The sequence below is a fragment of the Actinomyces oricola genome, assembly GCF_004104015.1.
GTDB classification, from domain to species: Bacteria; Actinomycetota; Actinomycetes; order Actinomycetales; family Actinomycetaceae; genus Actinomyces; species Actinomyces oricola.
On record NZ_RYFV01000001.1, the window covers coordinates 115343 to 172785 of the forward strand.

Here is a 57443-nt window from a genome sequence, read left to right on the forward strand (position 1 = left end):
ACGTGGCCGGAGTGCTCAAGCGCCACCGGCTGCGCTGAAGAGAGCTCCGCGTCTGGGTCGGAGAACTCACAGAAGCTGTGTCCGGAACCGCACCCGCACCGACATCAAACTGAACTACACGTAAAGTACAGTTTCGGGCGTGAACCAGACCCCTTCGCCGAGCGCGGCGGCACCCGCCGCGCAAGAAGCCCCCGCCCCGCGCACCCGCGACTGGGCGGCGCTGGCCGTCCTAACCCTCGCTGTGACCCTGCTGTCCATTGACTCCACGGTCCTGGCGCTGGCCATCCCCTCCCTGAGCGTGGACCTGGCGCCCTCGGCCAGCCAGCTGCTGTGGATCGGGGACGTCTACTCCTTCACTCTGGCCGGGTTGCTGGTCACCATGGGCAATGTTGCGGACAGGATCGGGCGCCGCCGCCTTCTGCTCATGGGGACGGTGGGGTTCGGAGCATCCAGCATGCTGGCCGCCTTCGCCCCCAGCGCCGCAGCGCTCATCGCCGCTCGGGCCCTGCTGGGGGTCAGCGGGGCCACCATTATGCCCTCGACGCTCTCCCTTATCCGCAATATCTTCCCCGGCTCCCGCCATCGGACCACCGCCATCGCCATCTGGTCGGCCGGCACCTCGGGCGGCACCGCCCTAGGGCCACTGGTGGGCGGAATCCTCCTGGAACACTTCTGGTGGGGCAGCGTCTTCCTCATTAACGTCCCGGTCATGGTCCTCGTCATTGGCGCGGGGCTGTGGCTGCTCCCCGAGTCGCGCAATGAGCGGGGAGCCCCCATTGACCTGCTCTCGGCGGCACTGTCCGTGGGGGCGATCGTCCCAATGGTCTACGCCGTGAAGTCCTTCGCGCACGATGGGCCGACACTCACCGCGATGGCCGCCCTTCTGGCGGGGCTCATGGCCGGCCGCATCTTCCTGCGCCGCCAGCGCACCCTGGTCGCCCCGCTGATCGACGTCGGGTTGTTCCGGCGCCCCGCCTTCACCTGGGCGGTCCTGGCCACCGTTATGGCGGTCTTCGCCCTGGCCGGCCTGCTCTACTTCTTCTCCCAGTACCTTCAGCTGGTGCGGGGCTTCTCCACGCTCCGGGCAGGGCTCACCGAGCTGCCGATTTCTGCGGCCTCGATTGCGGTGGTGGTGATTGTGGCGCGCCTCGTGCGCCGGATCGGCCACGGGCGGGCCCTGGGCGGGGGCCTCATCTTGAGCGCCGTCGGGCTGCTCGTGGTGGCCGTGGCCGAGAGCTGGGGCGGGATCGCGCTTATCTGCGTGGGCCTGCTCATTATTGGCACCGGCACCGGCCTGGCCTTCACCGTTTCCACCGGGGCGATTCTGGGCTCCGTGCCCGCTAACCGGGCGGGGGCCGCTTCTGCAATCTCCGAAACCGGCTTAGAACTCGGCGTCGCCCTGGGCATTGCCGTACTGGGCACCGTCCAGGATCTCGGCTACCGCTTGAGGCTGGGCGACATCCACGAGCAGGTGCCCCAGGGCGTCTCTGAGGCCGCCCACCAGTCCCTGGCCACCCTGGCCGGCGCCTATGAGCCGAGCGATGCCCTCCAGGCGGCGCTCTTCGCCCGGGCCCAGACCGCCTTCACCCACGCCATGCAGACCACCGCCGTCATAGCCGCCGCCATCCTCATCTACGCGGGGATTATGGCAGCGCGCCGAGTCCCCGCCGCGGGAGCGGTCGACGGCGAATCCCGCACCCGGCCCCAGGGGACCGGTGGGACCAATCCTGAGGCGGCGGCCTCCCCAGATAGGACCGGGCCCTCCGCCGAGCGGGACTCCGGCCGGATCGCCGACCCCTTGAACGCCCTCCCGGCCCCGGTGGACGAGAGTGGACGAGGCTGAGAGAGGACGAGCGGATGAGAGCCTCCAAGCGGGAGCGCATTATTGAAGGCGCCCTGGAACTGGCGCAGCACGGCGGCTTCGATCACCTCACCTTCGAGGCCCTGGCCGAGCACGTGGGGCTGACTCGCGGGGGACTCGTCTATCATTTCGCCACCAAGCAGGCCCTTCTGGAGGGGATTGCCGCCGCCCTCCTGGAACGCTGGCGCCACGAGGCCGAGCAGGCCCTGGGCGGGCCGCTGGAGGAGGCGGACCGCACCGAGCGGATACGCGCCCTGGTCCGCAGTGTCATCTCCGGGGAGATCCTCCCCGGGGAGTTGTCCTTCATGCTCTCGGGCGCCCCCGAGGCCACCGCCCTGGCGCAGGCCTGGGATGCCCTGTGCCTGGAGTGGGTGGGCGATCCCGCTGATCTGACCCCCATGCAGCGAGTGGCCATCTTGGCCATGGACGGATGGTGGGCCAATCAGGCGAGCGGCGCCGGAAGTCACAATCCTCAGGACGAGGCCACCCGGGAACTCATTATCGCCCTGGCAGCGGGAGACCCAAGATGAAGGACGGGACTATTGGCCCACCCCTGAGGGGGCGGTAGGGACGGCCGGCTCCCAGCTCATGGCACGATGGTCCCATGACCGAGCCGATCAATGACGGTGGCGCCGGTGCCGCCCTGCCCGAGACCAACTGCTTCGCCCGCCCCTGGACCCTGGAGCTGGGCCTGCCGGACTTCGCCTCAGTCGCGCACGCCGACATTGAGCCGGCCGTGCGCGCCGGCATGAACATCCAACGCCGGGAGTGGGAGGCGGTGGCCACCAACCCGGCGCCTGCCACTATTGCCAACACCGTTGAGGCCCTGGAGCGCTCCGGCGACCTGCTGGAGCGGGCCCTGACCGTTCTGTACGCCCTGACCAGCGCCACCGACTGCCTTGACTTAGACGCCCTGGAGGAGAAGCTGGCCCCCGAGTTGGCCGCTCACAAGGACGCCTACAACCTGGATGCGCGCCTCTATCATCGCTTTCAGGCCCTTAACGACCTGGTCGCCGCCAGCCCGGATGGCCGGGCCCACGACGCCGACGGGCGCCCCATTGACCCCGAGACCGCCCGTCTCATCGGCCTGGCCGTGGAGGCCTTCGAGCGCGACGGAGTCGACCTGGATGGTGAGCAGGCCCAGCGACTGCGCGAGATCAATGCCCGCATGACGGCCCTGGAGACGCGCTTCTCCACCCTGGCCACCGAGGCCATGCACGCAGCCGGCGTCGCCAACTACACGGCCACGCCCGCACTGGCCACCACCCGCCCCCACGCCGCCCGCCAGGCGCTCCTGGAGCGCGCCATGACGCGGGGCCTGGGCGGGGAGCACGACACCCGCCCCCTGGTCCTGGAACTGGCACAGCTGCGTGCCGAGCGGGCCGCCCTCCTGGGTTACCCGCACCACGCGGCCATTATTGCCGCACAGTCCGCCGCCGGGACCACCCGGGCGGTTGGCGGCATGCTCGCGCGCCTGGCCGGACCGGCCATGGCCAACGCCCGCGTCGAGGCACGCGGCCTGGCCGCCCGCATGGCCGCCGACCCCCAGACCCAGCCGGGGGAGTCCTTCGGCCCGGCGGACTGGCCCCTGTACCAGGCCGCTGAGCGCAAGGAGAGGTTCGGTGTCGACGACGCAACCCTGGCCCCCTACCTGGAGTTGTGGAGCGTCGTCGAGCAGGGCGTCTTCTACGCCGCCACCGCCCTGTACGGCATTGGCTTCCACGAGCGCCAGGACCTGGCCGCCCACATGTATGACCCCACCGTGCGCGTGTGGGAGGTGCGCGATGGCCGCCACCGCGACGCGCCGCTCCTGGGGCTGTTCGTGGGCGACTACTACGCACGCGAGGGCAAGTCCGGGGGCGCTTGGATGTCCAACCTGGTCGAGCAGTCCCAGCTGCTGGGGCGCCGGCCCGTGGTCATTAACTGCGCCAATATTGAGCGGCCCGACTCCGGGCCCACACTGCTGACCTGGGACGAGGTCATCACCTGCTTCCACGAGTTCGGCCACGCCCTCCACGGCCTGCTGGCCGACTCCCGCTACCCCTCGGCGTCGGGGGCCAACGTGCCCCCCGACGTCGTAGAGTTCCCCAGCCAGGTCAACGAAACCTGGGCGCTGCACCCCATGGTCCTGGCCTCCTACGCCCGCCACGTTGAAACCGGTGAGCCCATGCCCGCCCACCTCAGTGAACGGCTGCGCGGCCAGGGGGCCTTCGGCCAGGGCTATGCCACCACTGAGTATCTGGGGGCCGCCCTGCTGGACCAGGCCTGGCACACCCTTAGCGCCGAGCACGTGCCCACCCAGGTCCAGGACGTGGAGGACTTCGAGCACACGGCGCTCGCCGGCGCCGGCATTGACGACGCCCTGGTGCCCCCGCGCTACCGCTCGACCTACTTCTCCCACAGTTTCGCGGGAGGCTACTCGGCCGCCTACTACGCCTACATTTGGAGCGAGGTCATGGCCGCCGATGCCGCCGCCTGGTTCCGCACCGACGGGCAGGGCGCGCGCGATGGCGACCTGGGCCTGAACCGGGCGGCCGGCGACGCCTTCCGCCGAGAGTTCCTTTCCCGGGGCGACTCGCGCGACGCGGGGGAGTCCTACCGCGCATTCACCGGCAATGACCCCCGGATTGAGCCACTCCTGGAGCGCCGCGGATTGGCCTGAACCGCACCAAGCACCACAGTCCCACACACAACCCGGAAGGATCACAAATGACTCGCGTCACTATTGTTGGCGGCGGTTATGGCGGGATTACGGTCGCCAAGGACCTCGACAACATTGCCGAGGTCACACTCATTGAGCAGAAGGACACCTTCGTCAATCACGCCGCCGCCCTGCGCGCCACCGTGGACCGCGACTGGGCCAAGAAGATCTTCATGCCCTACGATCATCTGCTCACGCGGGGCCGTGTGATACACGGTACGGCGTTGGCCGTGCACGGCACGACCGTCAAGGTCTCGGGCGTGGGCGACATCCAGGCCGACCACCTGGTCTTGGCGACCGGCACCGCCTACCCCTTCCCGGCCAAGCACCTGGAGTCCTCCCAGGTGATCGCCGAGGCTCGCATAGAGCGCGCCCGCTCCAACTTAGAGCAGGCCGGCCGCGTCCTCATTGTGGGCGCCGGGGCGGTGGGCGTGGAACTGGCCGGAGAGATCACCTCAGCCTTCCCGGGCGTCGCGGTGACCATGCTGGAGGCCGCCGACCAGATCTTGCCGCACGGCGACTACAAGCCCGAGCTGCGCCGCGCTATCGCCTCCCAGCTTCTGGAGCGGGGCGTAGAGATGATCACGGGGGACAGGCTCAGTTTCCTGCCGCCGGTCGACGTCGGCGTGCTCTCACCCTTCAGGGTCACCACCAAGGGCGGGCGCCGCATTGAGGCCGACATGTGGTTCCGCGCCTACGGTTCAACGGCTGCCACCGGCTACCTCGGTGAGGACTATGACGCGATCCGCCACTACGACGGCACGATCCGCGTGGACGGGCAGCTGCGGGTGGTGGACCACCCCGGGGTGTGGGCGATTGGCGACATTACGGACGTGCGCGAGTCCAAGAGGGCTGACGCCGCCCGCGCCCACGCCCAGGTGGTGGCCACCAATATCAAGGACGTAATCGCCGGCCGCGAGCCCTCGGCCACTTATACGCCCAAGCCCGAGCTCGTCCTGCTGCCGCTGGGGCCGGAAGGAGGCGCCTCCCAGATCCTGCGCCATGGCATCCGCGTGGTGGTGGGGCCCGAGGAGACCAGTCGCCTCAAGGGTGAGGACCTGTACCTGGGACTGGTGGCCTCCCAGCTCGGACTGGAGGGGGAAACGGCGCCCGCGGGCACCGGGACCGGGCGCGCGGGGGAGGGCGTGAGCCGGTAGTCTGTCTTACATGACGAACGATCCGCGGTCCGCGCTCAACCGGCTCATTGCCGCCTTCGAGGCGCACTTGGACGCTGCCGCCACCGGGGATGAGCTCTCCCCGGCTGTGGTCGCGGCCGAGAGCACCCTCCAGGACGCCTTCTTCACCTATGACGACGCCCTGTTCACCGCCTACGGCATCGAGCTCCCCTTCGACACCTTCGACGGCGAGGATGACGAGGACTACGAGGATGACATTGACGACGATGACGATGACGAATACGAGGACGACGACTACGAGGATGAAGAGGATGACGACGACCGTGAGGAGGACTGAGCCCTCCCCCGCCTGAGGAGCTCGGCCCCGCCGGCGCCGCACCGGCCAGCAGGTTGCCCCGCACCCGGGTGGGTGCGGGGCAACCTGCCTGCTGCCCGAGGCTGCGACGTAGAGCCGCCGTAGAGTCCCGGGTCAAAAACGCTCTGGATAGCCCCATCCGGGGGCGGTGATCTCATCCAGGGCGTGACGGATCTGGGGTGGCAGGGCGAGGTCCTCGGCGGCCAGGGCGCCTCGCAACTGGGAGGGGGTGCGCGCACCCACAATGGTGGAGGAGATGCCGGCGGCGTCGCGCGCCCAGGCCAGCGCCACCTCGACGGGCTTGCGGTCAAGGCCCACGGCGGCGGTGGCCACAGCCTCGACCACCCCCCGGTGGGCGGTGCCCAGGTAGGGGGCGACGTAGGAGCGCAGGTGGGGGGAGGCCGCCCGCGAGTCGGGGGGCGTGGAGGCCCGGTATTTGCCGGTGAGGATGCCGCGCCCCAGGGGGGCGTAGCCGATGACGCCGAAACCGAGGGCTTCGGCGGCGGGGACGAGCTCGCGCTCAATGCCGCGGGTCAACAGGGAGTGCTCAACCTCGACGGCCGCCATTCCGGGCCCCTGGGCGTCCACGTGCAGGAGGTTGGCGGTGTGAACAGTGGCCCAGGCCGGATGGTTGGACAGGCCCACGTAGCGGGTGCGTCCACTGGCCACGGCCAGGCGCAGGGCGTGGGCCGTCTCCTCCAAGGGCGTGGTGGGGTCGGGGACCTGGACCAGCCACAGGTCGAGGTGGTCGGTGCGCAGGCGGGCCAGGGAGGAGTCCAGGGCGTCCAGGAGGGTGCCGCGTGAGGCGTCGGCGACGGTGGGCCGAGTGCCGGTGCGCCAGGTGCGGACGCCGGCCTTGGATATGAGAACAATGTCCTGCCTGTCAATGTGGTCGTGCAGCAGCCCGCCAATAACCTCTTCGCTGACACCTTCACAGTAGGAGGCGGCAGTGTCCAGCAGGGTACCGCCGGCGTCGAGGAAGACGTCGAGCTGCTCGCGAGCCTCGAGCTCATCGGTGTCACGGCCCCAGGTCATGGTGCCCAGGCCGACGCTAGACACGCGCAGGCCGGTACGTCCCAGTCTCCTGTGCTCCATGAGCCAACCGTAGAGCGATCAGAGGGCGGGGCGGCTCAGGCGGCGCTCGTCCGGCGCGCCGTGCCTCAAAGCCACCGTGCCAGTAGGTGCTCAGAGCACACGGGCGACGGTGTCAAAGGAATGCCGCTTACCACGGGGCCGGTAGGCGTCCTCGGTTCCATGGCCGACGTTGACAATAGCGATGCTCCGCCAGGGGCGGTCGGCGTGGAACTGCGCGTCAATGCCGGGCAGGTCAGCGCCGGTCATAACGCCGACATCGAGTCCTTCGGCCCGCAGGGTGACAATCAAGTACCCGAGCTGGAGGAGGGCTGAGTCATGGGCCATTGCGTAGCGGGTCTGTGGGGAGTCCGCGAGGAAATCCAGGACCCAGTCCGCTGCGTCCAGGTCCCGCATGGACTGGTGGACGTCCATGTCCGCGCTGGCCACAAGGGTCAAGGGGGCGCCGGCCACGGCCGGTCGGTTCGCCTCGGCCACAAGGGGGAGGAGTCGGTCACGGGCCTCCGGGGTGGCAATGAGGTCCAGGCGCAGGGGTTGGGAGTTAAAGGCGGTGGGGGCCCACCGGGCGTTGTTGTAGGCGCGGGCGACCTCCTCGACGGGAGCGGGCTCGTCGCGGAACGCCCGAGCGGTGCGGGCGGCGGCGAAAAGGGCCGCCATAGATTCCTGGTCAATACGGCTCTGGTCTGATGAGGTGCTCATGCCCGGGCAACCGCGGCGGGAACCGGGGTATTCCGGACTGTCATGAGATGGGCGACGCCGTCGGCGGGCAGGGGCGGGGTGTTTCCACCGAAGAGGGGGCAGTAGGCCTGGAAAGAGCACCAGTCGCACAGGCGGGAGCGGCGGGGGCGGAACGTCCCGCTGGTGGCGCATTCCTCGATCTCCTCCCAGATGCGAGTCACCTTGGCCTCGGTGGACTGGAGCTCGCCCAGGCACGGGTCGTGGGTCAGGATGCGACCATCCTTGAGGTAGACCAGTTGGAGGCGCGCCGGGGCGCGGCCGCGCAGGCGCCACAGAACCAGCCCGTAAAAACGCATCTGGAAAAGGGCTTCCTCCATAAAGCGGGGGCTGGGGGAGCGGCCGGTCTTATAGTCAACTACGCGCATGGCGCCGTCGGGAGCCACGTCGAGACGGTCAACGAATCCGCGCAGCAGGAGACCATCGGCCGTTTCCACCTGGACGAATAACTCACGCTCGGCAGGCTCCAGGCGGGTGGGGTTCTCCATGCGGAAGTAGGTGGTCACCAGATCGCGGGCTTCGGCGAGCCACGTGCGCTCCTGGTCGGCATCGGTGAACAGGTCCATGACCTGCGGGTTCTTCTCCTGGTGGGCCTGCCACTGGTCGGGCAGCATGCTCAGGGCGGCCTCGCAGGTTCGTTGGGCGGCGGGCAGGTCGTAAAGGCGCTCTAGGACGCCGTGGACCACGGTGCCCTTGTGGGTGGCCAGCGACCCCGGCTCAGGCAGCGCGTCCACGGCGCGCAGGCGGAACAGGAGCGGGCACTGCATAAAGTCCTTGGCCCGTGAGGGGGACAGGGCCGCCCGACGTCGCCCCGCTCGAGTTCCTCGACTTCCTTGGCCTCCTTGTCGCCCACCTCCCGGGCCAGTGGCGCGGGGCGCGCCGGCGGCGACCGGGGAGGAGCCGCCCCGGCCGGTCCCCCCAGCGGAGGTCGCAGCGTCCAGGTCAGGGAGGGCGGGCGTGTGGCTCATGGACACGACGCTACCGCCCACCCCCGGCACCGGGTGAAGCCAATCCACAGAAGGGCGCCACCGGGGGTGCTCAGAGCGGTCCTGTGGAGCGGAGCAGGAGGCACAGGCGCACGACGCCCTCGCGGTGGGAGCGCCGCCGTGGCGCGCCGCGGGGAGCAGTCCCCATGAGCCGGGCGCAGCGGTTGACGTCCTGACCGGAGGGCGGTGCTACGGTCGTTACGCGGTGCCTGGTCGCCTCCAGGCGCCAGGTGGTTCCAGTCGCGTCCTGACGGCGAGCCGCCCATCAGCGCACGCTGTCCTGACACCTCACCGCATGCAGCACCGGACAGGAGGCTGATACCAGTGGAGCAATCAATCCCTCACCTCCAGGAGACCACCGCCAGGCTCGAGCAGTCGCTGGGCCCCGACCACCCCGACACCCTCATGTCGCGCAACAACCTCGCCTCCGCCTACAAGCTGGCGGGCGACCTGGCTCAGGCCATTCCCCTGCTGGAGCGGACTTCGGCCGACTGCGAGCGGGTACTGGGCCCCGACCACCCCGACACCCTCATGTTGCGCAACAATCTTGCGGGTGCCTACGAGTCGGCCGGCAACGTGGCCCAGGCCACCACCCTGTTCGAGCGGACCCTGTTGGACGCCGAGAAGATCCTCGGTCCGGACCACCCCCACACCCTGACCTTGCGCAATAACCTTGCGGGTGCCTACGAGTCGGCCGGCAACGTGGCCCAGGCCACCGCCCTGTTCGAGCGGACCCTGTTGGACGCCGAGAAGATCCTCGGTCCGGACCACCCCCACACCGTAACCTTGCGCAACAATCTTGCCCGCGCCTACCGGGCAAGTGGTGACCTGGGCAAGACGATCCCCCTGCACGAGCGCAACCTGGTCGACCGCGAACGGGTGCTGGGCCCGGACCACCCCCACACCCTGACCACGCGCAATAGCCTCGCCCACGCCTACCGGGCGGTCGGCGACTTGAAGCGGGCCATCCCCCTGTATGAGCGGACCCTGACGGACCGCAAACGGGTGCTGGGCCCGGACCACCCTGACACCCTCATGTCGCGCAACAACCTGGCTTACGCCTACCAGAGCGCCGGCCAACTGGACCGGGCCATCCCCTTGTACCAACGGGCCTTGGCTGATATCGAACGCATCCTCGGCCCCGGCCACCCCAACACGCTCATGACGCGCAATAACCTCGCGGGCGCCTACGAGTCGGCCGGTGACCTGGGTCAGGCGGTGCCCCTGTATGAGCGGACCCTCAGGGACTGTGAGCGCCACCTGAGCCCGGGCCACCCCATCGCCGACACTGTGCGCTCCAACCTGGAGCACGCCCGCCGGGTCCAGGGCCGGCAGGCGCCACCAGACCTTGTCCACGGCCAGGTCCAGTGACTAACCGGCGCCACCGCCGTCCCCTCACTTGTCTCTCCACTGTTCCTTCACTGCCCCGTCACTGCCCCGTCGGGCGGGCGCCGGAGCCCGTCCCCGCCCCGCGCCAATGAGGCGCAATCATGCCGGGCGGGCGGTGTCATCGGCCGGCTCAGGGCAGGGCCTTGACCGCGCGAATGGCGGCCACCGCACGGGGGAAGCCGATGTAGGGGAAGCAGTGGATGAGGGCGGCCACAACCTCCTCCTTGGAGTTGCCCACCTGCATGCAGGCGCGTGCATGGGGGCCGAGCTGGGCTGAGGTGTCCCCAATGGTCGCCAGGGCGCACAGGGCCAGCAGCTCACGCTGAGCCAGGGTCAGGCCGCCGCGGGTGTAGAAGTCACCGAAGCAGAACTCGGTGAGGAATCGGGGCAGCGCCTCGTTGAAGGGTTCAGGCAGGTCGGCGAGATTGTCTTTAATCTCCTCGCCGTACAACGGCGCCTGCCCCGCCAGACCCCGCTCGTAGCGCTCGGCGTCCCTGACACCGCCCTGGTCGGGCAGCGGCAGGGTGATGCCGTAGTCACGGAAGACCTTGTTCACGGCGCCCACGGCGTTCAGGGTGCGGGGGAATCCGATGAATGGGGCGAGCTGGTAGATCGCCTCCCGGATCTGTACCGGGGTCACGCCCACATTGAGCGCCGCCCTCGTGTGGGCGCCCAGCTGGGGGAGGGTTTGCATACAGGCCAAGACCGTCACCGTGATGAGTTCACGGGCCTGGTCGTCCAGGGTGCCGACGTGGAAAACGTCGCCGAAGATGAAGCCCCGTAGAATCTCCATGAGTTCGGGATCCTCCTCCGGGGCGCCGGGGTCACGGCGCCCAAAAAGACGCTCATAGGTGGCCTCGGCGCGGGCGCGGCGCGTGAGGTCCTGGTTGTGGTTCTCATCCGAAAGAGCACTCATGGTCTTTCCTCTCAAACGTGCCTTGTAGCCTTCGTGGCCGCTGGCGCCCCGCGGCGCCCCTGCCACAGTACCGTTGCGGGCCTGATGGCAGCCGTGGTTCAGTCCGGCCCGCTAGGCTCACGCCCATGTCTACTGCCTCCCCGGCTCGCAGCGGCGAGTGGGTGCTGGGTCGCGTTGGCGGAGCACCCGTCGTTGTCGCCCCGACCTCGCTGCTCCTGGGCCTACTCATTGCCGCCTCCTGGTACCCGGTGGTCTCCTCCGTCCTATCGCCGTCTGGAACCTTTATCGTCCTGGGCACGGTTGTGGGCACGGTGCTGGGGGTGGCCGCCTCGATCCTGGCCCACGAACTCGCCCACGGCCTGAGCGGCACACTTCTGGGTCGCAGGCCGGTGCGCTATGAGCTCCACCTGCTTGGTGGGCGCACCTCCTTCGGGCCGACCAATGCGTGGGCGCCCTGGAGAGACGTCGTCACCTCACTGGCCGGGCCCGCCACCAACGCCCTGATTTGGGCCGGCACCAACCGGCTCCTGGACTCCGTCGTCCTACCGGTCCCGATGTGGGTGGCCGTGTGGGCGATCAGCTGGGTCAACCTGGCCCTGGCCATCTTCAACGCCCTGCCCGGACTGCCCCTGGACGGTGGCCACGCCCTGGCCTCCCTCATCACCCAAGTCACCGGACGACGGCGCCTCGGCGAGCAGGTCGCCGCCTGGGGCGGGTTGCTGGTGGTCGCCGGCATGGCCTGGCTGTGGGTGCTGCGCCCACTGGTGCTCGACGGCCAGCAGCCCAGCACCTTCAACCTCATTCTGGTCGTAATGGTTGACTGGTCCATTGGTTCCACCTGCTGGGGCGTGCTGGGGCTTGGCCGGGGGGCCCGTGCCGCCGCCGCCCTGGATCTGCGCGATCTGGCCCGGCCTGTGGCCGCCGTCGATACGGCGATGCCGGTGGCGCGGGTGCGCGAACTACTGGAGTCCGGAACCGCCCTGGTGCTGGTCTCCCAGGCGGGGCAGGTGCTCGGGGCCATTGACGCCATCGACCTCGACACCCTGGGTCTGGCCGATGAGACCGCCGCTACCGCGGGGCAGGTGTGCACGGTCGTGCCGGCCGCGGCTTTCTCCACCCAGCTCACCGGCCAGGGAGCCGCCGCCGCGCTCAAACGGGCCCGGGGGGTGTCCCGCTGGCTGGTGCTCCTGGAGGCCGGGCGCCTCACCGGCGCCGTGCCCACAGGGGCGCGCTGAACCTCACCCGGCCCGCCATCGATCACCCATCGGTCACTCATCCGTCATCTATCCGTCGCCTATCCGTCGTCACAGAGCGTCAGCGGGGCCTATGGGCCCGGCGCCCATGGCGGGGGGCGCACCACCGGGGCCGCGAGTCTCGGCGAGGACCGGAGGCCCCTGGAGGCCATAGACTCGCGCGCGATGACCCACTCCACCTCCGCTGGCGCCACCCCCATGAACAATGACGCCCCGGCGCCCCCGCCCCGCCACCTCACCCAGGAGACGCTGGGCCAGGCGGGCCGCCGGGGCCCGCTGCGCTACGGCGAGCGCGTCCAGGTCACCGACTCCAAGGGCCGCAAGCACACCTTCGTCCTAGATGAGCGCGGCTACTTCCAGTCGGTGCGCGGCTCCTTCCATCACCGCGAGGTGGTGGGCCTTCAGGAGGGGACGGTCATCACCACCGAGACCGGTCACGAACTCCTTCTGCTGCGCCCTCTACTGGCCGACTATGTGCTGTCCATGCCGCGCGGCGCCCAGGTGGTCTACGCCAAGGATTCCGGTCAGGTTATCGCCCTGGGTGATATTTTCCCCGGTGCCCGCGTCCTGGAGGCCGGGGTCGGTTCCGGGGCCCTGACCATGAGCCTGCTGTCGGCCATTGGTGAGGGCGGCCACCTGCTGTCTATTGAGCGGCGCGAGGACTTCGCCCAGATCGCCGCCTCTAATGTCGACTCCTGGTTCGGCGGGCACCATCCTGCCTGGGAACTGCGCACCGGCGACTTCGCTCATGTCGTGGCCGCGCACGTGGGGGCTGCGTCTATCGACCGGGTGGTCCTGGACATGCTCGCCCCGTGGGAGAACATTGGGGCCTCCGCACGGGCCCTGGTCCCCGGAGGCGTCTTCATCGCCTACGTGGCCACCGTCACCCAGCTCTCCCGCACCGTGGAGGCCCTGCGACACTCGGGACTGTTCACTGAACCCGAGTCCTGGGAGTCCATGGTGCGCACCTGGAAGGTCGATGGCCTGGCCGTTCGCCCCGACCACCGCATGGTTGCCCACACTGGTTTTCTGCTGTCTGCTCGCCGCTTGGCGGCGGGCTCGGCGCCCCCGACCCGCAAGCGCCCGCCGGCCCGCGGCGCCTATGACGAGGGCGGCTACTGGCTGCCCGAGGACGTGGGGGAGCGCACCAGTACCGACAGAAAGGTCCGCCGGGTTCTGCGCGACTGCCGTGCCAAGCAACCCGCGGATGCCACCGTGATCCGGGGAGGCGCCGATGACGCCGACCGGGCGGATCAGGCAGATCAGGAGGTGCCATGAGTGACTCTCACTCCCTGGGTATGCCCGCCCCCAGCTTCACCAGCCACCAGCTGCGCGAAGCCCGCGCCGAGGCCATCTCGCTGGCGGCCAAGAACGAGCGGCTGGTGGCGGCCCTGACCGCAGCGCGCGAACGTATTGCCGAGCTCGGCGCCCAACTCGACACTGTCACCCTCCCACCGGCCACCTTCGGCCTTCTCACCGGGATCCCAGAGGGGCGCGGCCCTGGCGCCCCAGGGCAGGGCGAGGCCGCCGGCGCCAGTCCTGGCCCCGGGGCCGGCCAGGGCCGCGGCTCAACCCCCGGGGCCGATGGCGCCCCGCAGGCCCCTAACGCCTCCCAACAAGCCGCCGGGGCCCTCGAGCCGCCGGCGCGGCCCCAGGAGGTCGACGTGTTCCTGGGCGGGCGCCCCATGCGCCTGGGCCTTCACCCGGCTCTGGAGGCCGCCGCGCTGCGCGTGGGGCAACTCGTGGCCGTCAACGACCAGATGCTCGTCGTTGACGCGCTGCCCGAGCCCGTCACCGGGGAGGCCATCACCCTCGACGAGGTCCTCGACGGCCACCGGGTCCTGGCCACCACCGGCTCAGGGGCCACCCGGGTCTTGTCGCTCGCCGACGCCCTGGATCCCGAATCTCTTCAGCCGGGCACCACTTTGGCCGCGGACCTGCGCGCCAATGTCGCCACCGCCATTATTGAGCGCACCAGCGTCGAGCAACTCGTCGTGGCGGAGACCCCCGACGTCTCCTGGGAGGACATTGGCGGCCTGGCCGAGCAGATCGAGGCCATCCGCGACGCCCTGGAACTGCCTTTCGCCCACCCCGACCTTTACCGCTCCTACAGCCTGCGCGCCCCCAAGGGGCTGCTCCTGTACGGTCCGCCGGGATGCGGCAAGACCCTGATCGCTAAAGCCGTAGCCACCTCCCTGGCCTCGGCCGGCCGCGGCCCCGGGCAGGGGCGCAGCGCCGCCTTCCTCAATATCAAGGGCCCCGAACTGCTCAGCAAGTTCGTTGGCGAGACTGAGCGGCAGATCCGCGCCATCTTCGAGCAGGCCCGCAAGGTCGCCGCCGAGGACCGGCCAGTGGTGGTCTTCTTCGATGAGATGGAGGCCCTGTTCCGCACCCGCGGCACCGGGGTGTCCAGTGACGTCGAGACCATGATCGTGCCCCAGGTCCTGGCCGAGATCGACGGCGTGGAGTCCCTGCGCAATGTTGTCATTATTGGCGCCTCCAACCGTGAGGACATGATCGACCCGGCGATTCTGCGCCCCGGCCGCCTGGACGTGAAGATCCGGGTGGGCCGCCCCGACGCCGACGGCGCCCTGGACATCCTCTCCCGCCACCTGACCGCCGAGCTGCCCCTGGATCCTGATGAGCTCGCCGCTCACGGCGGTGACCGTGAGGCCACCGCGCAGGCCGTGCGCCGCGCTGCCGTCGACGCCCTCTACGCCCGCACCCCGACCACGGGGGTCCTGGAGATCACCTACGCCTCCGGGCTATGCGAAACCCTCCACCTGGCCGACCTCGCCTCCGGGGCCATGCTCGCGGCGGTGGTGGCCCGCGCCAAGACCGCCGCCATCAAGGACGAGCTCGCCGGCGGGCCCGGCGGACTGTCCACCCCCCGGATTCTGGCCGCGGTGGCCGCTGAGGCGCAGGCGAACGAGGAGATCGCGGGAGCGACCACACCTGAAGGCTGGGCGCGCGTCACCGGCCACCACAGCGAGCCCGTGCGCACCGTGCGGCGGCTGACCCCCGCGCTCGCCCCGGGGGGCCGAAACCTCCATGGCCCTACGGCCTCCTCCCCTCCTGGTGCCAATGGCCGGTCGGGCCCGCCAGGACGGGGGAGAGCATGAGCGCGTACCTGCCCCTGGGCCCGGTGACCCGACCCGTCGGCCTGGAGACCGAGTTCGGAATCCTGGAACCGGGAAACCCCTACGCCAACGCCGTGGCCATGGCCAGCCGCGTGGTTGACGCCTACGGCGAGATCTCACGCCCCGGCCTGCCCGGGGCGCCGGCAGTGCGCTGGGATTACGAGGGGGAGGACCCTCTGGCGGACCTGCGCGGTGGGCACCTGGAGCGCGCCAGCGCTCACCCCAGTCTTCTCACTGATAACCCGGCCCTGCCCGCCCCCTCCGGGCAGGAGCCCTGGCCCGCCCGGGAGGGCCCCCCGCCCGCGCCCTGGGGCGTCCGCCCCCGCCCCAGCGCCGCCGAGGCCGCCCTGCCGCGCGCCACCACCGCGGTACTCACCAATGGGGCGCGGTTCTATGTCGATCACGCCCACCCCGAATACTCCTCGCCGGAGACCCTCACCCCACGCGACGCCCTGGTGTGGGACCGTGCCGGGGAGGTGGTGGCCCGGCGCGCCATGCACGCCGCCCACCGCGACGCGTCCGGGGCGCCGCCCTGCGATGTCGTCCTCTACAAAAACAATGTCGACGGCAAGGGCGCCGCCTATGGTTCTCACGAGAACTACCTGGTGCGCCGTGATCTCCCCTTCGAATGCCTGGCCGCGGCCCTCATCCCCTTTCTGGCCACCCGCCCCGTCTACGCCGGCGCCGGGCGGGTGGGTATTGGCCGGCGCTCCGAAATCCCCGGCTTCCAGATCAGCCAACGAGCCGACTACGTGGGGTGCGACATAGGCCTGCAAACCACGTTCAACCGGCCCATCGTCAACACCCGCGACGAGCCCCATGCCGACGCCGCCCGCTTTCGTCGCCTCCATGTCATTAATGGGGACGCCAACCGCTTTGACGTTCCCATCTACCTCAAGGTCGCCGCCACCGACCTGCTCCTGTGGTATCTGGAGCGCGCCCACGACCGCGGTGAGGGCCGTGGCGCCCTGGCGGACCTGGAACTGACCCGCGACCCCGTCGAGGAGCACTGGGCGTTTTCCCGGGACACCACTTTGACCTACGAGCTGCCCACCGCCGGCGGCCCTATGACTGCACTGGCCATACAGCGCGCCCACCTGGAGGCGATCACCGGGGCGGTTGCCGCCGACTTCGGTGGCACTGACGCGGGCAGCGCCGGTGAGCGGGTCGCCGCCGCCCTGACCCTGTGGGAGGAGGTGATCACCGCCTTGGAGGCGCTGGCCGACGCGCCCGATGACCCGGCCGCCACGACGCGGGCCGCCGCCCTGGTGGAGTGGGTCGCCAAGCGCCAACTGTGCGAGGGTCTGCGCGCCCGGACGGGCTCGAGCTGGGAGGACGCCCGCCTGGCCGCCCTGGATATCCAGTGGGCCGACCTGCGTTCGGGAGCGAGCATTGTCGAGCGTCTCGACGCCGCCGGCAGGATCCGGCGCCTGTGCACCGACGCCGAGGTGGAGGCCGCCGCCGACATCCCGCCCACCGGGACCCGCGCGGCCATCCGGGGGGCGGCAGTGGCCGGCTGCCCGGCGGTGGTGGGCGCCTCGTGGAGCAGCCTGGTGCTCGACTCACCCGGGAATCCGGATCTAGTGCGTCTGAGCTTGCCCGACGGCGTTGTGGCCTCCACTAGTGAGATAGCCGCCATTCTGGAGGCGATTGGTCTGGGCGCGCCCTTGTGAGAGACACTGGTAAGACCATCTCCCACCTCCCGGCGCAGAAGACGAGCCCCTAATCCGAGGCTGAGTGCCTGAGGCGACAAGACGAGGACAGCACATGACACCGCAGAGCTCCCAGCAGGTCCACTCCGACGGCGGGTCTGAGGAGGACGCGCAGGCCGCCGGCGGCCAGGTCCAGGTCAGCGGCGTCGATGACATCCTCGATGAGATCGACGCCGTCCTGGAGACCAATGCCGCCGCTTTCGTCCAGGGTTTTGTCCAGAAGGGTGGCCAATGAGCAGACCCGGTCGGCGGCCCACAACCCGGCGCATTATTGGTATTGAAACCGAGTACGGCATTACCTGCGCCTCCACCACCGGAGGCCCGCCGCCCCTGGACGCTGACCACGCCGCCCGCCTGCTCTTCGAGCCCATTGTCCAGATGGGGCGCTCCTCTAACGTTTTCACCCGGGCGGGTGCGCGCCTCTACCTTGATGTGGGGAGTCACCCCGAGTTCGCCACCGCCGAGTGCGACCGGCTCGAGGACCTTCTGGCCCAGGACCGGGCCGGGGAGCTCACCATGGCGGACCTGGCGGCTACAGCCAACACCTACTTGGAGCAGGCCGGGATCCGTGGGCGCATCCACCTGCTCAAGAACAACCTTGATGCGGTCGGTGCCGGCTTCGGCTGTCACGAGAACTACCTTGTGCCTCGTCGCGGCAACTTCTGGAACGACGCCCGCACCCTCGTCCCGCACTTGGTGACCCGGCAAATCCTCGTCGGCGCCGGGCATATTCTGACCGGCAATCGTCAGGCCCCGGCCCGCTACGTCTTCTCCCAACGCGCCAACGACATGTGGGACGCCGTCTCCTCGGCCACCACACGCGCCCGACCCCTGATTAATACCCGCGATGAGCCGCACGCCGATGCCGAGCTCTACCGGCGCATGCACGTCATTGTCGGCGATTCCAATATCGCCCAGGGGTCGACCCTGCTCAAGACCGCCGCCATGGACCTGCTCCTGGACTACGTGGAGGCCGGCGGGAGCCTGACCGACCTCGCCCTGGCCGATCCCATGCGGGCCATCCGCGACACTTGTCACGACCTGAGCGGTACCGTCGCCCTGGAGCGCGCCGATGGGCGCACCATCACCCCCATTGAGCTCCAAGCCGAGCACTTGGAGCGGGTGCGCGCCCACGCCGAGGCGAACCTGGATCTCACTGAGCTACAGGCCGCCGCCCTGGACCTGTGGGAACGGGGCCTGGAGGCAGTGCGGTCCGGTGATCCGGCACTGGTGTCCACCGAACTCGACTGGGCGGCCAAGCACCGCATCCTCACTCGCTACGCCGAACGCTCCGGCTGCGAACTCGACGACCCGCGGGTCACCCGCCTGGCCCTGGCCTACCACGACGTCTCTGCCGACCAGGGGCTGCGCACCCGTCTGGAGGCTACCGGGCTGCTGCGCCGCTTTGTGGACGAGAAGGCCGCCACAGCAGCACGAACAACGCCACCGGCCACGACCCGGGCCCACCTGCGCGGCACCGTGGTCGGACGCGCCCAAGACCTGCGCCGCGACCTGACCGTCGACTGGGTCAATCTGAAGCTCGACGACGGGAAGAGCTCCCCCGTGGCCCTGCGCGACCCCTTCGCCGCACTCGATCCGCGCGTCAATGAGATCCTTGAGGCCATGGAGACCGGGGCGGCGCACGCCGCCACGCAAATGCCGGCAGGGATCTGAGGGGATCGCAGGAGGTATGAGCATGGGTGAGCACACCGCGTCCACCGGTGCGTCACAGGGGCGATCCCTTACGCGCCGTCAGCGCCGCGAGCTTGAGCGCTCCAAGCAGATCCCCGCCGTTGAAGCGGAGGCGCCGGACAACCCGGCGTCGTCTTCGGGGCCGGCGGCGCCACCGGGGCCCTTCTCCGGTGAGCGGCCCGCCTTCCCGCCCCTGCACGCGTTCGCAGATCCGCAAGCCCCCTCCGGGCCCGCGCCGTCGCCCCCCAGGCGCAGCCTGTCAGCGCCCGCGCCCCCCGAGGCACCGGACTCCGCCCCCCCGCCCAGGCGGGCCGCTTCAGCATCCTCGCCCAGGCGGGCCACCTCCGCCCCCTCGCCCAGGCGAGCCGCCTCCGCACCTTCCCCGGCGGCCTCCGAGCCACCGGCGGCACCCCGCGAGCCGCGTGAACCACCGGCGACCACCGGCGCTCAGCGCGCTATTGGCGCCACCCTGGGCCGGCCACGACCTCGAGGCCATGCAGCCCTGGTGCTGTCCATTATGGTGGCCCTGGCTATTGTCCTGGTGCCGGTGATTATTGTGCGCATGATCGGGCAGTCGGCGAATGTCGCAGTCCTGGCAGCGGACGCACCATTGAGTTCGGTCATGGAGGTGGCCGGGCGAGTTGGGGCGACCCCGGTCGTCTCCCTCAAGGGGCGACTCGCCCCCGCCTCCACAGTCACCGTTGACGTCCTCGTTGAGGGCGGGGGCCGCGAGTTGGCCACCGGGGACGCCGTGCTGCTGTCCGTCGCGGTCTTCTCGGGGACGGACGGTGCAAACCTGACGGGCACGGCCTCCGGCACACGGATCTACCGGGGCAGCCTCAGTGCGGAGAACCTGGGGGACACCCTGGCGAATGCGGTCACCGGTGCAACGGAGGGGACCCGCGTGGTCCTGCGTGCGCCGGTGACCATGAACAATGGGCAGCACGCCACTGAGATCACGGTTGTTGATGTACTGCCCACCATTGCCCAGGGCCAGGAGGTGACCGCCGACCCTGCTATGCCCGCGGTCTCCATGGGGGAGGATGAGCAGGTCGCGATCTCGGTGGCGGGCCTGCCGGTGCCCACGCGTTCCAGCGCCGCCTTCCTCATTCAGGGCAACGGGGCCCAGGTCACCGCCGACTCCACCGTCATCGCCCGCTACGCCACGGTGAGCTGGGCGGATGGCACCGTGCGTGCGAGCACCTACGGGGCCACAACCGTTCCCACCACCATCAATATGGCCGACACCATGTCCGGCATCGCCGAGCACCTTGTAGACGTCCCAGTGGGCAGCCGTGTCGTCCTCGCCCTGCCCGCGGACCAGGCCCGCGGCGACGAGGCCATGGCGGTGGTCATTGATGTGCTCGCCATCGCTGACGCCTCCGACCTGGCCCCTGCCAGCGGGGACCCGCGTGTAGCGGTCACGCCCAACGCCGCATCCTGACCCTATTCCGACCATCGCCGGGCCCCGGCATAGGCCCGGCATAGGCGGCCCCGGTACAGATAGACGGCGCGGCTCGGCGCCCCGCCGTCAATGGGGCGCCGGCTCAGTCGGGGACGATGACAGCGCCCGGCGTGTAGGCAGAAACGCCCTGCCAGGATCGTGCAACCCCCGCCTCCTGACGCTCCCAGGAAGAAACGTCCCAGTCGTAGCCGTCGCGCTCCACTACCCGGGCGTGACGCAGGGGCGCCGGCGCGCACACGAGCACCCGCAGCACTATGAGATGCCCCAGATCCTGGGCCGCCGCGGCCAATGCCCCGCAACCCTCGACAATAAGGACGCCCCCGGCGGGCAGCGCCATGCAGTGCACGGGGCCCGGCCGCATGGCCCTCCAATCCCACGTCCGCAGCCGCGCAACCTCACCGCGGTCCATGGCCGCCAGGGCCTGGCGACACTCTTGGACGCCGTCGGCGAGTCGGTCCCAGCCGGGGACCAGCGCCTCGACCTCCAGGAGCTCCGTCCGCAGGTCGGCCAGCGCCTCGACCAGCTGGTGCGCCAGCCACGACTTGCCCGAGCCGGTCATGCCGTCCACAGCCACGACCAGCCCGCGGGCCGGAAGCACCTGCGGCTCAGGGGCGCGCAGGGCGGTGCGCACTGCCCGCCCCAGGACCGCCGCCGCGTCCCCGGCAGAGATCCTCTGTGCTGGAGTCATGGCCCCAGGCTAGAGGGCGTGGGCGTGGCGCGCTGCCGGCTCCGGGCGCGCCGAAGCGTTCGGCATCGCACGGCCGAGGCGTTCGGGGCCCGCCCCGCGCTAGTCTGGCGGAGTTCTCGCCCGCTTCCGGCGGGCGCACGCCCGAACCCAGGAGCCCCCACATGAGCGTCGCCATCCGCGTCATCCCCTGCCTCGACGTCAAGGACGGACGCGTGGTCAAGGGCGTCAACTTCAAGGGCCTGCGCGACGCGGGGGACCCCGTCGAGCTCGCCCGACGCTACGACGCCCAGGGCGCCGACGAAATCACCTTCCTCGATGTTTCCGCCTCCTCCGAGGGGCGCGCCACCATGATGGACGTCGTCTCGGCTACTGCGGAGCAGGTCTTCGTGCCGCTGACCGTGGGCGGGGGAGTGCGCAGCGTCGAGGACGTCGACCGGCTCCTGCGCGCCGGAGCGGACAAGGTGGGTATCAACACTGCGGCACTCGCCCGCCCTGAGCTCCTGGCTGAGGTCGCCGGGCGTTTCGGCAGTCAGGTCGTGGTTCTCTCCGTGGACGCGCGCCGCTGCCCGGAGGGGGTGACGACACCTTCCGGCTATGAAGTCACCACCCATGGCGGGACCCGCTCCACGGGCCTTGACGCCGTGGCCTGGGCGGCACGGGCCGCCGAGCTGGGCGTCGGGGAGATCCTGCTGAACTCCATGGATGCTGACGGCGTCACCGGCGGCTTCGATCTGCAGATGCTTGACGATGTGCGCCGCGAGGTACATGTGCCCCTTATCGCCTCCGGGGGCGCGGGACGACCCGAGGACTTCGCCGCCGCCGCCGACCATGGCGCGGACGCGGTGCTGGCCGCCAGTGTCTTCCACTACGGCACCATGACCATCAGCCAGGCGAAGAAGGCCCTACGTGATGCCGGACACCCGGTGCGCTAGGCGGGTAACGTCCTGCCGCGTTTTGCGGAAAGATACGGGGAGTACTCCCCATCTTCTGTGCGGCCTCGTGCACTAGGGGCAGGAGACTGGTGTGTAGGGTGTGTCTGGCCATGTGCAAGGGAACACCATGAGACGGTACCCTCACCGCAGGTGGCGTGTCGCCGTATGTCCGGTGTTCCACCCGGCTCCCTCAACCAACTGACAGGAAGCACGACTATGACAAGCTATGACCCGAACCAGAATCCCTATGGCGGCCAGGGCGGAGACCCGAACGCCTACCCTCAGGGCGCCGGCGGCATGTACGCCCCCGGCGTGAGCCCCTTCACCCAGTCCACCGAGAAGAACAGCCTGGGCGGATGGGCCCTGGGGCTGGGCATTGCCAGTATCGTGTGCTGCGGCCTCTTCACCGGCATCCCGGCCCTCATCTGCGGATTCATGGGCATGCAGGCCGCCAATGAGGGGCGCGCCACGAACAAGGGCATGGCCATCGCCGGCATGGTTCTGGGCGGACTTTCCATTGTGTGGACCATTATTGCGATCTCTTCGGGTCTACTCACCGGCATCCTCAACAGCGGTTCCTGACGGGTTCGGCCCTGCATGCGCAATGGCGCACTCCCCGATGCCACGGTCATGAGCCACCGGCCCCCGGGCCGGGCCCTCACCAAGGCGCTCATCGGTCTATCGCTAGTGCCAAGTGCCGCCCTCATTGTGCCGGGCCTGCTGCCCGCCACGGGGGCGCGCCCGGACCTGTGCATCCTGCACCGGGTGACCGGCATGTGGTGCCCCCTGTGCGGCGGCACCCGTGCCACTGGTGCGCTGCTGCGCGGCGATCTGACTGAAGCACTGGGCTACAACGCCTTCGCCCTGGTCACTGATGTGATCCTCGCGCTGGTGCTCTTGCGCTGGCTGCTCGCATGGCGCAGGGGCGGGAGCCGGGCACTGGTTTCACAGCGCGAGCTCATCGCCTACTGCGTCCTGGCGTCCACTTTCGCGGTCGTGCGCAACCTGCCGGGCATGTGGGTCTATCTTGGCCCCCTGCTCGGCCCCGCCGGTTGAAACACCGTCCCCGACCAGGCCGCGCAGGCCGACGTCGCCTGTTCCGGCGCCGCACTCCGGCGCCGGAACAGGCGACGTCGTCGTGTCACAATGCCCGCATGACTCCTGCCAGCGCCCCCACGGACACCCTCCCCGGGGAAGGCCCCCTGCCCGTTGAGCTCACCGAGCGTCTCAAACGCGACCCCCAAGGGCTGGTTTGCGCCGTCATTCAGCAGCATGACACCCGTGAGGTGCTCATGGTCGGGTGGATGGACGACGAGGCCCTGCGGCGCACCCTGACCCAGGGGCGCGTCACCTTCTGGTCCCGTTCCCGGGGCGAGTACTGGCGCAAGGGGGACACCTCCGGCCACTACCAGTACGTCAAGGCAGTCCACATGGACTGCGACGGCGACGCCCTGCTGGTCGAGGTGGACCAGGTGGGGGCTGCCTGCCATACCGGTGCGCGCACCTGCTTCCTGGCCGGCGGGGACCTGGGCGCCACTGTCGGGGAGCGGCCGGCCACGTCCTGAGAGCCCGGACCGCGGATTTGCCTCACGGCCCGCCCGCCGACGACGATGGCGTCATTGGCGCTAACGCGGAAGGTGCACGCATGATCGGTTTCGAGGACCTGACCCTCGCAGCGCGCGCGGCCGTCGCCGTCCGCGAGCAACTCGTCCCCCTGAGCGAGTTGCGCCGCCTGGTGCACAGTTGCCCCACCGCACAAGACGCCGCCGCCATTCTGCGCACCTCCGGCCGCGCAGTCTCCGTGATCGCAGAGGTCAAGCGGGCCACCGCCACCTTCGCAGACCTCTCAGGAGTCGGAGACCCCGGCGTCCTCGCCCGTTTCTACGAGGCCGGGGGCGCCGCCTGCGTTTCCGTGGTCACCGAGCCCTCACGGGCCCACGGCAGCCTGGCGGACCTCAATGCCGTGCGCGCCGCCGTCGAGGCCCCGGTCCTGGTTAACGACGTTATTGTCACCCCCTACCAAGTCCACGAGGCGCGCGCCCATGGTGCGGACCTGCTCACGCTCGACGCCCGCCTGGAGCCCATTGTGCTGGAGTCCCTGATTGAGCGCACCCACTCCCTGGGGATGCTCGCCGTGGTCGAGGCCCACTCCCGCCGGGAGGCGATTACGGCAGCGGAGTCGGGGGGACGGGCCATCGCCGTGGACGCCCGCGACCCCCGGACCCTGCGAGTGGACCGCTGCCGCTTCGAACAGGTTGCCGAGGTCCTGCCCCGGTCCATTATCCGTATCGCCGCGGGCGGCGTGCGCGGCCCTCACGACGTCATGCGCTACGCCCGCTCCGGGGCCGACGTGGTCCTCGTGGGTGAGGCCGTGATCCGCTCGGCCGACCCCCAGCGCTTCGTCGCCGAGCTCGTCGCCGCGGGCAGCCACCCGGCCCTCCTGCCCCCCGCCCACCGAGAGGTTCTTTGAGTGCCCACCATTCTCACCGCCGATCTCACCGCCGCCCTGGCCACGGCAATCGCCGGCCCGCGGCCGACCTCCCTGCCCAGCCCCTCGCAGGGGGTGTGGTACCTGGGTCCCATCCCACTGCGCGCCTACGCCCTGTGCATCCTGGCCGGGGTGGCCGTAGCCGTATGGTGGACCGACAAGCGCTACCGGGCCCGCGGGGGAGGGGCCGAGCAGGTTCTCGACGTCGCTCTCCTCTCCGTTCCCATTGGCATTCTGGGGGCGCGCGCCTACCACGTCATCACCTCCCCGGACGCCTACTTCGGGCCCGACGGCGACCCCGTGCGCATTGTGCAGATTTGGAACGGGGGCCTGGGCATCTGGGGAGGCGTCGCAGCGGGGCTGGCGGCCGCTGCCTGGCTGCTGCACCGTCGGCGTCTGCGCCCCGCCCCGCTCTTCGACGCCGCCGCCCCAGCCCTACTGGTGGCCCAAGCCATTGGGAGGGTGGGCAACTGGTTCAACCAGGAACTCTTCGGCGGCCCCACCACCCTGCCCTGGGGCCTGCAGATCGACGCCGCCCACCGGCCGAAGGGCTACGCGCCCGGCACCCTGTTCCACCCGACCTTCCTTTACGAGGCCCTGTGGAACCTGGCCGGCGCCGCGGCACTGGTGGCCTTGGACCGGCGCCTGCGCGCCCGGGGCGGAGCCAGTGGCGGACGGGTGCTGTGGGCCTACCTGGTGGTCTACACCCTGGGTCGGGTGTGGATCGAGGGCCTGCGGGTCGATGAGGCCCAGATTGTGCTGGGAGTGCGCCTCAATGTGTGGACCTCCATTTTGGTCATGGTGGTCGGCGTCATCGGCTTCCTGGTCACCTCACGCCGCGGCCCCAGCGACCAGATCCACCGCACCGCCCAGGATGCCCCGGCCCCTGGGGCGGGGGACCCCACCGCTCCGGCCCCCGGGGCGAAAGACACCTCCCACGAGACCGCCGACAGCGGGGAGAACCCGGTGACAACGCTCCCAACCTGAGACGATTGACGCCCGCCCCTCCTCACGAGGGCGGGCGTCAACTAGCATGGGGCCATGCGCAGAGCGAAGATCGTATGCACCCTGGGCCCCGCCACTGATTCTCCCGAACAGGTGCAGGCGCTCGTAGACGCCGGCATGAACGTGGCCAGGATCAACCGCTCCCACGGACGTGCAGAGGACCAGGAGGAGGTCATCGCCCGCGTACGCGAGGCGGCCGAGGCCTCCGGGCGCGCCATCGCCATCCTCGTGGACCTCCAGGGACCCAAGATCCGCCTGGGGAAGTTCGTCAACGACCAGAAGGTCATGCTCCACAAGGGCGACGAGTTCACCATCACCACCGACGACGTTCTGGGCACCGTCAAGCGCTGCTCAACTACTTTCAAGGGCCTGCCCGGGGACTGCCGCCCCGGTGATCGCCTTCTCATTGACGACGGCAATGTCGCCGTGCGCGTGGTGGCCGTCACTGACACCGACGTGGTCACCAAGGTTGAAGTGGCCGGTTACGTGTCCAACCACAAGGGGCTCAACCTGCCCGGCGTGGCGGTCTCCGTGCCCGCCCTGAGCGAGAAGGACCGTGAGGATCTGCGTTGGGCCATTAAGATCGGCGCCGACCTCATCGCCCTGTCCTTTGTGCGCAATGCCGACGACATTAACGATGTCCACCAGATCATGGACGAGGCCGGTGTGCGCATCCCGGTCATTGCTAAGATCGAGAAGCCGCAGGCAGTCGATAATCTCTTCGACATTGTCTCCGCCTTCGACGGCATTATGGTGGCCCGCGGCGACCTGGGCGTGGAGATGCCGCTGGAGTCGGTGCCACTGGCCCAAAAGCGCGCCATTGAGCTCGCCCGCCGTCAGGCCAAGCCCGTCATTGTGGCCACTCAGGTGCTGGAGTCCATGATCCAGAACCCGCGCCCCACGCGTGCCGAGGCCTCCGACTGCGCCAATGCCATCCTCGACGGCGCCGACGCCGTCATGCTCTCCGGCGAGACCTCCGTGGGCGCCTACCCGATTGAGGCCGTCCGCACCATGGCCCGCATTATTGAGAACGTGGAGGAGAACGGCGGCGAGCGCATTGCCGAGCTGGGCTCCTACCCGCAGACCCGCGCCGGCGCACTGACCCGCGCCGCCGCCGAGATGGGCGAGCAGCTCGACGCCGCCTACCTGGTGACCTTCACCCAGTCCGGTGACACCGCCCGCCGCCTGTCCCGTTTGCGCACCACCATCCCCTTGCTGGCTTTCACTCCTCTGCACTCCACTCGCGCCCAACTGGCCGTGTCCTGGGGGGTGTCCACCTACGAGGTGCCCGAGGTCAAGCACACCGATGAAATGGTCGCCCAAGTCGATGAGCTTCTGCGGGCCAAGCACCTGGCCAATGAGGGGGACACAGTGGTGATTGTGGCGGGGCTACCGCCCGGCACGCCGGGCTCAACCAACTCCCTGCGCATTCACACCGTCGGCGAGAAGGCCATTTTCGAGCACTGAGACCGGTGACGCCGGTGGGCCCCGCTCTTTATGAGCGGGGCCCACCGGCGTTGTGACGCGGAAACGGGGCGTCCAGACACGAAGACAGGGGCGCCCAGGGGCCTGCGGGCCGCCGCATAGCCGTTGTGTAGCCGCCGCATAGCTGTATATGGCCGTATATACGGGCATATACAGCTATGCGGGCCCGCGGGGCGCTGGTGCCTCCGGTGGGACTCGAACCCACACTGGTCCGATTTTGAGTCGGATGCCTCTGCCAATTGGGCTACGGAGGCGCGCCGCCGTGTGGATCGGCGGCGTCACGCTAATGAGCATACTAGGATCGGTGCGTGAGTAACGAGTCCACCGCACCAAGTCCCCGTAGGGTCCTCGTCGCAGAGGACGAGACCCTCATCCGTCTCGACATCGTCGAGACCCTGGTAGACGCAGGATACAGGGTCGTCGCCGAGGCCGCCAATGGTGAGGAGGCCGTCCGCCTGGCCGCGGAGCACGAGCCCGACCTGTGCGTTATGGATATTAAGATGCCGGTCATGGACGGCATTACTGCCGCCGAGCGGATCATTGACCAACACGATTGTGCTGTGGTCATGCTCACCGCTTTCTCCCAGACCGACCTGGTCGAGCGGGCCGGGGCGGCCGGAGCCATGGCCTACGTGGTCAAGCCCTTCACTCCCGCCGATCTCATCCCCGCACTTGAGATCGCCATGTCCCGGCACGAGGAGATCCAGTCCTTAGAGGCCGAGATCAGTGACCTCACCGAGCGCTTTGAAACTCGCAAGCGCGTGGACCGGGCCAAGGGCCTGCTCATGGAGAAGATGGGCCTATCGGAGCCGGACGCTTTCCGCTGGCTCCAAAAGACCTCCATGAACCGCCGCCTGACCATGCGGGAGGTCGCCGACGCCGTCATTGAGCAGGTCGGCGATTCCCCCAAGCGATCCTGAGCCCACGCTTCCGCCCCTGTCCGCCCACCCCAATGGCGGCGTGCCCGTGACCGGGGCAGGATCTCAGGTGAACAGACTCCGCAGGGTGCCGCGCCCCACCAGCCGTCCGTCCTCGTCGCTGATCGAGACCTCGTAGACCGCGGTGCGGCCGCCGCGATGCACAGGAACCGCGACTGCCGTAACCCAGCCGCGATACACAGGGCGCAGGTGGCTGACCTGCAACTCCGCACCCACCGGCACCAGGCCCTCAGGGGCCGCCTGCCGTGAGGCCACCGAGGCGGCCGTCTCCACCAGGGCCGCGGTGGCCCCGCCGTGAAGAGTCCCGGCCACCTGGAGAGCACCCTCCACCGGCATGCGCACCACGGTGCGCTCCGCCCCCCGCTCGAGAACCTCCATGCCCAAAGTCGCCATGAGCGTGCCGGCCTCGGCGCTCTCCAACCCCAGGCGCATAGCGCTGGCCGCCGACACCGCCGAGCCGGCCGGCCGCGGATCGGGGTAGGGGCGCACCCCCGGTGGGGGGAAGGCGACTGCCATCTCCGCTGAACGGCCGGTGCGCCGCCCACCGTCGGCCCCCGGGGCGGCGACGGAGTCGGGGGAGGAGGGGCGGGCAGCATCGGGCTTCTGATTACTCATACCCGTAGGCTGGCACGGTGAGCACCACGACGACCAGCCCGCCGAGCGCGTCACATAACACGCTCCTCCTCATTGACGGCCACTCCATGGCCTTCCGCGCCTACTATGCGCTGCCCGTGGACTCCTTCGCCACCTCCACCGGCCAGCCCACCAATGCCGTCCACGGTTTCACCTCCATGTTCCTGTCACTGCTGGAGCAGGAGACCCCCACCCATGTGGCGGTCGCCTTCGACCTGGCCGGCGGAACCTTCCGCACACAGGAGTACCCCGAGTACAAGGCCACCCGCGATGAGACCCCGCAGCCCTTCGTCGGGCAGGTCGAGCTCATAGAGGAGGTCCTGGCCGCCATGGGGATACCCGCCATTACCGCCCCCGGCTATGAGGCCGATGACATCCTGGCCACCCTGGCCGCCGCCGGCCAGCGTGAGCACATGGAGGTGCTCTTGTGCTCCGGGGACCGCGACACCTTCCAGACCGTGACCGAGCACTGCACCGTGCTCTACCCCGTCAAAGGCGTATCCACCATGCGCCGCATGACGCCGGCGGAGGTGGAGGAGCGCTACGGCGTGCCCCCGCAGCGCTACCCTCACCTGGCTGCTCTCGTGGGGGAGACCAGCGACAACCTTCCCGGCGTACCCGGGGTCGGGCCCAAGACCGCCGCGAAGTGGATTAAGCAGTACGACGGCCTGGACAGCATTATTGCCCGCGCTGATGAGATCAAGGGCAAGGTCGGCCAATCCTTGCGCGACCACCTCGACAACGTCCTGCGCAACCGCCGCCTCAACCGGTTGGTCACCGACCTGGATCTGGGCCTCGACCCGGACGTCGACCTGCGATTGCGCGGCGCCGACCGCGCCGCTCTCGCCCGCGTCATGGAGTCCCTGGAGTTCCGCACCCTCCATGCCCGGGCCCTGCGCACCCTGCCCTTCACCGACACCGCCGACCAGGCGCCCCCCGCCGACGGCTCCGAGGACGACCTGGCCTCCCGCCTGGCTCACCTGCCCACCACCGTGCCCGGAACGGACCTGGCCCCCGGCGCCCTGGGGCAGTGGTTGGCCGAGCACCTGACTGGTGACACCCCACTGGGGCTGTCGGTCACCGGCACCATGCGCCCCGGTGAGGGGGACGCCGTGCTCGTGGCGCTCTCCGACGGCGTCACCGCCGCGGCCATTGACCTGGCCCTCATCTCACCGGAGGACGAGGCGACCCTGGCGGCGCTGCTCTCCGACCCCGCCCGCACCAAGGTCGTCGCCGACGCCAAAGGCGCGTGGCACGCCCTGCGCGCCCGGGGACTCGCCCTTGACGGCGTGAGCGCCGACCCCTCCCTGGCCGGCTACCTGTGCCGCCCCGAGCAGCGCAGCTACGACGTCGACTCCTTGGCCCAGCGCTGGCTCGGAATTGAAATGGGATCCGTTAGCGCCAATGCCCCGGCCGAGGACGCCCAGAGCGCCTTCGATTTGGAGGCCCTGACCCAGCAGGCCCCGCCGACCGCCGCCCTGGAGGCTGCGCGCCGCGCCGCCGTGCTCCTGCCCCTCCAGGCCGAACTCGACACCCAGATGGGCCGCCGGGGTGTGCGCGAGCTCTTCACCGCCCTGGAAATGCCCGTGGCGGCGTGCCTGGCGGCGATGGAGGACGCCGGCATCGCCGTGGACGACAAGGTCCTCGCCCAACGGCAGGTCGAGCTCGACGCGCGCGTCACGGCGGCGGCGGCCCGCGCCTATGAGGCCGCCGGCCACGAGCTCAACCTCTCCAGCCCCAAACAGCTCCAAGCAGTGCTGTTCGACGAGCTCGGCATGCCCAAGACGCGTCGCACCAAGACCGGATACACCACTGACGCCGGGGCGCTGGCCAACCTCTTCGCCCGCACCGGCCACCCCTTCCTGGAGAACCTTCTGGAGCACCGCGACGCCATTAAGCTGCGACAGACCGTTGAGGGGCTGCGCAAGGCGATCCTGCCCGACGGGCGCATCCACACCACCTTCCAGCAGACGGTCGCCGCCACCGGCCGCCTGTCCTCCACCGACCCCAACCTGCAGAACATTCCCGCCCGCACTATTGAGGGTATGCGCATCCGGGAGGCCTTCACCGTGGGCGAGGGCTACGAGTGCCTCATGACGGCCGACTACTCCCAAATCGAAATGCGCATTATGGCGCACCTATCCGGTGACGAGGCCCTTATTGAGGCCTTCCGCAGCGGAGAAGACCTGCACCGCTACGTCGCCGCCCTCGTCCACGATATTGACGTCGAGGCCGTCACCGCCGAGCAGCGCAGCCACGTCAAGGCCATGAGCTACGGCCTGGCCTATGGACTGTCCACCTTCGGGCTGGCCCGCCAGCTCGGCATTGAGAACGGCGAGGCCGCCTCCCTGCGCGACCGCTACTTCGCCCGCTTCGGGCGGGTGCGCGACTACCTGGAGTCCGTGGTCGAGGAGGCCCGCCGCGACGGCTACACCCAGACCATGTTCGGCCGCCGCCGCTACCTACCGGATCTGGCGAGCACCAACCGCCAGCGCCGCGAGATGGCGGAGCGCGCCGCCCTCAACGCCCCCATCCAGGGCAGCGCCGCAGACATTGTCAAAAAGGCCATGATCGACGTCGAGCAGGCCCTGGGGGAGGCGGGGTTGACCAGCCGCCTCCTGCTGCAAATCCATGACGAGCTCCTGGTCGAGGTCGCCCCCGGTCAGGCCGACGCCGTTGAAGAGCTCCTGCATGAGCGCATGGGGGCGGCGGCGGAGCTGTCGGTGCCTTTAGACGTGTCGGTGGGGCGGGGTGCGAACTGGCGGGAGGCCGCCCATTGAGGCGCCCGGCACCGCAGGCCGACTGGCGTCCTGCCGGGCGGGGCGGACGTTGACGTGAGACATCCCACTGCCGTCGATGGCTGACATTGATGGCGGTGAACAGTCACAGACTGGACTACCCCTGGTAGAGTCCGATGTGTGCGCCCCTGGGCGCCTGCGGCTGTCCCTGTCCTTGGCGGGACTCTCGGGCACCCGACTGCGCCGCGGAACCAGTCCGGGCTGGCTCCCGGTTCGGGGGGATGCATGGTAACTATCGTCCCGACCCCCTTTCCGTATTCGGAGCAACCACTCAATGACCACCACCACGCCCACCCCCGCCCCGGTCGCCGTCAACGACATCGGTTCGACCGAGGAGATCCTCGCCGCCGTCGACGAGACCATCAAGTACTTCGACGACGGTGACATCGTCGAGGGCACTGTTGTCAAGGTCGACCGTGATGAGGTCCTCCTGGACATCGGCTACAAGACCGAGGGCGTTATCCTCGCTCGCGAGCTGTCCATTAAGCATGACGTCGACCCCGATGAGATCGTCTCGGTCGGCGATGAGATCGAGGCCCTGGTTCTCCAGAAGGAGGACAAGGAGGGCCGTTTGCTGCTGAGCAAGAAGCGTGCCCAGTACGAGCGCGCCTGGGGCACCATCGAGCGCGTTAAGGAAGAGGACGGCGTCGTCACCGGCACCGTCATTGAGGTCGTCAAGGGTGGTCTCATCCTCGACATCGGCCTGCGCGGGTTCCTCCCCGCCTCCCTGGTCGAAATGCGCCGTGTGCGCGACCTCCAGCCCTATGTGGGCCGCGAGCTCGAGGCCAAGATCATCGAGCTGGACAAGAACCGCAATAACGTGGTTCTCTCCCGCCGGGCCTGGTTGGAGCAGACCCAGTCCGAGGTCCGCACCAACTTCCTCCAGACCCTCCAGAAGGGCCAGGTACGTCCCGGTGTGGTCTCCTCCATTGTCAACTTCGGCGCCTTCGTGGACCTGGGCGGCGTGGACGGCCTGGTGCATGTCTCCGAGCTGTCCTGGAAGCACATCGACCACCCCTCCGAGGTCGTCGAAGTGGGCCAGGAAGTCACCGTTGAGGTCTTGGATGTTGACTTCGACCGTGAACGCGTCTCCTTGTCGCTGAAGGCCACCCAGGAGGACCCGTGGCAGGCCTTCGCCCGCACCCACGCCATTGGTCAGGTGGTGCCCGGTAAGGTCACCAAGCTCGTCCCCTTCGGCGCCTTCGTCCGCGTTGAGGACGGCATTGAGGGCCTGGTACACATCTCCGAGCTGGCTCAGCGTCATGTTGAGGTGCCTGAGCAGGTCGCCAAGGTCGGTGACGAGGTCTTCGTCAAGGTTATTGACATTGATTTGGAGCGCCGCCGTATCTCCTTGTCCCTCAAGCAGGCCAATGAGGGCGTGGATCCCGCTTCGGAGGACTTCGATCCCTCCCTGTACGGCATGGCCGCCGAGTACGACGAGAACGGCAACTACAAGTACCCCGAGGGCTTCGACCCGGAGACCAACGAGTGGCTTGAAGGCTACGACGCCCAGCGCGAGGCCTGGGAGGCCGAGTACGCGGCGGCTCACGCCCGCTGGGAGGCCCACAAGGCCCAGGTGGCCAGGGCCATGGAGAATGACACTGAGCCCGACACCGCCCCAGCCGGCTCCACCTCCTACTCCTCGGCCCCTTCGGAGGCCTCGGGCACCCTCGCCTCTGACGAGGCGCTGGCAGCGCTGCGCGAGAAGCTGACCGGCAACTGACGGGCCACTGAGCCCACGGTTGTGGGGCCCCACCCGTTCGGGTGGGGCCCCACAACCGCTGTTGCCCAGATCCGACTGCGGGCCGGAACAGCAGCGGCCTCTCCCAGGTCCGGGCGCCTGAGGGCCGCTAGCATCATCCGTGGTGGACTGCGCTCCCCATCGCACCCGCTAAGTGCCTGTGCCAGGCTGACTCGCGGGTGCCGGAGCGCCTGGATCTGAGTTGATAGGGAGGACCGATGACGAGCTGGGCCGAGGTGTCCACGCTGCTGACGGATATGGGTGACCCCCGCAGCCCGGCGCGCACGGGAAACCTGTACACCGCGTTGGTGGACCAGCCGCCCCAGGAGGACCTGCCCGGCGACATGACGGCCAGCATTATCCACAGCCTCACCCAGATCGACCGGCCCTGGCTGGCGACTCTGGGGGAGGACCCCGACCGCAGCCGAGCCGACATTGATCGTGCTGTGGCGGCCTGCGAAAAGCTCCGTACTGACAACGGGCACTCCGCCCTGCCGCTGCGCTACGCCCGCGTCGAGTTATGCCCTACCCTCGGGCAGCGGGCCGACGCCATAGAGCAGCTGCGTGTGGCACGCCTGTTCTCCTTCGGGGAGGTCGATGCCAGCGCCACCTTGGCGGCCGCCAAAATGCACGACGACTTCTCCGGTGTCATCCGCACCACGACGGCAGTAGTCACCCGCCCCGACGCCGACCCCGCAGGCACCGCCCGCAACCTGGCCGCCAGCCTCCTGCCCTACCTGGCCCAGAACCGCAAGGTCGAGGCCGAGGACGCCATGATGTCCCTCGGTCTGATAGAAATCCCCGATTTCATGCGCATCCGGGTCCTGGGCGACCAGATGGAGTACCTGGGTCTGTCCGGGCAGTGGGAGCGGGCCTTCGCCATTCTGCGCCACACCGACCTGACCGACGCCTCATCCTCCAGCGCCTGGTCGCTAATGAATGGTGCCGCGGGGACCGCCGTCGTTCTCAGAGAGTCGGTGCGGGCCGGGTACGGCGCCAACGCCCTGGGGTCGACCATCTCCTGGACCACGCCCTGGGGGCCGGCCCTGCAAGTCACTGGTTGGGACACTGTCGCCCACGCCTATGACGCCGTCACCGCCTTCGCCCGCACCCTGGCCGTCCGTTTCGACCGGCGCAACGACAACAATGGCGTGTCCCTGCGCATTGAGACCCGCATGGCCTCCGAGATCGCGAGCCTGGCCACCCGCTCCTACGGCACTGTCACCGGAGGCGCCGCAATCCCCTCCGCTCGCCTGCTGAACCGGGGGGCCCTGCTGGAGGAGGTCAATGACCTGTTGGTCCTGGCACGCGGCTACGGCCTGGACTCGGTGCGGGAGCGGGCCATCTCCACTGCCGAGACGGTCAGCCAGTCGCTGGCCGAGCTCACCGACGACTCCCAGCTCGAGATAATCGTGGACCTGCGCATCGCCTTCTCCCGATTGCTCACGGCCCTGGGCGCCCACGAGCGCGCCGAAGCCGAGGCCCTGGACACCACCGAGTTGTGCCTGTCCCAGGGGTGGTTGGAGTTGGGCTGCGCCTCTATGGTCATTGCCGCCCAGAGCGCCGCCAGCCGGGGCGACCATGCCGGCGCCACTGTCCACTGGCAGCGCATCCATGAGCTCCTCACCGACTGGGGAACCATCCGCATGGGGGAGCGCCTGGGGGCTGTCATTAATGCCATCGGCGACCCCTGCGGCTCGGTGCGGCTCCTGACCGACCTGGCCGAGATCACCGCCGAGGGCGTTGAAACAACACCCGCCCGCGCCTCCGCTGCGCGGGAGGTGTGCAGGCGGGCGCGCGCCGAGCTCGAGCGGTGCCGGTCGGTTCCCGACGATGTCTCCCAACGACTTGCCGCTGTTGAGCAAACTATTGCCCCCTACGGACGAGGTCGATCCGGCCGGCGCCGCGCCGGCGGCGAAAGGACGGCGGCAACGCCTGACAGGGCGAGCCGGCCGGAGAAGCGCGAGTGAGAGAACCGCTTCACGTGCGGGGCGGTGACCCCGCCCTCGCGCACGCCGTGCAGGTGCATGCGGGTGGCCGGCGAGCGCCCGCGCCGCTAGCCTCACCGCATGATGCAGACGCAGGACGCCCTCGGCTCTCAGGGCCCCGCCCCGACGGCCTCAAAGGCGGTCAATGCGCCAGTGCGGGTCCATGTCACCGGTTTCGAGCCTGTTGACGCCGCCGCGCCCAACGCTTCGCTGGACGTCGTGCGGCTTCTGCCCGAGAGCATTGAGTTGGCGGGGGGGCGGGCCATGGTGACCCGAGAGCTCCTGCCAACGGCCTTCGCGGGAGCGGCGGCGGCCAGCCGCAGCGCCATTGAGTACCTGCGCCCCGACGTCGTCGTGCATGTCGGCCTCCGGGCGGGGGGAGGGGCGGTGACGTTGGAGACCACCGCCCACAATGAGGCGACGGCGCACCACCCCGACACCACCGGGTTTCAGCCCAACGGTGAGGCGCTCGTCCCCGGCGGCCCGCCCCAGCGCCGGGTCGCATGGCCGGTAGCGGCGCTAGTGGGCCGGCTCGGCGCAGCGGGCCTGCCGGTGGCCCGTTCGGACGACGCCGGAAGGCACATCTGCAATGCCGCGCTCTATGCGGCGCTCGACGCCGCCGCGGGCGTGCCGGAGGCGAACCGGCCCGTCGTCGGCCTCGTGCGCGTGCCGGCCAGTGGGTCCGTGTCCCAGTCGGAGGCGGTGCGGGTGCTGCGCGCGCTCGTGATCGAACTCGCCGACCTGGTTCGCCGTCGTCGCGCCGCGGCCGCGGGCATTGGCAGGCTTCGGGTACCACGCGGTGACCGAGCACTGCGCGTCGGACTCACCGGCGGCATTGGCTCGGGCAAGTCGACGGTGGCGCACCTGCTCGCGGTGCGCGGGGCGCACGTCGTGGATGCGGACGTTATCGCCCGTGAGGTGGTCGAGCCCGGCCAACCCGGGCTCACCGAGATCGTCGCCGTGTTCGGGACCGCGATCCTGGCCGCCGACGGCGCCCTGGACCGCAGGGCGCTGGCCGAACGCGTCTTCCATGACCCGGCGGCTCGCAGCGTCCTGGAGGCAATACTGCTGCCGCGTATCGCCCAGACGGCGGCCTGGCGCATGGAGGCGGCGAGGGCGGGGGGTGTGGCCGTCTACGATGTTCCTCTCCTCGTCGAGGGGGGGATGGAGGATCTTTTCGATTGCGTCCTGGTGGTTGAAGCGCCCCGCGCCATGAGGCTGGCGCGGCTGCGGGAACGGGGCCTGTCGCGGAATGAGGCGGAGGGCCGTATGGCCGGCCAGGCCAGTGACCAGGAGCGCCGTCGAGCAGCCGATATTCTGCTCCCCAACAATGGCAGCCGGCAGGACCTCGCCGGCCGGGTCGACTGGCTGTGGGAGCACCGGCTCGCCGCCGGCCCGACATGAGTCAAGGCCACGCCATGGTGGCCGCTGCGCTACAGGTCGCTGCCTCCCCATTCAACTGCGGTGAAGCCGGTACGGGCGGGTGCGGGGGTCAGGACCTGCTCGGGCACAGGAGCGGCCGGGGCGTCAGAGACAAGGATGTAGACGCGGATGAAGGTGGTCGGGGTGATCTCCTCACCGGCGGAGGCGAAGCGGTAGCGAGCAGTATTGGTGTACTGGTCGCCTAGGAAGGTCACCAGGGCCTCGCCCCGCTCGGCGATCCGCGGCCCCCAGAAGGTGATGCACTCGGCGGCCTCGCGGTCGTTGAGACCCAGAACGGCGAGCTTGTCCTCCAGGAAACCGGTGGCGTCGCCGGCCTTAACAACAAAGCCGGTGTCCTGCGCAAAGGCGGTGCTGCTCTCACCCTCCCAGAACAGTGAGGGGTAGTGGCGGCCACTGGCGTCGGTCAAGTCCCCATCTGGATGGGCCGTCACCGCCCATGACACGGTGCCGTCGGGCATCTGCTCGGGCTGCGGATAGGTGTAGGTGAGCCGGCCGTCATAGTCGAGTTCCACGGTGACATCGGTCATCGTCTCGGGATACAGGTACAGCACCGGCTTGTACGACTTCTCCGGTTCTCTTCTCGTGCCGCAGGCGGAGGCGGCCAGGAGAACCGTGGCCTGTCCGATCAGGGCGAGTGCACCGCGCCTGCTTGTCATATGGGTTGGAATCTTCCCCAGGGTTGGCATGGGTGGGAATCCTCTCGGTCGACGCCATTGAGGAGAGACGGTTGAACGGTAGCCTCCACATTCATCCGCAACTATGGGAAGTGCTACCCGGGCTCACGACGGGTCGGCGGCGAACCGGTACTCTCACAGCCGGCCGGCCCAATGCGGGCTCAAGAATACAAGAGTATGGGCTCACGTATGAGGACGGCAATGCGAACCGGGGGCAGGGGCACCGATATCGTGGATATCGGGGATATTGTGGATATCGTGGCCGCATGAGCGATGGAGCGTTCCACACTCTGCCCCTCGACAAGTGGCAGTGGCATCCCTCACCGGTGGCCGGACAGGTCGTCTACGCGGTCACCACCGACCGGGACGGCTCGGCGAGCCTGGCGCCCAAGAGCTGGGTATCCATGGCGGCGTTCACCGGACCAGTCATCGGCTTCGGCTGTCAACAGCACCATCGCACCTGCCGGAACGCGACGGAGACCGGCCGCTTCACGCTCTGCTTCCCCACCGTCGAGCAGGCGCGCGCGGCGCAGGCGGTAGCGTCGGCCCCTCACGCCGCCAGGCTCACTGTGTCCGGCTTGACGCTGAGTACACCCCTCGACGGCGCCGCGCCGCATCTGCTGGAGTGCCCGGCGTACTGCGAGTGCTCCCTCATCCGCACAGTCGGCTTCGACGGGGGAGAGGTGTTCCTCTTCGGGCGGATCGAGTTGATGGCGGTCCACGAAGAAATCTGCGGAATGCCCGCCGCCGAGGCCTACGCCCGGTTGGCCCCCGCCTTCTTCCTCGAGCCGGGCGCCATGGCGGGACTGGGGGAGGTGCTGCGCCCCGATGCCCGATGACGTCGCCGTGGCCGCGTAGCCTGGGGTCATGCGTCCTGTTACCGAGCTCCAGCGTGCAGCCAAGCCCTTCGAGGTCGTCAGCCCTTACCGGCCCAGCGGCGATCAGCCCACCGCCATTGCCGAGCTCACCAAGCGGCTGAGCGCCGGGGAGAAGGACATTGTCCTCTTGGGGGCGACCGGGACCGGCAAGTCCGCCACCGCCGCCTGGCTGGTCGAGCAGGTGCAGCGCCCCACCCTCATCCTGGAGCCGAACAAGACGCTGGCCGCGCAGATGGCCGCAGAGTTTCGCGAGCTGCTGCCGGGCAACGCGGTGGAGTACTTCGTCTCCTACTACGACTACTACCAGCCCGAGGCCTATGTCCCCCAGACGGACACCTTTATTGAGAAGGATTCCTCCATCAATGATGAGGTCGAGCGCCTGCGCCACAGCGCCACCAACTCGCTGCTGACTCGCCGAGACGTGGTGGTGGTCTCCTCGGTGTCCTGCATCTACGGCCTGGGCACGCCCCAGGAGTACGTGGACCGCATGACCCCTTTGCAGGTGGGCCAGCGCATTGACCGCGACGACCTCCTGCGCCGGTTCGTGTCCATGCAGTACACCCGCAATGACATCGACTTCACCCGCGGCACTTTTCGCGTGCGCGGCGACACCGTCGAGATCATCCCCATGTACGAGGAGCTCGCCATCCGCATTGAGTTCTTCGGGGACGAGATCGAGGCCCTGTCCACCCTTCACCCGGTGACCGGGGAGGCCATTGACGCCGCCGACCAGGTGTTCGTCTTCCCCGCCTCCCACTATGTGGCCGGCCCCGAGCGCATGGAGCGCGCCATAAACGGCATTGAGGACGAGTTGGCCGCGCGCCTGGCCGAGCTTGAGCGCGCCGGCAAGCTCCTGGAGGCGCAACGCCTGCGCATGCGCACCACCTACGACCTGGAGATGATGCGCCAAATCGGCTCGTGCTCTGGCATTGAGAACTACTCCCTGCACATTGACGGCCGCTCTCCGGGCACGCCCCCCAACACGCTCCTGGACTATTTCCCCGAGGACTTCCTCCTGGTCATTGACGAGTCCCATGTGACGGTCCCGCAGATCGGCGCCATGCACGAGGGGGACGCCTCGCGCAAGCGGACCCTGGTCGATCACGGTTTCCGCCTGCCCTCCGCCTTGGACAACCGGCCCCTGACATTCACCGAGTTCGAGGACCGCATTGGGCAGACCATCTACCTGTCCGCCACGCCCGGGGACTACGAGATGGGCCTGTCCGACGGCGTCGTCGAGCAGATCATCCGCCCCACCGGCCTGGTCGACCCCAAGGTGGTGGTCAAGCCCACCCGGGGGCAGATCGACGACCTTCTGGAGGAGGTGCGCACCCGCGTGGAGGCCGATGAGCGCATCTTGGTGACCACCTTGACCAAGCGCATGGCCGAGGACCTGACCACCTATTTGGCGGACCGGGGGGTGCGCGTGGAGTACCTGCACTCCGATGTGGACACTCTGCGCCGCGTCGAGCTCCTGCGCGAGCTGCGCCTGGGCCAGTTCGATGTGCTCGTGGGCATTAACCTGCTGCGCGAGGGCCTGGACCTGCCCGAGGTGTCCCTGGTGTCCATCCTGGACGCGGACAAGGAGGGGTTCCTGCGCTCCACCCGCTCCCTGATCCAGACCATTGGCCGCGCCGCCCGCAATGTGTCGGGCGAGGTTCACATGTATGCGGACACGGTCACCGCCGCCATGGCTGAGGCCATTGAAGAGACTGAGCGGCGGCGCACCAAGCAGATCGCCTACAACGAAGCCAATGGCATCGACCCGCAGCCGCTGCGCAAGAAGATCGCCGATGTCACCGACATGCTCGCCCGTGAGGACGTCGACACCGCCGAGCTGCTGGCCGGCGGCTACCGCGGACACGAGGAGAGGCGTGTGCGCGCCGGCCGCAAGAAGGCGGCCGAGGCGACCGTGCGCGAGAGGCTTGCCGGCGCGGCCCAGGGGGACTTGGTCGAGCTCATCTCCGAACTCACCGAGCAAATGCATGCCGCCGCCGAGGACCTCCACTTCGAGCTCGCCGCCCGCCTGCGCGACGAGATCCAGGATCTGAAGAAGGAACTGCGCGCCATGCGCGCCGCCGGCTGAGCGCATTCGGCACCCGCCGCGGGCCGGCGAGGGACAGGGGGCGCACAGTCCATCCGCGCACGTGACCCGGAGCCGCCCGGCCATGAGCCAGGGGGGGGCGAAGGCAACGGGCCGGCGACTCCGCCGGCCCGCAGCGCACCCCACCATGAGCCGGGGGACGGGAGCCGTCTCGGACCCGCCGTTGCCGATGCCACAGCCGCCGGCGGGCCCGACCCATCGTCGCCACAGGGTCGGGACGTTAAACTCATAATCGTCTAACGGAGGGGAGTACTCCCACCAACGGCGACGTCGTCATCACGGCGGACCGACTGGCCCGCAGGCCCGCGGCCCCCCGGCGTCGCAGGCCATCACGCCACGGCGACCAGCTCGACGGGGATGGCGGGAAGAGACCTCCGGTACTCGATCCGTACCGGAGGAGCACACGTGGAGGTCCACGCTCTCGGCTGGCTGGCCCTGGCCGCCATTATCCTGACAATGATTACCGTCGACATCGTCGGCCATGTCAGGACCCCTCACGAGCCCAGTGTGAAAGAGGCAGCCGGGTGGTCGGTGGCCTACATCGCCATGGCGGTGGTCTTCGGCGGCATTGTCTGGGCCGTCTGGGGGCACGTGTACGGTGCAGAATACTTTGGCGGCTACATCACTGAGAAGGCCTTAAGCGTCGACAATCTCTTCGTCTTCGTCATTATGATCTCGGCCTTCCGGGTGCCCCGGAAGTATCAGCAGGAGGTTTTGCTGGCGGGCATTGTCATCGCCCTGGTGCTGCGCCTGGTGTTCATCCTCGTCGGCGCGGTCTTCATCCAGAACTTCTCCTGGATCTTCTACATCTTCGGCGCCTGGCTACTGTGGACCGCCATCTCCCAGGCCCGTGAGGGGGTCGAGGAGCCCGAGGAGCACTCCCCGGAGGAGTACAAACCCACCGGTTTCGTCAAGCTGGTGGCCAGAGTGGTCCCCATGACCGACGGATTCGTCGGCGGCAAGATCATTCACCGCGCACGTGGGCGCACCATGATCACCCCGCTGCTCCTGGTCATTATCGCCATTGGCACCGCCGACGTCATGTTCGCCGTCGACTCCATTCCGGCGATCTACTCCCTGACCAAGGAGCCCTACCTGGTCTTCGCGGCCAACGCCTTCTCCCTGCTGGGCCTGCGCCAGCTCTACTTCCTCATTGACGGCCTGCTCGACCGCCTCATCTACCTGCACTACGGCCTGGCCGCCATCCTGGGCTTCATTGGTTTTAAGCTCATTAACCACGCCCTGCACGAGAACGAGGTTTTCTTCATTAACGGCGGTGAACACTGGGACGTCATCCCCGAGCCGAGCATCGTCACCTCCCTGGGCTTCATTGTGACGGTCATCCTCATAACGGTGGCCGCCTCCATAATGGGATCCCGCAAGCGGGTCAAGAAGGAGAAGACGGCTGCCCTGGAGGCGGCCCAGGCATGAGTACCGTCCCCGCACACACCCCCGCCCACCCCGGCCTGACCCGCGCCGAAGTAGCTGAGCGCGTGCGCAGGGGGCAGACCAACGCCTACGAGGAGAAGACCTCCCGCTCCGCGACCGAAATCCTGAGGGCCAATGTTCTGACGATTTTCAACGGCATTCTCGGTACCGCCCTGGTGCTCATCCTCGTTCTCGGGCACTGGCCCGACGCCCTTTTCGGCTTCGTGCTGCTGATCAACACCACCACGGGGACCATTGCGGAGATCCGCGCCAAACGCGCCTTGGACCGCCTCGCCGTCCTGGAGGAGCCCTTCGCCCACGTCATCCGCGACGGTGAGGAGACCCGTATCGACATTGCCGAGGTCGTGCTCGACGACGTCGTGCGCCTGCGCAGCGGCGAACAAGTCCCCGCCGACGGGGAGGTGCTGGCCAGCGACGGCTTGGAACTCGACGAGTCCATCCTCACCGGCGAAACCCGCACCGTGCGCCCCGCGAAGGGGGACCGGGTGCTTTCAGGGACCACGGTCACCGCGGGCACGGCCCTCATGCGCGCCACCGCCGTCGGGGGGGACGCCTACGCCCACCGCCTGGCCCGCGAGGCGCGCCAGTACTCGGTGGTCGTCTCCGAGCTCCAGTCCGGCACCAACCGGGTCCTGCGGTGGATCTCCTGGGTCATCGTCCCGGTGGCCCTCCTGCTCGTCTGGTCCCAGATGCGGCTGGCCGGCGGCCCGGCCGAGGCGCTGAGCAACGGGAGCTGGAAAGCAGCGCTGGTGGCCGGCATTGCCGGCGTCGTGGGCATGGTGCCCCAGGGCCTGGTCCTGCTCACCAGCGTCAATTTCGCCACGGCCGCCATGGCCCTGGCGCGCCGGCGGGTGCTGGTCCAGGAGCTGCCGGCCGTGGAGGTCCTGGCCCGCGTCGACACCCTCTGCCTGGACAAGACCGGCACCATTACCACCGGCGGCATCACCTTGCGGGAGCTGCGCTCGGCCAGTGGCGCCGAGCCCGATGAGGAGCTGCGCGCCGCCCTGCGGGCGCTGTGCGCAGGCGCGGACGCCAACGCCACCGCCAAGGCGATCCGTGCCGGCCTGGACACCGGCAGCGGTGCCCCGCCCACGCCGCCGGAGAACGTCATCCCGTTCTCCTCGCGCCGTAAGTGGTCCGGGGCCCGCCTGGGCGCCATCACCTGGGTTATGGGCGCCCCCGAGATTCTTTCGGAGCAGTGCCGGGGCGGTGGCCTCGCCCTGGAGCGCTCCGACCAACTTGCCTCACTGGGGGCCCGGGTCGTTGCGGTGGCCAGCAGCGAGCAGCCGCCCACCACTGATGAGACCGGGGAGCCGGTTCTTCCCCAAGGGCTCACCGCCCGCGGCGTCGTCGTCCTCAGTGAGAGGGTCAGGCCCGATGCGGCCCGGACCCTTGACTATTTCCGCGACCAGGGGGTGGACGTCAAGGTCATTAGTGGGGACAACCCCGTCACCGTCGGCGCCGTGGCCAGGTCGGTGGGGTTGCGTTCACCGGACGGCGGCGAGCCGGTCGCCCTGGACGCGCGGGAACTGCCCACGGAGGTCACTACCGTGGCCGAGCAGGAGGCGCTGGGGGAGGTGCTTGAGGGCGTCCAGGTGTTGGGTCGAGTCACTCCGGAGCAGAAACGCGCCATTGTCAAGGCGCTTCAGCGGCGCGGGCGCACCGTGGCCATGACCGGCGACGGCGTCAATGACGCCCTGGCTCTCAAGGAGGCCGACCTGGGCATCGCCATGGGCAATGGGGCGCCCGCGACTAAGGCCGTGGCCCGGATCGTGCTCCTGACCGGGGAGTTCTCAGCACTGCCGGGGGTGGTGGCCCAGGGTCGGCGCGTCATGGCGAACACCGAGCGCATTGCCTCCCTGTTCCTGGCCAAGACCATCTACGCCTCCCTCATCGCAGTGGTCGTGGCCATGACCGCGATCGCCTACCCCTTCCTGCCGCGCCAGTTGACAATCGTCTCCTCCCTGACCATTGGCGTCCCCGCCTTCATCCTGGCGCTGGCGCCCAGCGCCCAGCGCTACCGGGCCGGTTTCCTGCCGCGGGTTCTCAGTCTCGCCGTGCCCGCGGGCCTGGTGGCGGGGTTCTCCACTCTGGCGGCCCGCACCTGGCTGGCGCTCAGCGGGGCTAGCGCAGCCCAGGTGACCACTGGTGCCACCCTGGTGCTGGTGGTCTCCGGCCTGTGGCTGCTCACGCTCACCTCCCGGCCACTCCTGGGGTGGCGCCTGGGCCTGGTCGGGGTCATGGCCGGTGCGGCCGTACTGGTTGTTCTTCTGCCGCCGGTGCGGGCCTTCTTCTGGCTGGCCTGGCCCGCGCCGAGCACCTGGCTCGTGGTCGCGGTGGTGGCCGGGGCCGCGGTGGCGGGGATCGAGGCGGTGCACCACGGGCGTTCGCGTCTGGTGCCCTCACACCGGCGCCCCTGAGTCAGGTCTCAGGCCAGGCGGCCGATCACCGGGTTCCACTGGCGCACGACGCGCTCGGCAATGAAGCCCGCCTGGTTGAAAGGATCCTCCTCCAGCAGGGCCAGCGCCCCGGCCTCGTCCTCAGCACGCACCACAATCAGCGCGTTGTGCGTACCCACGTAGGGGCCAGCGGCCAGGAGAAGGCCCTTGTCGGCCAGGGCCCCATTGAAAGCGCGGTGGGAGGGGCGAACCTGTGCCATCTCCTCGTCCTTGTCGGTGACGTAGTGGTACTCCACGGCATAGATCATGCTCATGGACCCACCCTATCCGCCGACGGACCGCATCCGGGCCGGGCGGCGCCCCCGGGGGCGCACGGAAGCGGCGGTCTTGCGCGCCGTCGTCTTGGCGCCCAGGGCCCCGGACGGCGCCCGGAAGCAGTCGGCCGGACCCGCCCTGCGGAGAAGCGGGGCGAGTGGTCAATCACTCGCCAACGACAGTCGAACAGGTGTTTGACTGTCCCGCGCCCCCACCTAGACTCGTGCCCCGTGAGCGATTCCCTCATCATTCGCGGCGCCCGGGAGCACAACCTTCAGGGCATTGACCTCGACCTGCCACGCGAGAAGATGATCGTCTTCACCGGACTGTCCGGCTCGGGCAAATCCTCGTTGGCCTTCGACACCATTTTCGCCGAGGGGCAGCGCCGCTATGTGGAGTCCCTGTCCTCCTACGCCCGCCAGTTCCTGGGCCAGATGGACAAGCCCAACGTCGAGCTCATTGAGGGGCTGAGCCCGGCGGTGTCCATTGACCAGAAGTCCACCTCCCACAATCCGCGCTCCACCGTGGGTACCGTCACTGAGGTTTACGACTACCTCCGCCTCCTCTACGCCCGCGCCGGCGTGCAGCACTGTCCCGTGTGCAACGAGGTGATCTCCTCTCAGACCCCTCAGCAGATCGTCGACCAGGTCGGGGCCCTGCCCGAGGGGACCCGTTTCCAGGTGCTCGCCCCCGTGGTCCGGGGCCGCAAGGGCGAGTACTCCGAACTCTTCGAGGAGCTGCGCGGCCGGGGCTTTAACCGGGTGCGCGTTGACGGCGAGGTCTCGCGCCTTGATGCGGTCCCCGCCCTGAGTAAGAAGCTCAAGCATGACATTGAGGTTGTTATTGACCGCCTCGTGGTGCGTGAGGGCATGCGCCAGCGCCTCACTGACTCCGTCGAGACCGCCCTGGGGCTTGCCGACGGGCTGGTCATCATTGAGCAGGTGGACCTGCCCGCCGATGACCCGGCCCGGGAGCGGCGCTACTCGGAGAAGCGCGCCTGCCCCAACGAGCACCCTCTTCAACTCGACGAGATGGAGCCCCGCACCTTCTCCTTCAACGCCCCTTACGGCGCCTGCCCGGTGTGCACGGGGATCGGTACGCGCCTGGAAGTCGACCCCGAGCTGGTGGTCCCCGATGAGGATCTCACCCTCGCCGAGGGCGCCATCGCCCCGTGGTCGGGGCACCAGAAGTACTTCATTCGCCAGCTGGCGGCCCTGGGTGAGGAGCTCGCCTTCGATGTCGACACCCCCTGGCGGACCCTGCCCGAGCGCGCCAAGGAGGCGATTCTGCGCGGGCAGAATTACGAGGTCAAGGTCAGGTACCGCAATCGCTGGGGCAGGGAGCGCATCTACTCCTCAGGTTTCGAGGGCGTCCTGGACTATGTCATGCGCAAGCATTCCGAGACCGACTCGGAGTGGTCGCGCGAGCGGTACGAGGGCTACATGCGCGAGGTGCCCTGCCCCACCTGCCAGGGCACCCGTCTCAAGCCCGAGGTGCTGGCGGTGCGCGTGGGCGGCATGTCCATCGCCGAGCTGTGCGACCTGTCGATTGTGGAGGCCCGTGACGCCCTGCGCGACCTGGGTCTGACCGGCCAGGCCCAGCGGATCGCCGGCTCTGTCCTGGCCGAGATCAATGCCCGCCTCGGGTTCCTGGTGGACGTCGGCCTGGACTACCTGAGCCTGTCGCGCGGGGCGGCGACCCTCTCGGGCGGTGAGGCCCAGCGCATCCGCTTGGCCACGCAGATCGGCTCGGGCCTGGTGGGCGTGCTCTACGTCCTGGACGAACCGAGCATTGGCCTGCACCAGCGCGACAATCAGCGCCTCATTGAGACCCTGGAGCGCCTGCGGGACCTGGGCAACACACTGATCGTCGTGGAGCACGACGAGGACACGATCCGCTCCGCCGACTGGGTGGTGGACATTGGGCCGGGCGCCGGGGAACTGGGGGGGCGGATTGTCCACTCCGGCACCTTCGCGGGCCTGTTGGAAGCCTCCGGCTCGGTCACCGGGGACTACTTGGCGCGACGTCGCCGCATTGAGGTCCCCCCTCAGCGGCGCCCGCGGGGCAAGGGGCGCGAAGTCACCGTCGTCGGCGCCAAAGAGAACAACCTCAAGAACATCACGGTGAGCTTCCCCCTGGGAGTGTTGACCGCGGTCACCGGGGTGTCGGGCTCGGGGAAGTCCTCGCTGGTTAACGCGATCCTGTACCGGGTGCTGGCTAACCGCCTCAACCGCGCCCGGGGTGTGCCGGGCCGCCACCGAACCGTCAAGGGCCTGGAGAACCTGGACAAGGTGGTCCATGTCGATCAGTCGCCGATCGGCCGTACACCGCGCTCCAACCCCGCCACCTACACCGGCGTGTGGGACCACGTGCGCAAGATTTTCGCCTCCGTGCCCGAGTCCAAGGTGCGCGGCTACGCACCGGGGCGCTTCTCCTTCAATGTCAAGGGCGGTCGCTGCGAGGCCTGCAAGGGGGACGGCACGCTCAAGATCGAGATGAACTTCCTGCCCGACGTCTACGTTCCGTGCGAGGTCTGCCACGGTTCACGCTACAACCGGGAAACTCTGGAGATCCGTTACAAGGGCAAGACGGTGGCCGACGTCCTGGAGATGACCATCCACCAGGCCGCAGACTTCTTCGCCGCCACCCCGGTCATCGCCCGTCATCTCAACACCTTGGTGGAGGTGGGGTTGGGCTACGTGCGTCTGGGGCAGTCGGCCACGACGCTCTCCGGCGGTGAGGCGCAGCGAGTCAAACTCGCCACCGAGCTCCAGCGCCGCTCCACGGGCCGCACCATCTACGTCCTGGATGAGCCGACGACGGGCCTGCACTTCGAGGACATCCGCAAGCTCCTGGCCGTGCTTCAAGGGCTGGTGGACAAGGGCAACTCGGTGATCGTCATTGAGCACAACCTCGACGTTATTGCCAACGCCGACTGGGTCATTGACATGGGCCCTGAGGGCGGCAAGGGCGGCGGAACGGTGGTGGCCACCGGCACCCCGGAAGAGATGGCCCGCAACGAGGCCTCCTTCACCGGCCGCTTTCTGGCTCCGCTCCTGGAGCGCCGCTGAGCCCCGTGAACACTCGTGAACAGACGGGCCCCTACCCGCGGGGAGGTCTGCGTTGCTCCTGATTGGCGTAGTGCGTGTAGGCCAGGGACAGCAGAAAACAGACGACTCCAGCGGCGGCCAGGGACAGCACCCTGACCAGGGAGGTCTGGTCGCCAATGTCGACCAGGGCGAGCTTAAGAACAGTCACCAGGACGAGCACGAGCCCGTAGTGCCGCAGGGCTGTCGCCCCCATCCGAAAGCCCAGGACAATGAAGGCGGCTCCAATGAGCAGGATAGTGGCGCTCATGAGCACTGAGGTCAGACTGGTCCCGGTGAAGATTAGGACCGAGCCGGAGACGAGGATCGTCATCACAATGGCGGCGACGATCGCAATCTCACTGCGACGCCTCCACGGCCACACCAGCCAGGTGCCCGCGGTGGCCGCGGCCAGGGAGCCGACCACAAGGACCGACTGTTGCAGGGGCGCGTCCATGAGCCCCCCTGGGCTGAGACACACTAGGGAGACGGCCCAGGCGAAACCGGCCGTCGCCCAGATGCGGTTCGGGATCCTGGCGAGCAGTGGCTCGCCGCTGGCGCTCACCCCCAGGCGCCGCTTGATGCAGCGGCCTGTCAGCAGGGTGGCGGGCCGCAGCCCGGGGGCCCCTAGCCCCAGAAATACCAGGGCGGTAGTCAGTGCCGTTGCCAGCGTTATGGCCAGTGCCATCGCCCAGTCCGCAGTCAGGTACTGCGTTGAGCGCAGGAGCCGATAGCAGGACACGGGCAGTATCACCACGAGCTCTGCGCCCAGGCCCCACGCCAGCACGGAGAAGTAGGGCTTGACGGGCATGGAGGCGGCGGAATCGCGGTGCAGCCAGCTGTCCGCCGCGATCACGGGGAGTGGGCAGAGCAGGACTGCCAGGAGAAGGCTCACCAGCACGCCCGTGCTCTCGGTGGGCAGGAGCGCCGCGGGCAGCCCCAGGAGGGCGAGGAGGAGCAGGGGGTAAGAGCGGTCGGCTTGTAGCGCCGGCAGGGCGGATGCGGCCAGCGCCACCATGAACACGAGCCACAGCCCGGCGCCGTCGGTACTGATCAGCCCGAACACGACCACGACCGCGGTGCAGCACAGCGAACTGGCTTCCGTTATTGTCCCTGCCTGGGCCGGCAGCAGGCGCGCCAGCAGGAGCAGGCAGAACAAGGAGCACACGGCCAGCAGCGTCAAGGTGAGGATGGTCTCGGCCTGGGGGCCGGGCGATAGGCGCGTCGGCCCCGGCCTGTTAAGAGCGGAGAAGAGCTGGAACAGGGTGAGCCACACGACGACGGGCAGGCCGCACCACAGTACGGTTACGGCGCTGCGCAGACGGGTGTGCCACAGCAGGGCGGTGACCACGTGGACATTCGCCATGAGGAGGACCATGGCCACGGTGACAACCAGCAGGGCACCGAGGAACGAGGTGAGGAGCATTGGGGGCATGGGCGCGGCGAGCAGGCAGGCGGCTACCACGACAATAGAGGTCAACGGGTACCACGCGGCGTGCTCGGAGGTGCTGCGGCGCGTGAGCACCGTCGTGGTGACGCTCAGGGCCACTGCGTCAGCGAGGATCAGCCACCAGAGCGTAATGGACACCTCGGGGCGCGCATGGGCGTAGCTGATCGCGAAGCCCATCGTCACCAGCCCGCCGACCATGGAGATGACCGCGGTGAAGACGACACGGGTCAGGTGGGACACGGCCAAGAGCAGCAGCCCCCATAGCGCCATGAGGCTAAAGGCGAGCGGAGCAGGCAGCATGCCGTCAAGAAGGACGGCGCCAATGATTGACACGAACCCCAGGCCGCCTCCGGTGCCGGTCAGGGTGGCTGCTGCCACGCGCTGGTGGGGGCGGGCCTGGCTGAGTCCGATGCCGGTGACCGTCATAACCAGGGCGATTGTTGCCAGGACAATGATCTTGACCAGGTCCGGGATGGAGTCCCAGACCAGTGCAAGAAGGCTGGCCCCGGCCAGGAGTACGAGGATCGCAGCGGCTATGGAGAGGGCGTACTTACCGATCTCATTCTCACCAATGGGCTGACGTGCGGGGCGGTAAGGGCCGGCGCCGGGGGCCGTTTGCGGCTTCGGGGTCACCTGCGGCTTCGGGGTCACCTGCGGCTTCGGGGTCACCTGTCCGTAAGCAGCCGGGCCCTGGGCGGCCGCCTGGGCCGCCGGGCGCTGCGGAACCGGGTATTGGGGGTCCCCGGGCCTCATGGCTGCGGGCGCCGGGATTGCCGCGGGCACCGGGCCTGCTGGGGCCCGGGTGACCGGCTTGGCGGAGATATTGCGGTTGGGCGCCGGCCCGTTGCCCGGGGTTGTGCCGGCGCCATCCCGCCCCGGTGGAGTCCATTGGGAGGCCGCAACGCGGGCTCCCGGGGGCTGGAACCGGGAATCCGACGGTGGCTGGGGCGAGGGCGGGGCCTCGTGCGCGAGCGCGTTCTCGGGACTCGTCGGCTGTTCCGTACCTGTGGGGGAGTGGCCCGGCGCGGTTTCAACGAGCAGTTGCCGGGCGATCCAGTCGATCTTGGCTTCAAGCAGGTCGAGTCGTCTCATCACCGGGATGATCTCGGGAGATACAGGGGCTCCTGAGCGGGGAGCAGAGACCATGACGGCTCCTCGGGCGAGGGATGGCAGATAACACGAACAGATTATGGGCGTGACTAGCCTTGCGCGAGCAGAACAACAACCCTGTGGATAACTGGCGACGACAGTCGCCACGAGACACTCAGAATCGAACAGAGACGAACAACATAGGACTTAAACCACCAACACGAGGTAGTCTTGGAGGCATGAGCGAGCAAGGACTCCAAGCTGCCCAACGCAAGATGCGCGACGCCGGCGTCGCCCAACAGGCCATTGACGTTTTCACCCACTACTACAGGGCCCTTGAAGAGGGGGCCACCGGCCTCATCCCCGAGGACACCATTGAGCCCCTGACCCGGATCGACTCCATTGAAGATGTCGAGGTCAGTGAGGAGGACGCCCGCCGGGCCCTGTCTCAGACCGTCCTCATTAAGCTCAACGGCGGCCTGGGCACCTCCATGGGCATGCCCAAGGCCAAGTCGCTCCTGCCGGTGCGCGGAGGCAAGAGCTTCCTGGACCTTCTGGTCGACCAGGTCATGGCCGCCCGTGCGCGCTACGGCGTGAGCCTGCCCCTGGTGTTCATGGACTCTTTCCGCACCAGCGAAGACACCCTGGCCGCTCTGGCGGCGCACCCGGGCATTGAGGTTGACGGCCTGCCCCTGGACTTCATTCAGAACCGGGAGCCTAAACTGCGGGCCGATGACCTCACTCCCGTGCAGTGGCCGGCGAACCCCGAGTTGGAGTGGTGCCCGCCGGGACATGGCGACATCTACACCGCGCTGCTGGCCTCCGGGGTGCTCGACGCCCTCCTGGAGCGCGGTTTCCGTTACGCCATGACCTCCAACTCCGACAACCTTGGGGCCGCCCCTTCGGCGCGTATCGCCGGCTGGTTCGCCGCCTCGGGAGCCCCTTACGCGGCCGAGCTGTGTCGACGCACTCCCGCCGATGTCAAGGGCGGGCACTTGGCGGTGCGCAAGGACGACGGCCGCATCATTCTGCGCGACACCGCCCAGACGCCGCCGGAGGAGATGCACTATTTCACCGACCAGTTCCGTCACCCCTTCTTCCACACCAACAACCTCTGGTTCGACCTGGAGGTCCTGCGCGACACCCTGAGGGAGCGCGACGGCGTGCTGGGCCTGCCGCTCATTAAGAACGCCAAGACCGTCGATCCCGCGGACCGCTCCTCCACCCCCGTCATTCAGTTGGAGTGCGCCATGGGGGCCGCTATCGAGGCCTTCGAGGGCGCTACCGCCATTGAGGTCCCCCGCAGCCGCTTTCAGCCGGTCAAGACCACCAATGATCTGCTGCTGGTGCGTTCCGACGTCTATGAGGTGGATGAGGAGGGGCTGCTGGTCCAGGTGCCGCAGGAGGCCTGCACCATTGATCTGGATCCGGCCTACTTCAAAACCATCCAGGACTTCGACGCCCGTTTCCCCAACGGTGCGCCATCGCTGCGCGGCGCCCGCTCGCTCACGGTTCGCGGCGACTGGACTTTCGGGGCCGGGGTAGTGGTAACCGGCGAGGCCGTCATCAAGGACGACGGCGCCCCCGGCGTCATCGCCGACGGCGCCCGGATCTGAGCCGCCCGCAGGCCCATGGGCGGGGCGATTCGGGGAGACTCCGGGAGGCCGGCTCCGCCCACGGGCCGCGCGCTACAGGCCGTGGGCGGCCCCGGCGCCCGGACCCGCCCGGGGCCCCGGCGCCTCGCGCTACGCTGGCCGTATGAGCCTGACCGACTCCGACGTTGCTGTCCTCGCCGCCGAGGCCGCCGCCTCGGTCCACCGTTCGCGGACCGGCGGGGGCCTTGAGCGGCAGTGGAAGTCCGGCGCCGACTTCGCCACGGACGTGGACGTCGCGGCCGAGGAGGCGGTTCTCGCCCTCCTGCGCGAGCAGCGCCCCGATGACGCGGTGGTTGCCGAGGAGTCCGGGCACAGCGGCCCCCGGGACGCTCAGCGGGTGTGGCTCGTCGACCCGCTGTGCGGCACCCTCAACTACGCCGCCGGTGAGGGGCCCTACGGCGCCTCGGTCGCCCTGACGCGCGGTGACGACGTCCTGGCCGCCGCGGTCGCGGAGCCGCATCGGCTGACCTGGACGGACGGGACCGAGGCCCGGACGCGTGTCGCCGGTCACGAGGGGCCCGCCGTCCCGAGCGCGTCCTCGCGGCTGGTGGAGATCCTCATGGAGACCGTCGACCCGGACGAACAGGGCTTCTCCTCGGCACGGTTCTGGCGGTCCTCGGCCTTCGCGACCCTGAGCCCCCGGTTCGTCGGCACCGGGATCACCCTGGCCTGGGTGGCGTGCGGGCTCCGTGCGGGCTTCGTCCTGCCAGGGCGGCGCGGGCCCAGCGTCCACTTCTCCAGCGGGATCGGGATCTGCCGCGCCGCAGGCTGCGTCCTGACCGGGCTCCGCGGCGAGCCGCTCCACCTGGCCCACGACGGCCTGGTCTGCGCCGCGGACGCCCGGACGCACGCCGAGCTGCTCGCCGGGGTCGCTGAGCAGCTCGGTGGACGACGGACGTAGGAGACGCAGGAGGACGGGGCGGGGATCGGTGAGGGCGCCCCGAGCCGGTCCCAGGATCCGCAGGAACGGGCAAACAGGCAAAGGACGAACAAAAAAGAGGCTGGGACCACGTGGTCCCAGCCCTTATTCCCCAGCATGCCCTGAAGGTAGGGGAGTGGGCGATACTGGAATCGAACCAGTGACCTCCTCGGTGTGAACGAGGCGCTCTAACCCCTGAGCCAATCGCCCTACGCGGGCAGTACGTTAGCCAGCCGGCGCAGTCGAGGGCAAATCAGCCCCCGGTGAGGTGGATCACCGCCACGTTGTTTGCATTTGCTCGGCGGGTGGGTGTTATGGTTCTCCAGCACCAGGTGGTTCGCAGTAGTTGCTTGGGTGTGCGGATGTGGCTCAGTTGGTAGAGCATCACCTTGCCAAGGTGAGGGTCGCGGGTTCGAGTCCCGTCATCCGCTCCGAGGAGCCGGGAGCAGCCCAGTCCCCTGCATCTCATTGGTGGGTTGGCCGAGAGGCTAGGCACCGGCCTGCAAAGCCGTTTACACCGGTTCGAATCCGGTACCCACCTCGGGCGATTGGCGCAGCGGTAGCGCGCTTCCCTGACACGGAAGAGGTCACTGGTTCGATCCCAGTATCGCCCACCACCTGGGTCCGTGGCCGCCATTGCGGGGCCACGGACCTTGTCGTCGCCCAGTAGAACACGCTCATGCCCGCCGTGCCCCTGGGCGCAGTGCAAGTCCGCGCCGGGTGGCGGCCACGGCAGCCTCCGCCGCGTAGCCTTCACTCATGCCCCGCACCGTCCCCAACCCGGCCACCATGCGCGCCGTCGCCCACCCGTTGCGCATGAGAATCCTCATTGAGTTGTGGGACGCTGACGCACCACTGAGGGCCAAGGACCTCGCCGAGGCCCTGGGGGAACCGGCGAACTCGGTGAGCTACCACGTGCGGCGCCTGCGCGACGCCGGGTACGTCCAAGACGCGGAGCCGCCAGAGGGCTCTACCGCACGTGACCGCTGGTACGAGGCCCCGGTGCGCGGTATCCAGGGCGCTGAGGGCAGTGAGGACAGCCCCGAGACTGCGGCCGCCTTCGGTGCCGTCATGCGCACCGTCCACACCCAGATCGCCGAGCAGGTGATCACCGCCCAGGAGAAGCAGATTGGGCCGCTGCTCCATGTCGACGGCTTCGTGTGGCTGCCCCAGGACGTGGCCGCGGCCTTCACCCGCCGCTTGTCGGAGATCTCCCGGGAGCTGCGCCGCGCGGCCGCCGAGGCCCGCGAGACCGCCGCGCCAAGCACTCCCTTCACCCGCTACACCTATGCGGTCAATCTCGTGGCGCAGACCAGGGACGGCGAGCCGCTGACTCTTCCCGCCGCAAAAGTCCCTCAGCGGGACGCCATTGAGGACGCCGAGGACATTGAAGATCGTGACGACATTGAAGGCGAGGAGGGGTAGGGCCCGGGCCGTCCACCGCGCGCCGGTACCGACACGAGCCGACCCGGTCGATCGGGTTCCGATCGGGTCCGCGCCCGGCCGGATCGGGCCCGCGCCCGGCCGGGTCAGGACACGGGCGCCGGTGGCCCGCTCATTAGCCCCAGGCGCTCGAAGGCCTTGAGCAGCCCGTCGTCCTCGACGTCGTCGGTGACCAGATCCGCGGCGGCCTTGACCTGCTCCGAGCCATTGCCCATGGCCACGCCCACCCCGCAGTGCTGGAGCATCCCAATGTCCACGGTGGCGTCTCCGAACGCGATTGAGTCCTGGAGATCAATCCCCCGGTGTTCCAGGAGCAGGTCAATGGCCTGGACCTTGTTGGCCTCATCGCGGGCCACATCCCCGAACAGGGCGTCATGCCCGCGCCCGCCCCACGAGCCCACGAGCAGGTCGGAGAACTGCTCGCGGGCCGCCTCGAGGTCGGCGTAGGAGGACAAGACGAAGCTGATCTTGTTCACGTCGTCGCGCACGAGCTCCTTGGTCAGAATCATCTCGGGAAAAATGTCGCTCACGTCAAGGGTGTCGGTGTCGGTGGTGCCCTTGCCCGCGGCGTAGGCGCGCAGGGCGGCGAGCGCCTGGTGGGCGAAGGCCGGCGGGGCGTAGAGGCCGGAGTTGGCCTCCAAGTAGAAGACCAGGCCGCGCCGGGTCAGCCAGGAGACGATCTGGGCGCACTGCGCGCCGCTGAGGTGCTGGTGGAGGAGGACTGTGCCGTCGTCCTCCACATAGGCGCCATTGCCGCCAATCATGCCGTCCAGGCCAATGGCCCAGATATGGGCGGGCATCTCCGCCTTGGAGCGACCGGTGCAGGCGTAGACGCGGTGGCCGGCTGCGCGTGCCCGGCCCACCGCCTGTGCCGCCGAACGCGGCAACCGGTTCTCATAGTCGACGAGGGTCCCATCCACGTCCAGAAAGATCATCCGGGGCCCGTGCCTCATTGCAGAAACCACCTTTCCAGGGTCTGGAGGACCCCGTCGTCGTTGTTGCTGGGCGCCCGGAAGCGGGCGTCTTGGGCCAGCGCCGGGTGGGCGTTGCCCATGGCCACACCGTATCCGCACATGGCCAGCATCTCCCGGTCGTTGAGGGAGTCGCCGAAGGCGGCGGCCTGGGAGGCGGGCACGGCCCAGCGCTCCAAGAGGCGGGTCAGGCCGGAGGCCTTGTGGCAGCCGGGCACAATGAGGTCGACACTCACGTTCCCACTGGTCACCGGTTTGACAATGCCGCCCAGACGCTCGCTCAGGCGGGCGGAGAAGGCGTCGGCGCGCCCGCGGGGCACCAGCAGGGAGAACTTGAACAGCTCCCCGGCCACCTCCCGCAGGTCCGGCACGCGCACCATGCGCGGGTAGTAGAAGGACAGTTCCTCAAAGGTCTGCCGGCTCAAGGACTCCTCGGCGAACCCACCGCCGGGGCCCGAGGCGATGAACTCCACCTCCGGCTCGTCCTCAAGCACGTCCAGGACGGCGAGGGAGTTTGCGCGGGACAGCCAGGCGGTGAAAAGCGTCTCGTCGCCGGCGCGCACCATGGCACCGTTCTCCGATACGAAGGCCATCCGCTCGCCCTCGGGACCGAAGAAGGAGCGCAACTGCTCGTACTGGTTGCCGCTGGCCACCACCAGGCGGCAGCCGGCGGCCTCCATAGCGGCGTGGACGCGTTCGAAGCGTGGCCGGTCGTAGGTGGACCCGGTGCGCAGGAAGGTGCCGTCCATATCGACGGCAACAACGCGCACCGGTGGCCTGGGCGCGTTGGGGACCTGGGGGAGGGCTGCAATGGGCGCGGACGGTGGACTCATGCCCAGGGACGGCGGACTCATGCCCAGATGGTACGGCCCACTGCGGGGCGCGCCGCCACGACGGGTCGCCTGGGCGTGCCCTGACGGGGGGTGAACCCCGTACGCTGCCGCCATGGCCGACCCCTCCACGTACCGCCCTGCGCCGGGGGAGATCCCCACCTCGCCCGGGGTCTACCGCTTCCTGGACAGTGAAGGACGCGTCATCTATGTCGGCAAGGCCAAGAACCTGCGCTCGCGCCTGTCCAGCTACTTCCACGACATCACCGCCCTGCACCCGCGCACGCAGACCATGGTGACCACCGCGGCCGCCGTGGAGTGGACGGTGGTGTCCACCGAGGTGGAGTCCCTGGCCCTGGAGTACTCCTGGATTAAGGAGTTCAACCCCCGTTTCAACGTCATGTACAAGGACGACAAGTCCTACCCGTACCTGGCGGTCACCATGTCCGAGTCCTACCCGCGCGTGCAGGTGGTGCGCGGCGCTCGCAGGAGCGGCACCCGGTACTTCGGCCCCTTTGTGGCGGCCGGGTCGATCCGGGACACCGTCGACCAGCTTCTGCGCGTCTTCCCCGTGCGCTCCTGCTCGGCGGGGGTCTTCAAGCGCGCCCACGCCTCGGGCCGCCCCTGCCTGCTGGGCTACATTGACAAGTGCTCGGCCCCCTGCGTGGGCCGCATTAGCCCCGAGGACCACCGCGCCCTGGCTGAGGACTTCTGCTCCTTCATGGCCGGACGCACCGGCCCCTACCTGCGTGAGATTGAGAGCCAAATGCGGGCGGCCGCCGCGGCCCTGGACTTTGAGAAGGCCGCCCGCCTGCGCGATGACGCCGCGGCCCTGACCAAGGTGCTTGAGCGCAACGCCGTGGTCCTGCCCGACGCCACTGACGCCGACGTCTTCGCCCTGGTCCGCGATGAGTTGGAGGCCGCCGTCCAGGTCTTCCATGTGCGCGGGGGGCGGGTGCGCGGGCAGCGCGGCTGGGTCATTGACCTGGTTGAGCAGGCCAATGACGCTGAGCTCATTGAACGCCTTCTGCAGCAGGTTTACGCCGAGCTCCTCAACCCCGCCGACCCGGAGGCGGCAACCGATGCCACGGTGCGCGACGGCCGGGATGCTACTGGTGGCCGGGCCGCCCCGGCCATTTCGGGGCCTACCACCAGCCTGGGTGTGGGCCCTCGTGCCCCGGCCGCCCCCCAGCCGCGCGCCGGGACGGCCCACGCACCCGCCCCGCGCGCCGGCGAAGCGGCCGCCACCAGCGTCGACGACGTCGCGCACACCGCTACCACCGCCGTCCCCCGGGAGGTCCTGGTCCCGGTCCTGCCCGACGATGCCACTGCGGTGCGCCAATGGCTGTGCTCCCTGCGCGGCGCGAAAGTCGACCTGCGCGTGCCATTGCGCGGGGACAAGGCGGCGCTCATGGACACGGTGCGCAAGAACGCGCAGGAGGCGCTGCGCCTGCACAAGACCCGCCGCGCCGGCGACCTCACCCAGCGCTCCCAAGCCCTGGAAGAGCTCGCCGCGGCCCTGGACCTGCCCGAGGCGCCCCTGCGGGTGGAGTGCTATGACATCTCCCATACCCAGGGCACCTACCAGGTCGGCTCCATGGTGGTCTTC

At 69.1% G+C, this 57443-nt stretch carries 46 protein-coding genes and 5 tRNA genes (2 of these 51 running past the window's edge); 38 read left to right on the forward strand and 13 right to left on the reverse strand.

Going from position 1 to position 57443, the window contains the following annotated elements; all coding sequences use genetic code 11:
• The 6 genes from EUC46_RS00485 to EUC46_RS00510 form a co-directional block, all read left to right on the forward strand.
• On the forward strand, positions 1-38 hold the 3' end of the coding sequence (locus tag EUC46_RS00485) for a GNAT family N-acetyltransferase (RefSeq protein WP_128772233.1). It extends 1129 nt beyond the left edge of the window; only the last 38 of its 1167 coding nucleotides appear in the window; the start codon falls outside the window, past its left edge; its stop codon occupies positions 36-38.
• Between the two features lie 101 nt (positions 39-139).
• Positions 140-1843: an MFS transporter gene (locus EUC46_RS00490; protein ID WP_128772234.1), complete on the forward strand. Its 1704-nt coding sequence runs from the start codon at positions 140-142 to the stop codon at positions 1841-1843.
• Between the two features lie 14 nt (positions 1844-1857).
• On the forward strand, positions 1858-2391 hold the full coding sequence (locus tag EUC46_RS00495) for a TetR/AcrR family transcriptional regulator (protein ID WP_128772235.1): 534 nt from the start codon (positions 1858-1860) through the stop codon (positions 2389-2391).
• A gap of 74 nt (positions 2392-2465) precedes the next feature.
• Positions 2466-4523: a M3 family metallopeptidase gene (locus tag EUC46_RS00500; RefSeq protein ID WP_128772236.1), complete on the forward strand. Its 2058-nt coding sequence runs from the start codon at positions 2466-2468 to the stop codon at positions 4521-4523.
• Positions 4524-4570: 47 nt separating this feature from the next.
• Positions 4571-5719 (forward strand): NAD(P)/FAD-dependent oxidoreductase, encoded by a 1149-nt coding sequence (locus tag EUC46_RS00505; RefSeq protein ID WP_128772237.1) that lies wholly within the window; start codon positions 4571-4573, stop codon positions 5717-5719.
• A gap of 10 nt (positions 5720-5729) precedes the next feature.
• Complete coding sequence (locus EUC46_RS00510) at positions 5730-6035, forward strand: DNA primase (protein WP_128772238.1); 306 nt, start codon at positions 5730-5732, stop codon at positions 6033-6035.
• 132 nt (positions 6036-6167) lie between these two features.
• Here the strand turns inward: EUC46_RS00510 and EUC46_RS00515 are convergent, their stop codons facing one another.
• From EUC46_RS00515 to EUC46_RS00525, 3 genes are all read right to left on the reverse strand, one after another.
• Positions 6168-7148 (reverse strand): aldo/keto reductase, encoded by a 981-nt coding sequence (locus tag EUC46_RS00515; protein WP_128772239.1) that lies wholly within the window; start codon positions 7146-7148, stop codon positions 6168-6170.
• Positions 7149-7238: 90 nt separating this feature from the next.
• On the reverse strand, positions 7239-7844 hold the full coding sequence (locus EUC46_RS00520) for a malonic semialdehyde reductase (protein ID WP_128772240.1): 606 nt from the start codon (positions 7842-7844) through the stop codon (positions 7239-7241).
• Positions 7841-8848: a RecB family exonuclease gene (locus EUC46_RS00525; RefSeq protein WP_206645844.1), complete on the reverse strand. Its 1008-nt coding sequence runs from the start codon at positions 8846-8848 to the stop codon at positions 7841-7843. Before EUC46_RS00525 ends, EUC46_RS00520 begins: the two co-directional genes overlap by 4 nt.
• Positions 8849-9190: 342 nt before the next feature.
• On the opposite strand from EUC46_RS00525, the gene EUC46_RS00530 reads away from it, so the two are divergent.
• Positions 9191-10237 (forward strand): tetratricopeptide repeat protein, encoded by a 1047-nt coding sequence (locus EUC46_RS00530; protein ID WP_206645845.1) that lies wholly within the window; start codon positions 9191-9193, stop codon positions 10235-10237.
• A gap of 148 nt (positions 10238-10385) precedes the next feature.
• Here EUC46_RS00530 and EUC46_RS00535 read toward each other — a convergent pair whose 3' ends face one another.
• The gene (locus EUC46_RS00535; protein ID WP_128772242.1) at positions 10386-11171 is read right to left on the reverse strand and encodes a carboxymuconolactone decarboxylase family protein; all 786 of its coding nucleotides are present in this window, start codon (positions 11169-11171) and stop codon (positions 10386-10388) included.
• Positions 11172-11296: 125 nt separating this feature from the next.
• On the opposite strand from EUC46_RS00535, the gene EUC46_RS00540 reads away from it, so the two are divergent.
• From EUC46_RS00540 to EUC46_RS00570, 7 genes are all read left to right on the forward strand, one after another.
• Complete coding sequence (locus EUC46_RS00540; RefSeq protein WP_128772243.1) at positions 11297-12406, forward strand: site-2 protease family protein; 1110 nt, start codon at positions 11297-11299, stop codon at positions 12404-12406.
• Between the two features lie 216 nt (positions 12407-12622).
• Positions 12623-13702 carry a tRNA (adenine-N1)-methyltransferase gene (locus tag EUC46_RS00545; RefSeq protein ID WP_206645853.1) on the forward strand — a complete coding sequence of 360 codons (1080 nt, stop codon included), beginning with the start codon at positions 12623-12625 and terminating at the stop codon, positions 13700-13702.
• Positions 13699-15546, forward strand: a complete 1848-nt coding sequence (gene arc, locus EUC46_RS00550) for a proteasome ATPase (RefSeq protein ID WP_128772245.1) — start codon at positions 13699-13701, stop codon at positions 15544-15546. The genes EUC46_RS00545 and arc overlap by 4 nt, the downstream gene beginning before the upstream one ends.
• Positions 15543-17237, forward strand: a complete 1695-nt coding sequence (locus EUC46_RS00555; protein WP_128772246.1) for a proteasome accessory factor PafA2 family protein — start codon at positions 15543-15545, stop codon at positions 17235-17237. Before arc ends, EUC46_RS00555 begins: the two co-directional genes overlap by 4 nt.
• 94 nt (positions 17238-17331) lie before the next feature.
• The gene (locus tag EUC46_RS00560) at positions 17332-17511 is read left to right on the forward strand and encodes a ubiquitin-like protein Pup (protein ID WP_128772247.1); all 180 of its coding nucleotides are present in this window, start codon (positions 17332-17334) and stop codon (positions 17509-17511) included.
• Positions 17508-18950, forward strand: coding sequence for a Pup--protein ligase (gene pafA / locus EUC46_RS00565; protein ID WP_128772248.1), 1443 nt, complete (start codon positions 17508-17510; stop codon positions 18948-18950). Before EUC46_RS00560 ends, pafA begins: the two co-directional genes overlap by 4 nt.
• A gap of 22 nt (positions 18951-18972) precedes the next feature.
• On the forward strand, positions 18973-20412 hold the full coding sequence (locus EUC46_RS00570; RefSeq protein WP_128772249.1) for an FKBP-type peptidyl-prolyl cis-trans isomerase: 1440 nt from the start codon (positions 18973-18975) through the stop codon (positions 20410-20412).
• A 103-nt stretch (positions 20413-20515) separates the two neighbouring features.
• On the opposite strand, the gene EUC46_RS00575 is transcribed toward EUC46_RS00570, so the two are convergent.
• Positions 20516-21121: a nucleoside/nucleotide kinase family protein gene (locus tag EUC46_RS00575; RefSeq protein WP_128772250.1), complete on the reverse strand. Its 606-nt coding sequence runs from the start codon at positions 21119-21121 to the stop codon at positions 20516-20518.
• Between the two features lie 161 nt (positions 21122-21282).
• Here EUC46_RS00575 and hisF point away from each other — a divergent pair, with 161 nt between their 5' ends.
• The 7 genes from hisF (at position 21283) to pyk (ending at position 27013) form a co-directional block, all read left to right on the forward strand.
• The gene (gene hisF / locus EUC46_RS00580; protein ID WP_128772251.1) at positions 21283-22053 is read left to right on the forward strand and encodes an imidazole glycerol phosphate synthase subunit HisF; all 771 of its coding nucleotides are present in this window, start codon (positions 21283-21285) and stop codon (positions 22051-22053) included.
• 216 nt (positions 22054-22269) lie between these two features.
• Positions 22270-22635, forward strand: a complete 366-nt coding sequence (locus EUC46_RS00585; RefSeq protein WP_128772252.1) for a DUF4190 domain-containing protein — start codon at positions 22270-22272, stop codon at positions 22633-22635.
• 48 nt (positions 22636-22683) lie between these two features.
• Positions 22684-23109 carry a DUF2752 domain-containing protein gene (locus EUC46_RS00590; protein WP_128772253.1) on the forward strand — a complete coding sequence of 142 codons (426 nt, stop codon included), beginning with the start codon at positions 22684-22686 and terminating at the stop codon, positions 23107-23109.
• A 98-nt stretch (positions 23110-23207) separates the two neighbouring features.
• A complete protein-coding gene (gene hisI / locus EUC46_RS00595; RefSeq protein WP_128772254.1) occupies positions 23208-23618 on the forward strand; it encodes a phosphoribosyl-AMP cyclohydrolase in 411 nt (136 codons plus the stop codon).
• A gap of 80 nt (positions 23619-23698) precedes the next feature.
• The gene (locus tag EUC46_RS00600; RefSeq protein ID WP_128772255.1) at positions 23699-24523 is read left to right on the forward strand and encodes an indole-3-glycerol phosphate synthase TrpC; all 825 of its coding nucleotides are present in this window, start codon (positions 23699-23701) and stop codon (positions 24521-24523) included.
• Between the two features lie 9 nt (positions 24524-24532).
• A complete protein-coding gene (gene lgt / locus EUC46_RS00605) occupies positions 24533-25528 on the forward strand; it encodes a prolipoprotein diacylglyceryl transferase (RefSeq protein WP_421700999.1) in 996 nt (331 codons plus the stop codon).
• Between the two features lie 54 nt (positions 25529-25582).
• On the forward strand, positions 25583-27013 hold the full coding sequence (pyk, locus tag EUC46_RS00610; protein WP_128772257.1) for a pyruvate kinase: 1431 nt from the start codon (positions 25583-25585) through the stop codon (positions 27011-27013).
• A gap of 195 nt (positions 27014-27208) precedes the next feature.
• Here the strand turns inward: pyk and EUC46_RS00615 are convergent.
• Positions 27209-27285 (reverse strand) — tRNA-Leu (locus EUC46_RS00615).
• Between the two features lie 54 nt (positions 27286-27339).
• Between EUC46_RS00615 and EUC46_RS00620 the strand changes: the two genes are divergently transcribed.
• Positions 27340-27951, forward strand: coding sequence for an ANTAR domain-containing response regulator (locus EUC46_RS00620; RefSeq protein WP_128772258.1), 612 nt, complete (start codon positions 27340-27342; stop codon positions 27949-27951).
• 63 nt (positions 27952-28014) lie between these two features.
• Here the strand turns inward: EUC46_RS00620 and EUC46_RS00625 are convergent, their stop codons facing one another.
• Positions 28015-28584 (reverse strand): PaaI family thioesterase, encoded by a 570-nt coding sequence (locus tag EUC46_RS00625; RefSeq protein ID WP_128772259.1) that lies wholly within the window; start codon positions 28582-28584, stop codon positions 28015-28017.
• A gap of 17 nt (positions 28585-28601) precedes the next feature.
• Between EUC46_RS00625 and polA the strand changes: the two genes are divergently transcribed.
• The 4 genes from polA to coaE all read left to right on the forward strand — a co-directional run bounded on the left by polA (position 28602) and on the right by coaE (position 36533).
• A complete protein-coding gene (gene polA / locus EUC46_RS00630) occupies positions 28602-31382 on the forward strand; it encodes a DNA polymerase I (protein WP_128772260.1) in 2781 nt (926 codons plus the stop codon).
• Between the two features lie 292 nt (positions 31383-31674).
• On the forward strand, positions 31675-33123 hold the full coding sequence (gene rpsA, locus EUC46_RS00635) for a 30S ribosomal protein S1 (RefSeq protein WP_128772261.1): 1449 nt from the start codon (positions 31675-31677) through the stop codon (positions 33121-33123).
• A 236-nt stretch (positions 33124-33359) separates the two neighbouring features.
• Positions 33360-35111, forward strand: coding sequence for a hypothetical protein (locus EUC46_RS00640; RefSeq protein WP_128772262.1), 1752 nt, complete (start codon positions 33360-33362; stop codon positions 35109-35111).
• Positions 35112-35210: 99 nt separating this feature from the next.
• Positions 35211-36533 (forward strand): dephospho-CoA kinase, encoded by a 1323-nt coding sequence (gene coaE / locus EUC46_RS13360; RefSeq protein ID WP_128772263.1) that lies wholly within the window; start codon positions 35211-35213, stop codon positions 36531-36533.
• 29 nt (positions 36534-36562) lie between these two features.
• Here coaE and EUC46_RS00650 read toward each other — a convergent pair whose 3' ends face one another.
• Positions 36563-37228 (reverse strand): transcriptional initiation protein Tat, encoded by a 666-nt coding sequence (locus tag EUC46_RS00650; RefSeq protein WP_241655304.1) that lies wholly within the window; start codon positions 37226-37228, stop codon positions 36563-36565.
• A gap of 284 nt (positions 37229-37512) precedes the next feature.
• Here EUC46_RS00650 and EUC46_RS00655 point away from each other — a divergent pair, with 284 nt between their 5' ends.
• The 4 genes from EUC46_RS00655 (at position 37513) to EUC46_RS00670 (ending at position 44097) form a co-directional block, all read left to right on the forward strand.
• Entirely contained in the window at positions 37513-38085 is a 573-nt protein-coding gene (locus EUC46_RS00655; RefSeq protein WP_128772265.1) for a flavin reductase family protein, read from the forward strand.
• Between the two features lie 28 nt (positions 38086-38113).
• Positions 38114-40210 (forward strand): excinuclease ABC subunit UvrB, encoded by a 2097-nt coding sequence (uvrB, locus tag EUC46_RS00660; protein WP_128772266.1) that lies wholly within the window; start codon positions 38114-38116, stop codon positions 40208-40210.
• A 423-nt stretch (positions 40211-40633) separates the two neighbouring features.
• Positions 40634-41659: a TerC/Alx family metal homeostasis membrane protein gene (locus EUC46_RS00665; RefSeq protein ID WP_128772267.1), complete on the forward strand. Its 1026-nt coding sequence runs from the start codon at positions 40634-40636 to the stop codon at positions 41657-41659.
• Positions 41656-44097 (forward strand): HAD-IC family P-type ATPase, encoded by a 2442-nt coding sequence (locus EUC46_RS00670; protein ID WP_128772268.1) that lies wholly within the window; start codon positions 41656-41658, stop codon positions 44095-44097. The genes EUC46_RS00665 and EUC46_RS00670 overlap by 4 nt, the downstream gene beginning before the upstream one ends.
• Before the next feature lie 8 nt (positions 44098-44105).
• Here EUC46_RS00670 and EUC46_RS00675 read toward each other — a convergent pair whose 3' ends face one another.
• On the reverse strand, positions 44106-44390 hold the full coding sequence (locus EUC46_RS00675; RefSeq protein ID WP_128772269.1) for a YciI family protein: 285 nt from the start codon (positions 44388-44390) through the stop codon (positions 44106-44108).
• A 231-nt stretch (positions 44391-44621) separates the two neighbouring features.
• Here EUC46_RS00675 and uvrA point away from each other — a divergent pair, with 231 nt between their 5' ends.
• Positions 44622-47462, forward strand: coding sequence for an excinuclease ABC subunit UvrA (uvrA, locus tag EUC46_RS00680; RefSeq protein ID WP_128772270.1), 2841 nt, complete (start codon positions 44622-44624; stop codon positions 47460-47462).
• 31 nt (positions 47463-47493) lie between these two features.
• Here the strand turns inward: uvrA and EUC46_RS00685 are convergent, their stop codons facing one another.
• The gene (locus EUC46_RS00685) at positions 47494-50019 is read right to left on the reverse strand and encodes a DUF2339 domain-containing protein (RefSeq protein WP_128772271.1); all 2526 of its coding nucleotides are present in this window, start codon (positions 50017-50019) and stop codon (positions 47494-47496) included.
• 236 nt (positions 50020-50255) lie between these two features.
• Here EUC46_RS00685 and EUC46_RS00690 point away from each other — a divergent pair, with 236 nt between their 5' ends.
• Positions 50256-51632, forward strand: coding sequence for a UTP--glucose-1-phosphate uridylyltransferase (locus EUC46_RS00690; protein ID WP_128772272.1), 1377 nt, complete (start codon positions 50256-50258; stop codon positions 51630-51632).
• Between the two features lie 142 nt (positions 51633-51774).
• Positions 51775-52572, forward strand: coding sequence for an inositol monophosphatase family protein (locus EUC46_RS00695; RefSeq protein WP_128772273.1), 798 nt, complete (start codon positions 51775-51777; stop codon positions 52570-52572).
• Between the two features lie 155 nt (positions 52573-52727).
• Here EUC46_RS00695 and EUC46_RS00700 read toward each other — a convergent pair.
• Positions 52728-52800: transfer RNA gene (locus EUC46_RS00700), tRNA-Val, on the reverse strand.
• Between the two features lie 148 nt (positions 52801-52948).
• Here EUC46_RS00700 and EUC46_RS00705 point away from each other — a divergent pair.
• The 4 genes from EUC46_RS00705 (at position 52949) to EUC46_RS00720 (ending at position 54015) form a co-directional block, all read left to right on the forward strand.
• Positions 52949-53021, forward strand: a tRNA-Gly gene (locus tag EUC46_RS00705).
• A gap of 39 nt (positions 53022-53060) precedes the next feature.
• Positions 53061-53131: transfer RNA gene (locus EUC46_RS00710), tRNA-Cys, on the forward strand.
• A 1-nt stretch (position 53132) separates the two neighbouring features.
• Positions 53133-53207, forward strand: a tRNA-Val gene (locus tag EUC46_RS00715).
• Between the two features lie 142 nt (positions 53208-53349).
• Positions 53350-54015 carry an ArsR/SmtB family transcription factor gene (locus EUC46_RS00720; RefSeq protein WP_128772274.1) on the forward strand — a complete coding sequence of 222 codons (666 nt, stop codon included), beginning with the start codon at positions 53350-53352 and terminating at the stop codon, positions 54013-54015.
• A gap of 104 nt (positions 54016-54119) precedes the next feature.
• Here EUC46_RS00720 and EUC46_RS00725 read toward each other — a convergent pair whose 3' ends face one another.
• Both EUC46_RS00725 and EUC46_RS00730 read right to left on the reverse strand, forming a co-directional pair.
• Entirely contained in the window at positions 54120-54986 is an 867-nt protein-coding gene (locus EUC46_RS00725) for a Cof-type HAD-IIB family hydrolase (protein ID WP_128772275.1), read from the reverse strand.
• The gene (locus EUC46_RS00730) at positions 54983-55858 is read right to left on the reverse strand and encodes a Cof-type HAD-IIB family hydrolase (RefSeq protein WP_164918715.1); all 876 of its coding nucleotides are present in this window, start codon (positions 55856-55858) and stop codon (positions 54983-54985) included. Before EUC46_RS00730 ends, EUC46_RS00725 begins: the two co-directional genes overlap by 4 nt.
• A 91-nt stretch (positions 55859-55949) precedes the next feature.
• Between EUC46_RS00730 and uvrC the strand changes: the two genes are divergently transcribed.
• On the forward strand, positions 55950-57443 hold the 5' portion of the coding sequence (gene uvrC, locus EUC46_RS00735; protein ID WP_128772277.1) for an excinuclease ABC subunit UvrC. Its footprint extends 744 nt past the window's final position; the window shows 1494 of its 2238 coding nt (coding positions 1-1494); it begins with the start codon at positions 55950-55952; the stop codon falls past the right edge of the window.

Excerpts from the sequence above, each read along its gene's own strand:
- EUC46_RS00495 (WP_128772235.1), top strand. The coding sequence starts at position 1,858 with ATGAGAGCCTCCAAGCGGGAGCGCATTATTGAAGGCGCCCTGGAACTG.
- EUC46_RS00500 (WP_128772236.1), top strand. The coding sequence starts at position 2,466 with ATGACCGAGCCGATCAATGACGGTGGCGCCGGTGCCGCCCTGCCCGAG.
- EUC46_RS00505 (WP_128772237.1), top strand. The coding sequence starts at position 4,571 with ATGACTCGCGTCACTATTGTTGGCGGCGGTTATGGCGGGATTACGGTC.
- EUC46_RS00510 (WP_128772238.1), top strand. The coding sequence starts at position 5,730 with ATGACGAACGATCCGCGGTCCGCGCTCAACCGGCTCATTGCCGCCTTC.
- EUC46_RS00515 (WP_128772239.1), bottom strand. The coding sequence starts at position 7,148 with ATGGAGCACAGGAGACTGGGACGTACCGGCCTGCGCGTGTCTAGCGTC.
- EUC46_RS00520 (WP_128772240.1), bottom strand. The coding sequence starts at position 7,844 with ATGAGCACCTCATCAGACCAGAGCCGTATTGACCAGGAATCTATGGCG.
- EUC46_RS00525 (WP_206645844.1), bottom strand. The coding sequence starts at position 8,848 with ATGAGCCACACGCCCGCCCTCCCTGACCTGGACGCTGCGACCTCCGCT.
- EUC46_RS00535 (WP_128772242.1), bottom strand. The coding sequence starts at position 11,171 with ATGAGTGCTCTTTCGGATGAGAACCACAACCAGGACCTCACGCGCCGC.
- EUC46_RS00540 (WP_128772243.1), top strand. The coding sequence starts at position 11,297 with ATGTCTACTGCCTCCCCGGCTCGCAGCGGCGAGTGGGTGCTGGGTCGC.
- EUC46_RS00545 (WP_206645853.1), top strand. The coding sequence starts at position 12,623 with ATGAACAATGACGCCCCGGCGCCCCCGCCCCGCCACCTCACCCAGGAG.
- arc (WP_128772245.1), top strand. The coding sequence starts at position 13,699 with ATGAGTGACTCTCACTCCCTGGGTATGCCCGCCCCCAGCTTCACCAGC.
- EUC46_RS00555 (WP_128772246.1), top strand. The coding sequence starts at position 15,543 with ATGAGCGCGTACCTGCCCCTGGGCCCGGTGACCCGACCCGTCGGCCTG.
- EUC46_RS00560 (WP_128772247.1), top strand. The coding sequence starts at position 17,332 with ATGACACCGCAGAGCTCCCAGCAGGTCCACTCCGACGGCGGGTCTGAG.
- pafA (WP_128772248.1), top strand. The coding sequence starts at position 17,508 with ATGAGCAGACCCGGTCGGCGGCCCACAACCCGGCGCATTATTGGTATT.
- EUC46_RS00570 (WP_128772249.1), top strand. The coding sequence starts at position 18,973 with ATGGGTGAGCACACCGCGTCCACCGGTGCGTCACAGGGGCGATCCCTT.
- EUC46_RS00575 (WP_128772250.1), bottom strand. The coding sequence starts at position 21,121 with ATGACTCCAGCACAGAGGATCTCTGCCGGGGACGCGGCGGCGGTCCTG.
- hisF (WP_128772251.1), top strand. The coding sequence starts at position 21,283 with ATGAGCGTCGCCATCCGCGTCATCCCCTGCCTCGACGTCAAGGACGGA.
- EUC46_RS00585 (WP_128772252.1), top strand. The coding sequence starts at position 22,270 with ATGACAAGCTATGACCCGAACCAGAATCCCTATGGCGGCCAGGGCGGA.
- EUC46_RS00590 (WP_128772253.1), top strand. The coding sequence starts at position 22,684 with ATGAGCCACCGGCCCCCGGGCCGGGCCCTCACCAAGGCGCTCATCGGT.
- hisI (WP_128772254.1), top strand. The coding sequence starts at position 23,208 with ATGACTCCTGCCAGCGCCCCCACGGACACCCTCCCCGGGGAAGGCCCC.
- EUC46_RS00600 (WP_128772255.1), top strand. The coding sequence starts at position 23,699 with ATGATCGGTTTCGAGGACCTGACCCTCGCAGCGCGCGCGGCCGTCGCC.
- pyk (WP_128772257.1), top strand. The coding sequence starts at position 25,583 with ATGCGCAGAGCGAAGATCGTATGCACCCTGGGCCCCGCCACTGATTCT.
- EUC46_RS00625 (WP_128772259.1), bottom strand. The coding sequence starts at position 28,584 with ATGAGTAATCAGAAGCCCGATGCTGCCCGCCCCTCCTCCCCCGACTCC.
- rpsA (WP_128772261.1), top strand. The coding sequence starts at position 31,675 with ATGACCACCACCACGCCCACCCCCGCCCCGGTCGCCGTCAACGACATC.
- EUC46_RS00640 (WP_128772262.1), top strand. The coding sequence starts at position 33,360 with ATGACGAGCTGGGCCGAGGTGTCCACGCTGCTGACGGATATGGGTGAC.
- coaE (WP_128772263.1), top strand. The coding sequence starts at position 35,211 with ATGATGCAGACGCAGGACGCCCTCGGCTCTCAGGGCCCCGCCCCGACG.
- EUC46_RS00650 (WP_241655304.1), bottom strand. The coding sequence starts at position 37,228 with ATGACAAGCAGGCGCGGTGCACTCGCCCTGATCGGACAGGCCACGGTT.
- EUC46_RS00655 (WP_128772265.1), top strand. The coding sequence starts at position 37,513 with ATGAGCGATGGAGCGTTCCACACTCTGCCCCTCGACAAGTGGCAGTGG.
- uvrB (WP_128772266.1), top strand. The coding sequence starts at position 38,114 with ATGCGTCCTGTTACCGAGCTCCAGCGTGCAGCCAAGCCCTTCGAGGTC.
- EUC46_RS00670 (WP_128772268.1), top strand. The coding sequence starts at position 41,656 with ATGAGTACCGTCCCCGCACACACCCCCGCCCACCCCGGCCTGACCCGC.
- EUC46_RS00675 (WP_128772269.1), bottom strand. The coding sequence starts at position 44,390 with ATGAGCATGATCTATGCCGTGGAGTACCACTACGTCACCGACAAGGAC.
- EUC46_RS00685 (WP_128772271.1), bottom strand. The coding sequence starts at position 50,019 with ATGAGACGACTCGACCTGCTTGAAGCCAAGATCGACTGGATCGCCCGG.
- EUC46_RS00690 (WP_128772272.1), top strand. The coding sequence starts at position 50,256 with ATGAGCGAGCAAGGACTCCAAGCTGCCCAACGCAAGATGCGCGACGCC.
- EUC46_RS00695 (WP_128772273.1), top strand. The coding sequence starts at position 51,775 with ATGAGCCTGACCGACTCCGACGTTGCTGTCCTCGCCGCCGAGGCCGCC.
- EUC46_RS00720 (WP_128772274.1), top strand. The coding sequence starts at position 53,350 with ATGCCCCGCACCGTCCCCAACCCGGCCACCATGCGCGCCGTCGCCCAC.
- EUC46_RS00725 (WP_128772275.1), bottom strand. The coding sequence starts at position 54,986 with ATGAGGCACGGGCCCCGGATGATCTTTCTGGACGTGGATGGGACCCTC.
- EUC46_RS00730 (WP_164918715.1), bottom strand. The coding sequence starts at position 55,858 with ATGAGTCCGCCGTCCCTGGGCATGAGTCCACCGTCCGCGCCCATTGCA.